53 protein-coding genes (2 of these 53 running past the window's edge) are annotated in these 55,855 nt (G+C 69.0%); 31 read left to right on the plus strand and 22 right to left on the minus strand.

What is annotated here, in order from left to right:
* A protein-coding gene (locus tag AC1RJ9_RS03285) for a Leu/Phe/Val dehydrogenase (protein ID WP_492834756.1) crosses the window boundary here: on the plus strand, positions 1-192 show its final stretch. 870 nt of this gene lie to the left of the window's left edge; the window shows 192 of its 1,062 coding nt (coding positions 871-1,062); its start codon lies beyond the left edge, outside the window; its stop codon occupies positions 190-192.
* A 44-nt stretch (positions 193-236) separates the two neighbouring features.
* Positions 237-527: a UvrB/UvrC motif-containing protein gene (locus AC1RJ9_RS03290; protein ID WP_492834754.1), complete on the plus strand. Its 291-nt coding sequence runs from the start codon at positions 237-239 to the stop codon at positions 525-527.
* On the opposite strand, the gene AC1RJ9_RS03295 is transcribed toward AC1RJ9_RS03290, so the two are convergent.
* From AC1RJ9_RS03295 to AC1RJ9_RS03320, 6 genes are all read right to left on the minus strand, one after another.
* Positions 524-1,939 (minus strand): MFS transporter, encoded by a 1,416-nt coding sequence (locus AC1RJ9_RS03295; RefSeq protein ID WP_492834752.1) that lies wholly within the window; start codon positions 1,937-1,939, stop codon positions 524-526. The genes AC1RJ9_RS03290 and AC1RJ9_RS03295 overlap by 4 nt on opposite strands.
* 76 nt (positions 1,940-2,015) lie before the next feature.
* Entirely contained in the window at positions 2,016-2,882 is an 867-nt protein-coding gene (locus tag AC1RJ9_RS03300; RefSeq protein ID WP_492834750.1) for a hypothetical protein, read from the minus strand.
* Between the two features lie 118 nt (positions 2,883-3,000).
* Positions 3,001-3,147, minus strand: coding sequence for a hypothetical protein (locus AC1RJ9_RS03305; protein WP_492834748.1), 147 nt, complete (start codon positions 3,145-3,147; stop codon positions 3,001-3,003).
* 31 nt (positions 3,148-3,178) lie between these two features.
* Positions 3,179-4,054, minus strand: a complete 876-nt coding sequence (locus tag AC1RJ9_RS03310; RefSeq protein ID WP_492834746.1) for a transglutaminase family protein — start codon at positions 4,052-4,054, stop codon at positions 3,179-3,181.
* 45 nt (positions 4,055-4,099) lie between these two features.
* On the minus strand, positions 4,100-4,768 hold the full coding sequence (locus AC1RJ9_RS03315; protein ID WP_492834744.1) for a TetR/AcrR family transcriptional regulator: 669 nt from the start codon (positions 4,766-4,768) through the stop codon (positions 4,100-4,102).
* 143 nt (positions 4,769-4,911) lie between these two features.
* Positions 4,912-5,883, minus strand: coding sequence for a glycosyltransferase (locus tag AC1RJ9_RS03320; protein WP_492834742.1), 972 nt, complete (start codon positions 5,881-5,883; stop codon positions 4,912-4,914).
* Between the two features lie 159 nt (positions 5,884-6,042).
* Here AC1RJ9_RS03320 and AC1RJ9_RS03325 point away from each other — a divergent pair, with 159 nt between their 5' ends.
* Together AC1RJ9_RS03325 and AC1RJ9_RS03330 are read left to right on the plus strand one after the other, a co-directional pair.
* Entirely contained in the window at positions 6,043-6,390 is a 348-nt protein-coding gene (locus AC1RJ9_RS03325) for a helix-turn-helix domain-containing protein (RefSeq protein WP_492834740.1), read from the plus strand.
* A gap of 14 nt (positions 6,391-6,404) precedes the next feature.
* Positions 6,405-7,790: a calcium-binding protein gene (locus AC1RJ9_RS03330; RefSeq protein ID WP_492834738.1), complete on the plus strand. Its 1,386-nt coding sequence runs from the start codon at positions 6,405-6,407 to the stop codon at positions 7,788-7,790.
* Position 7,791: 1 nt separating this feature from the next.
* On the opposite strand, the gene AC1RJ9_RS03335 is transcribed toward AC1RJ9_RS03330, so the two are convergent.
* From AC1RJ9_RS03335 to AC1RJ9_RS03345, 3 genes are all read right to left on the minus strand, one after another.
* Positions 7,792-8,970 (minus strand): vWA domain-containing protein, encoded by a 1,179-nt coding sequence (locus AC1RJ9_RS03335; protein ID WP_492834736.1) that lies wholly within the window; start codon positions 8,968-8,970, stop codon positions 7,792-7,794.
* An 83-nt stretch (positions 8,971-9,053) separates the two neighbouring features.
* Positions 9,054-9,590 carry a GNAT family N-acetyltransferase gene (locus AC1RJ9_RS03340; RefSeq protein WP_492834734.1) on the minus strand — a complete coding sequence of 179 codons (537 nt, stop codon included), beginning with the start codon at positions 9,588-9,590 and terminating at the stop codon, positions 9,054-9,056.
* A 32-nt stretch (positions 9,591-9,622) separates the two neighbouring features.
* Positions 9,623-10,630 (minus strand): zinc-binding alcohol dehydrogenase family protein, encoded by a 1,008-nt coding sequence (locus AC1RJ9_RS03345; RefSeq protein ID WP_492834732.1) that lies wholly within the window; start codon positions 10,628-10,630, stop codon positions 9,623-9,625.
* Positions 10,631-10,751: 121 nt separating this feature from the next.
* Here AC1RJ9_RS03345 and AC1RJ9_RS03350 point away from each other — a divergent pair, with 121 nt between their 5' ends.
* From AC1RJ9_RS03350 to dxs, 6 genes are all read left to right on the plus strand, one after another.
* A complete protein-coding gene (locus tag AC1RJ9_RS03350; RefSeq protein ID WP_492834730.1) occupies positions 10,752-11,093 on the plus strand; it encodes a winged helix-turn-helix transcriptional regulator in 342 nt (113 codons plus the stop codon).
* A gap of 3 nt (positions 11,094-11,096) precedes the next feature.
* A complete protein-coding gene (locus tag AC1RJ9_RS03355; protein ID WP_492834728.1) occupies positions 11,097-12,017 on the plus strand; it encodes a histone deacetylase family protein in 921 nt (306 codons plus the stop codon).
* Positions 12,014-12,673 (plus strand): histidine phosphatase family protein, encoded by a 660-nt coding sequence (locus tag AC1RJ9_RS03360; protein ID WP_492834726.1) that lies wholly within the window; start codon positions 12,014-12,016, stop codon positions 12,671-12,673. The genes AC1RJ9_RS03355 and AC1RJ9_RS03360 overlap by 4 nt, the downstream gene beginning before the upstream one ends.
* A 98-nt stretch (positions 12,674-12,771) precedes the next feature.
* A complete protein-coding gene (locus AC1RJ9_RS03365) occupies positions 12,772-13,026 on the plus strand; it encodes an exodeoxyribonuclease VII small subunit (protein ID WP_125156475.1) in 255 nt (84 codons plus the stop codon).
* A 37-nt stretch (positions 13,027-13,063) separates the two neighbouring features.
* Complete coding sequence (locus AC1RJ9_RS03370; protein WP_492834723.1) at positions 13,064-13,948, plus strand: polyprenyl synthetase family protein; 885 nt, start codon at positions 13,064-13,066, stop codon at positions 13,946-13,948.
* A 17-nt stretch (positions 13,949-13,965) separates the two neighbouring features.
* Complete coding sequence (dxs, locus tag AC1RJ9_RS03375) at positions 13,966-15,888, plus strand: 1-deoxy-D-xylulose-5-phosphate synthase (RefSeq protein ID WP_492834721.1); 1,923 nt, start codon at positions 13,966-13,968, stop codon at positions 15,886-15,888.
* Here dxs and AC1RJ9_RS03380 read toward each other — a convergent pair.
* From AC1RJ9_RS03380 to flgF, 5 genes are all read right to left on the minus strand, one after another.
* Complete coding sequence (locus AC1RJ9_RS03380; protein ID WP_492834719.1) at positions 15,885-16,352, minus strand: hypothetical protein; 468 nt, start codon at positions 16,350-16,352, stop codon at positions 15,885-15,887. The genes dxs and AC1RJ9_RS03380 overlap by 4 nt on opposite strands.
* Positions 16,353-16,482: 130 nt before the next feature.
* Positions 16,483-17,217 carry a flagellar basal body L-ring protein FlgH gene (flgH, locus tag AC1RJ9_RS03385; RefSeq protein ID WP_125156479.1) on the minus strand — a complete coding sequence of 245 codons (735 nt, stop codon included), beginning with the start codon at positions 17,215-17,217 and terminating at the stop codon, positions 16,483-16,485.
* 15 nt (positions 17,218-17,232) lie between these two features.
* On the minus strand, positions 17,233-18,012 hold the full coding sequence (flgA, locus tag AC1RJ9_RS03390) for a flagellar basal body P-ring formation chaperone FlgA (protein WP_492834717.1): 780 nt from the start codon (positions 18,010-18,012) through the stop codon (positions 17,233-17,235).
* Between the two features lie 4 nt (positions 18,013-18,016).
* Positions 18,017-18,805 (minus strand): flagellar basal-body rod protein FlgG, encoded by a 789-nt coding sequence (gene flgG / locus AC1RJ9_RS03395; protein ID WP_492834715.1) that lies wholly within the window; start codon positions 18,803-18,805, stop codon positions 18,017-18,019.
* 12 nt (positions 18,806-18,817) lie between these two features.
* Positions 18,818-19,555 carry a flagellar basal-body rod protein FlgF gene (gene flgF, locus AC1RJ9_RS03400; protein WP_492834713.1) on the minus strand — a complete coding sequence of 246 codons (738 nt, stop codon included), beginning with the start codon at positions 19,553-19,555 and terminating at the stop codon, positions 18,818-18,820.
* A gap of 226 nt (positions 19,556-19,781) precedes the next feature.
* Here flgF and fliL point away from each other — a divergent pair, with 226 nt between their 5' ends.
* From fliL to pyk, 12 genes are all read left to right on the plus strand, one after another.
* Positions 19,782-20,399 (plus strand): flagellar basal body-associated protein FliL, encoded by a 618-nt coding sequence (gene fliL / locus AC1RJ9_RS03405; protein ID WP_492834711.1) that lies wholly within the window; start codon positions 19,782-19,784, stop codon positions 20,397-20,399.
* A 26-nt stretch (positions 20,400-20,425) separates the two neighbouring features.
* The gene (gene fliM, locus AC1RJ9_RS03410; RefSeq protein ID WP_492834709.1) at positions 20,426-21,571 is read left to right on the plus strand and encodes a flagellar motor switch protein FliM; all 1,146 of its coding nucleotides are present in this window, start codon (positions 20,426-20,428) and stop codon (positions 21,569-21,571) included.
* Complete coding sequence (locus tag AC1RJ9_RS03415; RefSeq protein WP_492834707.1) at positions 21,568-22,173, plus strand: DUF6468 domain-containing protein; 606 nt, start codon at positions 21,568-21,570, stop codon at positions 22,171-22,173. Before fliM ends, AC1RJ9_RS03415 begins: the two co-directional genes overlap by 4 nt.
* Positions 22,170-23,003 carry a MotE family protein gene (locus tag AC1RJ9_RS03420; RefSeq protein ID WP_492834705.1) on the plus strand — a complete coding sequence of 278 codons (834 nt, stop codon included), beginning with the start codon at positions 22,170-22,172 and terminating at the stop codon, positions 23,001-23,003. Before AC1RJ9_RS03415 ends, AC1RJ9_RS03420 begins: the two co-directional genes overlap by 4 nt.
* Before the next feature lie 9 nt (positions 23,004-23,012).
* Positions 23,013-25,886: a tetratricopeptide repeat protein gene (locus AC1RJ9_RS03425; protein ID WP_492834703.1), complete on the plus strand. Its 2,874-nt coding sequence runs from the start codon at positions 23,013-23,015 to the stop codon at positions 25,884-25,886.
* Positions 25,887-26,119: 233 nt separating this feature from the next.
* The gene (gene zwf, locus AC1RJ9_RS03430; RefSeq protein ID WP_492834701.1) at positions 26,120-27,583 is read left to right on the plus strand and encodes a glucose-6-phosphate dehydrogenase; all 1,464 of its coding nucleotides are present in this window, start codon (positions 26,120-26,122) and stop codon (positions 27,581-27,583) included.
* Positions 27,584-27,585: 2 nt separating this feature from the next.
* Positions 27,586-28,293, plus strand: coding sequence for a 6-phosphogluconolactonase (gene pgl, locus AC1RJ9_RS03435; RefSeq protein WP_492834699.1), 708 nt, complete (start codon positions 27,586-27,588; stop codon positions 28,291-28,293).
* Between the two features lie 5 nt (positions 28,294-28,298).
* Positions 28,299-30,107: a phosphogluconate dehydratase gene (edd, locus tag AC1RJ9_RS03440; protein ID WP_492834697.1), complete on the plus strand. Its 1,809-nt coding sequence runs from the start codon at positions 28,299-28,301 to the stop codon at positions 30,105-30,107.
* A 14-nt stretch (positions 30,108-30,121) separates the two neighbouring features.
* Positions 30,122-31,117: a glucokinase gene (glk, locus tag AC1RJ9_RS03445; protein WP_492834695.1), complete on the plus strand. Its 996-nt coding sequence runs from the start codon at positions 30,122-30,124 to the stop codon at positions 31,115-31,117.
* Positions 31,118-31,201: 84 nt separating this feature from the next.
* Entirely contained in the window at positions 31,202-32,221 is a 1,020-nt protein-coding gene (locus AC1RJ9_RS03450) for a LacI family DNA-binding transcriptional regulator (protein WP_492834693.1), read from the plus strand.
* Positions 32,222-32,523: 302 nt separating this feature from the next.
* Complete coding sequence (locus AC1RJ9_RS03455) at positions 32,524-34,992, plus strand: glycoside hydrolase family 3 protein (RefSeq protein ID WP_492834691.1); 2,469 nt, start codon at positions 32,524-32,526, stop codon at positions 34,990-34,992.
* Between the two features lie 25 nt (positions 34,993-35,017).
* Positions 35,018-36,448 carry a pyruvate kinase gene (gene pyk / locus AC1RJ9_RS03460; protein WP_492834689.1) on the plus strand — a complete coding sequence of 477 codons (1,431 nt, stop codon included), beginning with the start codon at positions 35,018-35,020 and terminating at the stop codon, positions 36,446-36,448.
* A gap of 8 nt (positions 36,449-36,456) precedes the next feature.
* Here the strand turns inward: pyk and AC1RJ9_RS03465 are convergent, their stop codons facing one another.
* The 5 genes from AC1RJ9_RS03465 to AC1RJ9_RS03485 all read right to left on the minus strand — a co-directional run bounded on the left by AC1RJ9_RS03465 (position 36,457) and on the right by AC1RJ9_RS03485 (position 41,573).
* A complete protein-coding gene (locus AC1RJ9_RS03465; RefSeq protein WP_492834687.1) occupies positions 36,457-37,143 on the minus strand; it encodes a Crp/Fnr family transcriptional regulator in 687 nt (228 codons plus the stop codon).
* A gap of 689 nt (positions 37,144-37,832) precedes the next feature.
* Positions 37,833-38,492 (minus strand): SH3 domain-containing protein, encoded by a 660-nt coding sequence (locus tag AC1RJ9_RS03470; protein ID WP_492834685.1) that lies wholly within the window; start codon positions 38,490-38,492, stop codon positions 37,833-37,835.
* A gap of 126 nt (positions 38,493-38,618) precedes the next feature.
* Positions 38,619-39,752: an acyl-CoA dehydrogenase family protein gene (locus AC1RJ9_RS03475; RefSeq protein ID WP_492834683.1), complete on the minus strand. Its 1,134-nt coding sequence runs from the start codon at positions 39,750-39,752 to the stop codon at positions 38,619-38,621.
* Positions 39,752-40,363 carry a 2-hydroxychromene-2-carboxylate isomerase gene (locus tag AC1RJ9_RS03480; RefSeq protein ID WP_492834681.1) on the minus strand — a complete coding sequence of 204 codons (612 nt, stop codon included), beginning with the start codon at positions 40,361-40,363 and terminating at the stop codon, positions 39,752-39,754. The genes AC1RJ9_RS03475 and AC1RJ9_RS03480 overlap by 1 nt, the downstream gene beginning before the upstream one ends.
* A gap of 4 nt (positions 40,364-40,367) precedes the next feature.
* Positions 40,368-41,573: an acyl-CoA dehydrogenase family protein gene (locus AC1RJ9_RS03485; protein ID WP_492834679.1), complete on the minus strand. Its 1,206-nt coding sequence runs from the start codon at positions 41,571-41,573 to the stop codon at positions 40,368-40,370.
* Positions 41,574-41,758: 185 nt separating this feature from the next.
* Here AC1RJ9_RS03485 and AC1RJ9_RS03490 point away from each other — a divergent pair, with 185 nt between their 5' ends.
* Positions 41,759-43,411 carry a phosphatidylglycerol lysyltransferase domain-containing protein gene (locus AC1RJ9_RS03490; protein WP_492834677.1) on the plus strand — a complete coding sequence of 551 codons (1,653 nt, stop codon included), beginning with the start codon at positions 41,759-41,761 and terminating at the stop codon, positions 43,409-43,411.
* Between the two features lie 18 nt (positions 43,412-43,429).
* Here the strand turns inward: AC1RJ9_RS03490 and AC1RJ9_RS03495 are convergent, their stop codons facing one another.
* On the minus strand, positions 43,430-43,645 hold the full coding sequence (locus AC1RJ9_RS03495; protein ID WP_492834675.1) for a hypothetical protein: 216 nt from the start codon (positions 43,643-43,645) through the stop codon (positions 43,430-43,432).
* A 209-nt stretch (positions 43,646-43,854) separates the two neighbouring features.
* On the opposite strand from AC1RJ9_RS03495, the gene AC1RJ9_RS03500 reads away from it, so the two are divergent.
* The 6 genes from AC1RJ9_RS03500 (at position 43,855) to AC1RJ9_RS03525 (ending at position 49,701) form a co-directional block, all read left to right on the plus strand.
* On the plus strand, positions 43,855-46,809 hold the full coding sequence (locus tag AC1RJ9_RS03500; protein WP_492834673.1) for an SEL1-like repeat protein: 2,955 nt from the start codon (positions 43,855-43,857) through the stop codon (positions 46,807-46,809).
* 103 nt (positions 46,810-46,912) lie between these two features.
* Positions 46,913-47,836 (plus strand): sulfite exporter TauE/SafE family protein, encoded by a 924-nt coding sequence (locus tag AC1RJ9_RS03505; protein WP_492834671.1) that lies wholly within the window; start codon positions 46,913-46,915, stop codon positions 47,834-47,836.
* On the plus strand, positions 47,833-48,594 hold the full coding sequence (locus tag AC1RJ9_RS03510) for a TIGR02186 family protein (RefSeq protein WP_492834669.1): 762 nt from the start codon (positions 47,833-47,835) through the stop codon (positions 48,592-48,594). Before AC1RJ9_RS03505 ends, AC1RJ9_RS03510 begins: the two co-directional genes overlap by 4 nt.
* A 2-nt stretch (positions 48,595-48,596) precedes the next feature.
* Positions 48,597-49,058: a DUF3429 domain-containing protein gene (locus tag AC1RJ9_RS03515; protein ID WP_492834667.1), complete on the plus strand. Its 462-nt coding sequence runs from the start codon at positions 48,597-48,599 to the stop codon at positions 49,056-49,058.
* A gap of 62 nt (positions 49,059-49,120) precedes the next feature.
* Positions 49,121-49,396, plus strand: a complete 276-nt coding sequence (locus tag AC1RJ9_RS03520) for a type II toxin-antitoxin system ParD family antitoxin (protein ID WP_492834665.1) — start codon at positions 49,121-49,123, stop codon at positions 49,394-49,396.
* Entirely contained in the window at positions 49,396-49,701 is a 306-nt protein-coding gene (locus AC1RJ9_RS03525; RefSeq protein WP_492834663.1) for a type II toxin-antitoxin system RelE/ParE family toxin, read from the plus strand. Before AC1RJ9_RS03520 ends, AC1RJ9_RS03525 begins: the two co-directional genes overlap by 1 nt.
* On the opposite strand, the gene pdeM is transcribed toward AC1RJ9_RS03525, so the two are convergent.
* On the minus strand, positions 49,698-50,405 hold the full coding sequence (gene pdeM, locus AC1RJ9_RS03530; protein WP_492834661.1) for a ligase-associated DNA damage response endonuclease PdeM: 708 nt from the start codon (positions 50,403-50,405) through the stop codon (positions 49,698-49,700). The genes AC1RJ9_RS03525 and pdeM overlap by 4 nt on opposite strands.
* Entirely contained in the window at positions 50,402-52,960 is a 2,559-nt protein-coding gene (locus AC1RJ9_RS03535) for a ligase-associated DNA damage response DEXH box helicase (protein ID WP_492834659.1), read from the minus strand. The genes pdeM and AC1RJ9_RS03535 overlap by 4 nt, the downstream gene beginning before the upstream one ends.
* Before the next feature lie 146 nt (positions 52,961-53,106).
* Between AC1RJ9_RS03535 and AC1RJ9_RS03540 the strand changes: the two genes are divergently transcribed.
* Complete coding sequence (locus tag AC1RJ9_RS03540; RefSeq protein ID WP_492834657.1) at positions 53,107-54,093, plus strand: SEL1-like repeat protein; 987 nt, start codon at positions 53,107-53,109, stop codon at positions 54,091-54,093.
* A gap of 49 nt (positions 54,094-54,142) precedes the next feature.
* Positions 54,143-55,855, plus strand: the 5' portion of a protein-coding gene (locus tag AC1RJ9_RS03545; protein WP_492834655.1) for an ATP-dependent DNA helicase. It continues 1,116 nt past the right edge of the window; 1,713 of the gene's 2,829 nt are visible here — the first part of the coding sequence; its start codon is at positions 54,143-54,145; its stop codon lies off the right edge, out of view.

Genomic DNA, 55,855 nt, shown 5'->3' on the forward strand with positions numbered 1-55,855 from the left:
ATCAACGTGGCAGCCGAAATCCGGGCCCTGGAAGCCGGCGGCGCCTTCGACGGTGACTGGGTGGCGGCCAAGCTGGACCGCCTGGCCCAGACCCTGGCCGAGGTCATCGACCAGTCGATCGCCGAGAAACGTCCGGCCAATCTGGTCGCCGACGAGATCGCCCGCGCCCGCATTGCGGCGGCGCGGGCCTAAAACCGGCCTCGGGCGTTCTTCCTGGTGGCCCCATGGAGAACGTAATGTCGCACATCGACGACCTGAAAACGCAGATGGAAGAGGCTATCGCCGCTCAGGACTTCGAGACGGCGGCCAAGTTGCGCGACGAGATCGGCGCCATCCAGCACAGCGCGCTGGTGCGCGGCGTCGAGGATGCGCAGCAAGCATCCTATTTCCAGCGCCAGGTTCCCGGCCGCATGGGCCTGGGGACGGACCAGCCGGTCCCGAAGACCCCCGAGGGCTGGGTTCCGCCGAAGAAGCCGGACCCGATGACCGCCAACCACTCCCGGGGAGGCCGCCGGACCAAGTCCTAGGCCGGCCGGTTCCGGCCGCTGATCGCCGCGCCGGCGTCCTTGTCCAGCGACAGGTAGACGGGCAGGGCCAGCAGGGTCACCAGGCCGATCGCTACGAACGGAAAGGTGAAGCGGTCCGGCGTCAGGGCCCCGTCGGCGCCGCGCGCCAAGTGTAGCATCATGCCGCCGAAGCTGACCCCCAGGGCCAGGCCGACCTGCTGGGTCACGGCCGACAGGGTCGAGGCCGCCGCCGTAGAAGTTTCGGGCACGTCGGCATAGGCGATGGTGTTGGCGGCGATGAACTGGTTCGAGCGGCAGAACCCGCCCAGGGTCAGGGCCGCGATCATCAGCGCCATGGGCGTGGCCGGACCGAAGAAGCCGGGGGTGGCGGTGAACAGCGCCGTCAGGCTGACGAACACCGCCAGTGAGGTGCGGAAGCCGAAGCGCTTGAGCCCCGCCGCCGCGAACGGGCGGGCGGCCAGCACGCCGACGCCGGTGGCCAGGGTGACGAAGCTGGCCTTCAGCGGGCTCCAGCCCAGCGCCACCTGCAGCAGCAGGGGCATCAGGAACGGGCTGGCCCCGATGCCCAACCGCACCAGCGTGCCGCCGACCAGGCTGGCGCGGAAGGTCGGGTAGCGCAGCAGGGTGAGGTCCAGGATCGGTCGGCCGGTCCGCCTGGCGACGCGCAGGTAGACAAAGCCGCAGCCGACGGACAGCGCCAGCAGCGTGACCTGCGCCCAGGGCGGCAGCAGGCTGACGCCCGCCGTCTCGGCCACGATCACCAGGCCGCTGACCGCCAGGGCCGACAGGACAAAGCCGGCGGTGTCGAAGCGGCCCAGATCACGCTTGGGCTCGCTCTTGGGCACGAAGCGCATGACGGCGATCACGCCCAGCAGGCCGACCGGCAGGTTGATGTAGAAGATCCACGGCCAGGCGGCGACGCTGAGCACCAGGCCGGCGATCGGCGGGCCGATCAGCGGTCCAACGAGCGCGGGCATGGTGAACCAGCCCATGGCGGTCAGCAGCTTGTCCTTGGGCGTGGCGCTGACCACGATCAGCCGCGCCACGGGCGTCATCATCGCCCCGCCTATCCCCTGAACGATCCGGGAGGCGACCAGGGCTTCCAGGCTGCGCGACTGGCCGCACAGGGCCGAGCCCAGCAGGAAGACGGTCATGGCCGAGAGGAACACCCGCCGCGCGCCAAACCGTTCCGCCGCCCAGCCGCTGGCCGGCGTGAACACCGCCAGCGCCAGAATGTAGGAGGTCAGGGCCAGCTTCAGGTGGATCGGATCGACCGCGAAGGCCCGCGACAGGGTCGGCAGGGCCGTCGACAGGGCCGTGGAGTCGATGAACTCCATCAGGAGCGCGCTGGCCACGGCGATGGAGATCAGGCGCGTCGCGAGCGGCGAGGATGCTGGAGACTGATCGGACACGAGGGCGCTTTACGCCCCTGGACGACGAGGGTCCAGACGCGCGTGCGTTACATCCTTGCGGAACCGAAACAGGCGGTTAGCGGCCGCGCACCGAGACGCTGACGCCGACGACCGTGTCCTTGTCGGAATAGTCGATCGAATTGAGCTTGCGGCGCGTGGCGCTCAGCGAGATGAGGCTGTTGCCCTTGCGATAGCCCAGGCCGATCTGGCGGCTGCCGAACCGGGCCATCTTCTCCTCGCTGTAGCCGGCATTGCGCCAGCCGCCGAAGGTGTCGCGGATCAGGTTCAGACCATAGGCCTTGCCCGAACTGGCGGCGTACAGCATCCAGCGGCCGCGGCGCAGGTCCTCGGCCGAGGCGCTGGCTTTGGACATCAGGTTCGAGGCGTTCAGCGTCAGGCGCTTCACCGCGCCCGACTGCAGGCCCATGGGCGTGAAGGCCAGCGGCTGGTCGTCGACCTGCATCCGCAGAATCTTGCCGGCCGGGCGGCGATGCTCGACCCGCGTGAGGGCCAGCACCGGACGGTGCGGGGCGGCTGAGGTCTCGGCCAGAATTCGCGCGGCCGGACGCGCGGCGGCGGGAGGGGAAGGGGGCGTTGTCCGCGCGTCGGCGACGGCCACGGCGGGCGCTGCGCTGGCCAGGCTGACGTCTTGCGGCCCACCGGCCAGGGCTATCGTCGCCACGGCGGGAACGGCGTGGGTTTCGGCGGCGATCGCCACTGGTGCGGCGACACGCGAACGCTCGCCGCCGTAGCGGGCCGTCGCGATCGGCGCGTCGGGATCGTCCGCCGGGGCGCGGACTTCAGGTCCGCCGGCCTCGGGTCCGCCCGCCAGGGTCAGGGTCTGGTTGAATTCCTCAGGGGCGCGAGTCGACAGGGCGGTCGCGGCGCTTACCACCGCCAGACCAGCCGTCGCCAACAGACATCCGAGCGCGACGCGCCGCATGCTCGTGGTGCTCCCCCATTCCCCTCGCCCCAAAAATTAACGGCGCCGCGGGTGTCTGTACAGGTCGCTCGCGTGACAGGGGTGGCGGAAGGCGCTCGTCTTCACGCTTATTTACAATTCAGTGGCCCGGTCTGGGTTCGAAGGTCCGTCGTTCCTTCACCTTCAGGCACTCCTGGTCGGGCTTCTGGCCATGCTGGGCCTTGGGCTCCGATTTCGGGAAGCTGACGTTCCGCATGGGGTCTTGGTTCTGGAAGCCGCTGGTCATGGCTTTTCCTCCCGTACGCACACTCATTGTATCACGCTGCATGGTCGATTGGATCGATGAGGCGCACCTCCACGGAGACGTGAAGACGCGACGAACCCGGATCGCCGATGATCGCCCCGGACACCGGTAGCGCTTGAGTGGGCGTTCGGGTGGCGGCGACGCGGATCAAGTCCGGCGACTCGGCCAGGCCATTGGTCGGGTCGAATTCCAGCCAGCCCAGGTCGGGCAGGAAGACCTCGCACCAGGCGTGGGTGGCGCCGGCGCCGCGGATCATCGTCCCGGGCGAATGGATGTAGCCGGTGGCGAACAGGGCTGCGTAGCCCAGGCGTCGCAGGCCCTCGACCATCAACCAGGCCAGATCGCGGCAGGCGCCGCTGCGCTTCCGCAGGGTCTCGACCGGGGTCTGCACGCCTTCTTCCATGCGGGTGCGATATTCGAACTGGCTGTGGATCAGCTCGTTGATGCGCAGCAGGAAGGCCAGGGCCGGCTCGTCGCGATGGGCCCGGATGTCGCGCAGCCAGCGCAGCAGCACCGCGTCCGGGTCGTCGGTGACCGGGGCGATGAACGGCTCCAGGGTCGTCCGATCCTCGCGGGAATAAACGATCGGGGTCAGGGTGTCGGGGTTCTCGATCCGCTGCGGGACCAGGGGGGCGGGGTAGCGGTCGATGACCAGCTCGCTGGCCACCCGCATGGCGTCGGCCTGGCTCGCCGGCTCGAAGATGCAGACGCAGTTGCCGTTGGCGTCATAGCTCCAGCGTGTCGCGCCAGGCGGAAACAGGCGCAGCGAAGCCTCGACGATGCGCAGGGCGTGGCTGTCGCGCGGGCGCAGCATCAGCCGTTGCGGCCCGAACCGCACCGGCCGCTCATAGTAGTATCGGGTCTCGTGAAGGATCCGCAGCCGTCCCATGCCGGAGCGACAACGCGCCGGCCGGGAGGAGGTTCCAGCTACTCGCTAAGCGAGAAAGCCGGCCTCGGCGAAGGCCAGCATCCGGCTCAGCAGCGCCACGACGTCGGACTCGCTGGTCTGGCCTTCCGACAGCACGTTCAGGCGGTCGAACTCGGCGAAGCGGTTGTTGTGCAGCATCCCCAGGGTGAAGTGCAGCCGCCAGTAGACCTCTTCCGGCGACAGATCCGGGCGGGCGCGCAGCAGGGCGTCGGAGAAGCGGCGCAGGTGCGAGACGTCGGTTTTCAGCACGGCGCGGATCTCGTCGGTGCCTTCGCTGCGGGCGCGGATCAGGAACTGCAGCGAGATGCGGCGCTCGTGGTCCGGGGCCAGCCAGCGCAGGGGCGGGGTCAGCAGGGCGGCCAGGATCTCGCGCAGCGGCGGGGCGCCGTCGTTGCGGTCGTTGGCCTCGTGCAGCATCTTGGCCCGCTCGCGATTGAGCTCGGCCGTGCGGCGCCGGAAGATCTCGAACAGCAGGGCGTCCTTGGACCCGAAGTGATAGTTCACCGAGGCCAGGTTCACGCCGGCGGCGGCGGTGATGTCGCGCACCGAGACATTCTGGAAACCGTGCAGCGCGAACAGGCGCTCGGCGGCGACGAAGACCAGGTTCTTGGTGGCGGCTTCGGTCTCGGCGGCCTCGACTTCGTTAGAAGCGGCGGCGTCGGTGGTCGGACTCACTACATGTTCCCCTTTACCCGTGGGGAAGTCTTACGGGCGTTCGAATTTGGCGCAAGCGTCAAGATCATCGTCTGAACGCGGATGGACGGTTGTTTGTGGCGTTTTCCGCCAAACGCGTGCTGTTCCGATGGATGGCGGGCGTTTCAGCCGACGGCGGCGAGGCGCTCGACGGGGCGACCCATCCGGCCGCGGCGCAGTTGGCGCAGCAGCGGCCGGCCCAAGGCCACGCCCAGGATCAGCGGCGCCAGCAGCAGCGCCAGGGCCTTGCGAGGCAGGCTGTCGGCGCGCTTGAGGAAATAGCGCACCAGACCGCGGCCCTTGTGCCACTCGACGACCAGCGGGTTCTCCTTGCTGGTCGAGCCCACGTGGACGATGCGGGCGTCGGGCTGGAACAGCACGCTGCCGCCCTGACGACGGGCCCGCCAGCACAGGTCGATATCCTCGACATGCAGGAAATAGCCCTCGTCGAAGCCGCCGAGGGCGTGGAAATCGGTGGCCCGCATGTAGAAGCAGGCGCCCGAGATCGTAGGGGTGTCCACCGGGTGCGAAGGGGGGAGTTCGCTCTCCCGGTGGATCTCGAAGCGGCGCAGCGGGGGCAGAAGGGCGCTAAGCTTCGAGAGGGTGAGCAGGGTCGTGACGGGCGTGATCTCGCCGCGCCGCGCGCCCCGCTGTTCGGTTCCGTCGGTATTGAACACCCGGGCCCCGATCACGCAGGGCGAGGGGCGGTCGCGGGCGGCCTCGGACAGGGCCGCCACCGCGCCGGGGGTCAGGAAGGCGTCGGGATTGAGGAAGACCAGTTCTTCCCCCTTGGCCGCGGCCGCGCCCAGATTGGCGGCGCGGGCGAAGCCGATATTGCCCAGGCCTTGCAGCAGGCGCACGCGCGGCTCGCGGCGAGCCAGGTCGCGCAGCCAGGCCGCGTCGGCAAGGGACGAACCGTTGTCGACAACGACGAACTCCTCGACCCGGGGCTCGGCCAGGGCGTGACGCACGCTCTCCATCAGCGCCGGCCCGGTCATGTAGACGACCATGATCAGCGACAGGCGCGGCCGGATGGCCCAATCCTGCTGGAAGGAGGGCGCGGTGCGGGCGTGGGCGAGGTCGATCGAAACGTACATGCGGCCCGATACATTCAAAATAGTTGCATAAAAACTGTATGTGGGTCGAAGGTGATCCGCAAGGCCTCTTCGCGAGACCTGCGATCGATTGTTGCGTTTTTACGCATTGTGTAACAACTAGGGGAGCGCCCGCGTAAGGGGCGAGGAAGCGGCTTAGCGATGTCCAGAACGGCGATGAATCCCGCCAAGGCGGCCCTGACCAAGACCCTGCGTCGCGAAGCTGGACGCTGGCTGAAGGCCGCGCGAGAGACCGCGGGCCTCACCCAGGCGGAACTAGCCGAGAAGACAGGGTTGCGTTATTACACCTTCGTCTCGCAGGTTGAGAACGGTCTGGGTCGCGTTCCGATCGAGGCTCAAGCCGTCTGGGCGGAGAGCCTGGGTCTTGATCCCGGCCAGTTCGCCCGCACCCTGCTGCGATATTACGAACCCGAGCTGTACCGGCTTCTGTTCGACGGCGCCGCCGAAGAGGCTGAGCCGGTCGTGACCGAGCGGGCGGCCCAGGCCTAACGAGCGACGACGAGATGGGTGAGATCCTAGCCTTCAGCCCGCGGCCTCCGGCCAGCGACTGGTCCGCCAACGAGCGCGGTCTGCTGATGCTGCTGACGCAGCAGCTGGAGACGGCCTATGGCGAGGTCGACGGGATCTTCGGCCAGACCGACTCGGGCGACCCCTGGTACGTGGTCACCGATTCCAACCAGGACGTGCTGGTCCACATCGCCCGCATCGACGGTCAGTTCGTCGTCCACGACGCGGCGATCGACATGTTCCACCAGGTGGGCAGCCTGTGGGGCGCCCTGCGCCAGGTGCTGGCCTCGGGCATACCGGAGCAGAACGGCACGGTCGTCGCCTTCAATCCCGCCAGCCGCGAGGCTCAGTCCTTCCTGTCGCTGGTCATCGCCGTCGGCCTCTATCTCGAACTGCGCGGCGCCGACCTGGGCGAGGCGGGCCGCCTGACTTTCGAGAACCTGCCGCGCGCCGACGATCCGGCCATCGAGACGATGGCCTCCAAGCTGATCGCCGCCCTCAACCTCGAGGCCGACCGGACGCAGGCGCATACGCCCGCCCCCGTGGTCGGTGAAGCCACGCCGCAGTCGGCGGTCAAGCCGGAAGGCGTCGGGACGATCGCGGTCCAGGCGCCGAGCGAGGCCCCGCAGGGCCTGCCGGTGTTCAAGATCGCGCATCTGGCCGCGGCGTCGGCGCCCGCCCCGGGCTCCGGCCATGCGCCCGCCGCGTCGGATGACAAGGCGGTGGTCGAGGACCTGGGCGGCCAGGGCTTCGCCGCCACCAGGACCGTCATGGTCGGCACCTCCGGCAACGACGTCATGTACGGCACGGCCGGCGGCGACACGATCCGCGGCGGCGCCGGCGACGACTATATCGACGGCCGCGGCGCGCCGAAGGGCGAGGTCGATCACCTGGACGGCGGCGAAGGGGCCGATCGCATCGTCATGAACGCCCGCGTGGTCGCCACCGGTGGGACGGGCGCCGACACCTTCCTGATCTCCGCCGCGCCACCGGCCGACAAGTTCGCCGCCCTGCTGGGCGTCGTGCTCGACTACTCGGCCGCCAAGGGTGACCACCTGGCCGTGATGGGCGAGGGGCGCGTGACCGTGGTCAGCACCGCCGCGGTCGGCAACGTGATGACGGCTCAGGCCCAGGCGCTGAACGACGCCGCTGTCACGCAGGCGGCCGATGTCAGCCAGGCGGTGTCAGGCGCCCGGATCGGCTTCGACATCGACGGGGATGGGCGCGAGGACGTCTTCATCCTGCTGGGCGGGGCCACCAGCTCCACCTTCCGGATCGGGACGATGATCGCCAACGATCATACCGCGCCGCCGGAAGTGCCGCTGATCGGCCAGCCGTCGAACGACGCCGGCCACTTCGGCGACGCGGCGCCGGTCCGCTGATCTAACCGCGAACCAGTTCGCGCATGGCCTTGTCCAGGCCTTCCAGGGTCAGCGGGTACATGCGGTCGGACAGGATCTGTTTCATGACTCCGATCGACTGAGTGTAGTCCCAGTGCCGCTCGGGCGTCGGGTTCAGCCAGATGCAGCTCTGATAGATGTCGGTGACCCGCTGCATCCAGATCGCGCCGGGCTCCTCGTTCCAGTGTTCGACGCTGCCGCCCGGATAGGTGATCTCGTACGGGCTCATGGTCGCGTCGCCGACGAAGATCACCTTGTAGTCGGCCGGGAACTTGTGGAGCACGTCGAAGGTCTGGATCTTCTCGGTGTTGCGACGCCTGTTGTCCTTCCACACGGTCTCGTAGAGGCAGTTGTGGAAGTAGTAGAACTCCAGGTTCTTGAACTCGGTCTTGGCGGCGCTGAACAGCTCCTCGCAGAGCTTGATGTGGCCGTCCATCGAGCCGCCGATGTCGAAGAAGATCAGCACCTTGATGGCGTTGCGGCGCTCGGGGCGCAGCTGGATGTCCAGATAGCCCTTCTCGGCCGTGCCCTTGATCGTGCCGTTCAGGTCCAGCTCGTCGGCCGCGCCGGTGCGAGCGAACTTGCGCAGGCGCCGTAGGGCGACCTTGATGTTGCGGGTGCCCAGCTCGACCGAGTCGTCGAGGTTCTTGTACTCGCGCTTGTCCCAGACCTTCACGGCGCGACCGTGGCGGCTCTTGTCCTGGCCGATCCGCACGCCTTCGGGATTGTAGCCGTTGTTGCCGAACGGCGAGGTGCCGCCCGAGCCGATCATCTTGTTGCCGCCCTCGTGACGCTTGTGCTGTTCGCGCAACCGCTCCTGCAGCGTCTCCATCAGCTTCTCGAAGCCGCCCAGGGCTTCGATCTGGGCCTTTTCCTCGTCGGTCAGGAACTTCTCGGTCAGGGCCTTGAGCCACTCTTCCGGGATGTCGGCGGCGAGGCCGTCGTTGACGGTCTCAAGCCCCTTGAAGACGTGGCCGAACACGCGGTCGAACTTGTCGAGGTTCTTCTCGTCCTTCACCAGGCTGGCGCGCGACAGGAAATAGAAGTCCTCGACCGAGCGGTCGATGACGTCCTTGTCCAGGGCTTCCATCAGCAGGAGATATTCGCGCAGGCTGACCGGCACCTTGGCCTGGCGGAGCTCGGAGAAGAAGCGAAGGAACATCGGCGCGGCTTTCGAACAGATGTTCGATTGTGGAGGGTTCTGAAAGCAGACGCAATCCAATCCTCCCCCGCTAGGGGAGGATTTCACCCTCGCCGCAGGATGAACTCCAAGTCCCGCGTTTCGCCGACCGGGAAGTGGTATTCGCCGACCTTCTCGAACCCCAGCCGGCCGTAGAGCCGTTGCGCGCCGAAGTTCTCGGACCAGACGCCGATCCACAGCGGGCGCGGGCCGTCCTTTTCCAGCCAGTCGAGGGCGGTGTTCAGCAGGCGCGAGCCGCGACCGCCGCCCTGGTGGCTCTTCAGCACGTAGACCCGTTTCAGTTCGCCATGGTCGGGGCCGGCGTCGTCATGCGGCAGGTCGCAGGGGCCGGCCAGGGCGTAGCCGATGGCCTCGCCGTCCTCGTCCTCCAGCAGCCAGGTCGCCTTGTCGGGATGGGCCAGGTCGTTGCGGGTCCGCTCCAGACCGTAGGCATGGGCCAGGAAGGTCTCCAGGTCCTCGGGCGGATAGAGATGGGCGAAGGTCTCGGTGAAGGTGCGCGCGCCCAGGCTGGACACGGTGTCGGCGTCTTCGATCGTCGCACGGCGGAGCTTGTCGGTCATGGCGACTTGAGTAGCCGCCATGACCCCCGCCTTCAATATGGGCCCTTCAACGGTCAGAAGCCTTCCAGCGCCACCTTGCCGATGGTGCGGGCGCTCTCGACGATGCGATGGGCTTCCAGCAGGTCGGCGGCGCGGATCTTGCCGACGACCTGGGTCAGGGTGGTGCGCAGGATCCCCTGGTCGACCAGGGCCGAGACCTCCGTCAGCAGCTTATGCTGCTCGATCATGTCCGGCGTGCCCTGCGGCCGGGCGAACATGTACTCCCAGTGGATCGAGGCGGCCTTGGCCTGCAGCGGGCGGATGTTCAGGTCGCCGTCGGCCTCGATGATCCCGATCTTGCCCTGCAGGGCGATGGCCTCGGAGACCTGCGGGAAGTGCTGAGCGCTGTGGGTCAGGCAGGCGATATAGGCCGGGGCGTCCAGGCCCAGGCGCGCCAGCTCGTCGGCGAGCGGCTTGGTGTGGTCGAAGGTCTGGTGCGCGCCCAGGTCCTCGACCCACCGGCGGGTCTCGTCGCGCGAGGCGCTGGCCACGACGTTCAGCCGGGTCAGTTTGCGCGCCAGCTGGATCAGGGCCGACCCGACGCCGCCGGCCCCGCCGATGATCACCAGGGTCTGGCCCTCGCCGCCGTCGCGCGCCACGCCGAACCGGTCGAACAGCAGTTCCCAGGCGGTGATGAAGGTCAGCGGCATGGCGGCGGCCTGGGCGAAGTCCAGGCTCTTGGGCTTCCTGCCGACGATGCGTTCGTCGACCAGCTGCAGCTCGGCGTTCGAGCCCTGGCGGCCGATGGCGCCGGCGTAGAACACCTCGTCGCCCGGCGCGAACAGGGTGACGGCCTCGCCGACCGCCTCGACCACGCCGGCGGCGTCGAAGCCCAGCACCCGAACCTCGCCCGGCGCTGGCTGAGCGCGGCTGCGCACCTTGGTGTCGACGGGGTTCACCGAAACGGCCTTCACCCGCACCAGGACGTCGTGGCCGCTGGCCACGGGATCGGGCGCTTCCAGGTCGAGCAGGGCGTTGGGATCGGTGGCGGGCAGCAACTCACGGAAGCCGACGATCTTCATGATGGTCTCCAGCAAAGAAGGGCGGTCTCAGGCCCCGACCAGGAGATCGCGCCACGCTACGATCTTCGCAAGTACGGTCATTTTCTATATGTAGTACCCTAATGGATACCGTGAGGCGGCTGTGGAAGATCCCAAGGAGTGCGGCGTCGAGGCGGCGCTGAACCTGATCGACGGCAAGTGGAAGGGCGTGATCCTGTACCACCTGCTCAGTGGCCGCCTGCGCTTCAACGCCCTGGGGCGCAAGCTGGGGGCGGTGACCCAGCGCATGCTGACCAAGCAGCTGCGTGAGCTGGAGAGCGATGGCCTGATCATCCGCACCGTCTATGCCGAGGTGCCGCCCAAGGTCGAATACGCGTTGTCGAGCAAGGGCAGGAGCCTGGAGCCGGTGATCTGCGCGCTCAAGGCCTGGGGCGACGCCAATGTGCTGGGCGTTCAGGCCGAGCCGGTCCGCAAGGTGGGCTGACCCATGGCCCTGTCGCTCTACACGCATCTCGACATGCTGGATCACCAGCCCGGCCACGGCCACGTCGAGAGCCCCGAGCGGCTACGGGCCGTGGTCGATGCTCTGAACGACGATCCCAATCTCCAGCTGGAGGCGCTGGACGCGCCGCTGGTAGAGGTCGAGGATCTGCTGCGGGTGCATCCCAAGGGCTTCGTCGACGCCGTGTTCGCGGCGGCGCCCAGGTCAGGTCGCTTGGCGCTGGATCCCGACACGGTGATGTCGAGCGGCAGCCTGGCCGCCGCCCGGCGCGCGGCCGGGGCCGGCGTCGCGGCCGTGCGGGCGGTGGCGGCGGGCGAGACCAACCGCGCCTTCTGCGCCGTCCGGCCGCCCGGTCACCACGCCGAACCGGGCGTGGCCATGGGCTTCTGTGTCTTCTCCAGCGTCGCCGTAGCCGCCCGCGCGGCCCAGGCGGCCGGGCTGAGGCGCGTGGCGATCGTCGACTTCGATGTCCACCACGGCAACGGCACCCAGGCGGTGTTCGAGAACGACCCGACCGTGTTCTTCGCTTCGATCCACCAGTCGCCGCTCTATCCCGGCACGGGCGATCCGTCCGAGACGGGCCTGGGCAACATCGCCAACGCCACCGTGGGGCCGCACGCGCCGCGCGAGACCTGGCGGTCGCGATTCGAGGGGCTGATGGACAAGGTCGACGCCTTCGCGCCGGAGCTGCTGATCGTCTCGGCCGGTTTCGACGCTCACGTCCGCGACCCGTTGTCGGCGCAGAGCCTGGACGAGGACGATTTCGCCTGGGCGACTCGCGCGATCGTCTCGGTGGCCAACGCCCGCGCCAAGGGCCGGGTTGTGTCCTCGCTCGAGGGCGGCTACGACCTCCAGGCGCTGGGGCGTTCCGCCGCCGCGCATGTGCGGGCTCTTCAGGAGGGGTGAGGGGACGGGACGGGCTTGCCGCCCACCGACTTCTCTTCAACATGGCCGACGTCACCATCGCCGACCAAGCGTCCTCGCCCGTGAAATCGGGGACCATCACTCTGGCCCGCCACGGCGAACCCGCGCTGTCGCGTAAGATCCGGCTCAATGCGCCCGAATACGGCGAGTGGTGGGCCCGCTACGAGGTGGGCGGCCTGAAGGCGGACCAGACCCCACCGGACGGATTGATGCGGATCGCCCGCGACGCCGACGCGATCATCGTCTCGACCCGTCGCCGCGCCATCGAGACCGCCAATGCGGTGGTCGCCGGCCGCGCCTTCGTCACCGACGAGACCTTCATCGAGGCCCCGCTGCCGCCGCCGCCCTGGCCGTTGTGGCTGAGAATGTCGCCCAAGCGCCTGGGGTTCTTCGCCCGCTTCTGGTGGTGGTTCTTCAACAACCACGGCGGCCAGGAGACCCGCGCCGAGGCGCAGGTCCGGGCCGGCCAGGCCGCCGACCGGCTGGTCGCGCTGTCCGACCAGGGCCAGGACGTGCTGGTCGTGGCCCACGGCTTCTTCAACTGGATGATCGCCGATGCGCTGAAGGCGCGGGGGCTGATCAAATTGCTCGATGAAGGCCACGCCTACTGGAGCCTCAAGCGCTTCCGTCGCGGCTGACTGGCCAAAGCCTCTTCCCTTAACCATGCCTTGGCTCTACGCCGTTGCCCGCGCGGCCTTGCGCCACTAGGCTGAGCGCTGTTCACCTGAGAGTTGAAATGACCGACGCCGCCAGCAACCCCGCCGATATCGCCGCCTTGAGCTTCGAGGAAGCCCTGGCGCAGCTGGAGCGGATCGTGGCCGAGCTGGAATCGGGCCAAGCCCCGCTGGAGCGCTCGATCGACATCTACGAGCGCGGCGCGGCCCTGAAAGCTCACTGCGAAAAGAAGCTGGAAGCCGCGCGCCTGAAGGTCGAGAAGATCGTCCTGGGCCAGGGTGGGGCCGTGACCGCCGAAGCGGCCGAGTTCAACTGATGGCGGGCGTTCGTTCGGAGACCGAGGGGAGCCGCTCTTGACGGATCTTGCCAAGCGGATCGTCCAGGCCGCCGACATCGTCACCGTGGCGCTCGACGAGCTGCTGCCGCGGGCCGACGGTCCGGAAACCCGTCTGACCGAGGCCATGCGCTACGCGGCCCTGGGCCCGGGCAAGCGCCTGCGTCCGTTCTTCGCGCTCGAGACCGGCAAGATGTTCGACCTGCCCGAACGGCCGGTGCTGCGCGCGGCCTGCGCGCTGGAGTGCATCCACGCCTACAGCCTGGTCCACGACGACTTGCCGGCCATGGACGATGACGCCGTCCGTCGTGGCCGTCCGACCGTGCACAAGCAGTATGACGAGGCCACGGCCATCCTCGCGGGCGACGCGCTGCAGACGGCGGCCTTCGAGATCATGGCTCACCCCGACACCCACGACGACGGCCACGTCCGCTGCGAGCTGGTGCGCAAGCTGGCCATCGCCTCGGGCGCCAAGGGCATGGCGGGCGGCCAGATGATCGACATTCTCGGGGTTCGCGACGACCTGGGCGCCGTGGCCCGCATGCAGCGCCTGAAGACCGGGGCCTTGATCGCCTTCGCCTTCGAGATCCCGCTGATCATCGCCCGCGCCAAGGAAGCCGAGCGCGCCGCCCTGATGGCCTTCGCCCAGGACCTGGGCCTGGCCTACCAGATCGTCGACGACATCCTGGACGCCGAGGGCGATCCCAAGACCATGGGCAAGGCCACGGGCGGCAAGGACGCCGCCAAGGGCAAGGCCAACTACGTCACCCTGCTGGGGCTGGACGCGGCGAAAGAGCGCGTGGCGCTTCTGGCCGACCAGACTCGCTCCCATCTCGAAATCTTTGGCGAACGAGCCGAACATCTGCGCGAAAGCGTCGATTTCGTGCTGGACCGCCGCAACTGACCGCGCTTTCTTCCAACATGTCCTCCAAAACACCACTGCTCGACACCATCGCTTCGCCGGCTGACACGCGAGGCCTCTCCGTCGCGGAGCTGAAACAGCTCGCGGCCGAGGTGCGCGCCGAGACGATCGACGCTGTGTCGGTGACAGGCGGCCACCTGGGCGCGGGCCTCGGCGTGGTCGAGCTCACCGTGGCGCTGCACCACGTCTTCGAGACGCCCAAGGATATCCTGATCTGGGACGTCGGCCATCAGGCCTATCCGCACAAGATCCTCACCGGCCGACGCAACCGGATCAAGACGCTGCGCCAGGGCGGCGGCCTGTCGGGCTTCACCAAGCGGACCGAGAGCGCGTACGACCCGTTCGGCGCGGCCCACGCGGCCACCTCGATCTCTGCCGCCCTGGGCTTCTGCGCCGCGCGCGATGCGAAAGGCGAGGACAACAGCGTCATCGCCGTGATCGGCGACGGCTCGTTGGGCGCGGGCATGGCCTATGAGGCGATGAACGCGGCGACGGACACCACCAAGCGCCTGATCGTCATCCTCAACGACAACGACATGTCGATCGCCCCGCCGGTGGGCGGCATGAGCGCCTATCTCGCCAACCTCGTTTCGGGCGGCGCCTATCGCTCGGTGCGCAAGCTGGGCAAGACGGTGGTCGAGAAGCTGCCGACCCCGATGCGCGAAGCCGCCCGCAAGGCGGAAGAATATGCCCGGGGCATGGTCACCGGCGGCACCTTCTTCGAGGAGCTGGGCTTCTACTATATCGGCCCGATCGACGGCCACGACATGGACGCCCTGGTCAGCGTGCTCAAGAACGCCAAGGCCTTCGGCGACAAGCCGGTGCTGGTCCACTGCGTCACCCAGAAGGGCAAGGGCTACGCCCCGGCCGAGGGCGCCGACGACAAATTGCACGCGGTGGCCAGGTTCGACGTGGTCACCGGCCAGCAGCACAAGGCGGCCGCCGGTCCGCCCAGCTACACCAAGGTCTTCGCTCAGGAACTGATCAAGCAGGCGGAAAAGGACGACAAGATCGTCGCCATCACCGCCGCCATGCCCTCGGGCACCGGTCTTGACCTGTTCGGCAAGGCCTTCCCCGATCGCACCTTCGACGTCGGCATCGCCGAGCAGCACGCGGTGACCTTCGCCGCCGGCCTTGCCGCCGACGGCATGAAGCCCTTCACGGCGATCTATTCGACCTTCCTGCAGCGCGGCTACGACCAGGTGGTGCACGATGTCGCCATCCAGGGCCTGCCCGTGCGCTTCGCCATGGACCGCGCCGGCCTGGTCGGCGCCGACGGTCCCACCCACGCCGGCAGTTTCGACATCGGCTTCATGGGCGCTCTGCCGGGCATGGTGCTGATGGCCGCCGCCGACGAGGTGGAGCTGGCCCGCATGGTCGCCACCGCCGCCGAGATCGATGATCGTCCTTCGGCTTTCCGCTATCCTCGCGGCGAGGGCCTGGGCCTGGACATGCCCGCCATCGCCGAGCCCCTGGAGATCGGCAAGGGCCGCATCGTCCGCGAGGGGACCAGCGTCGCCATCGTCTCGTTCGGCACGCGCCTGTCGGAAAGCCTGAAGGCCGCCGATCTCCTGGCGGCGCGTGGCCTCTCGGCCACCGTCTGCGACGCCCGCTTCGCCAAGCCGCTCGACCTGGACCTGCTGTTGCGCCTGGCGCGCGAGCACGAGGCTATCGTCACGGTCGAGGAAGGCGCGATGGGCGGCTTCGGCGCCTTCGTGCTGCAGGCCCTGGCCCAGCACGGCGCGCTGGACCGCGGCCTGAAGATCCGCACCCTGTGCCTGCCCGACGTCTTCCAGGACCAGGACAAGCCCGACCTCATGTACGCCCAGGCCGGCCTCGACGCCGAGGGCATCCTGCGCGGGGCCTTGTCGGCCATGGGCATGGACAATGTCAGCGCGGCGGGGGCTGGCCGCCGAGCCTAAACCCCGCAGGCCTTGAAGAAAGCCCTTACCTGGCCCCGGTCGGCAGGGGCCGCCGCCAAGCTGTGGCGCTCGCCCTGGGTCAGCAGGGCCAGGTCGCCAGATTTCCGGAAACCGTCCAGCGCCGGAGCGCTGGCCTTGCCGCGCCCTTCCAGGAAGCCGCCCTGGCTCAGCGCGTCGTCGACCCTGGCGGCGGCGAAGCGGCTCTCCGTGCGGCCCGAGGCCAGGACGATCTCGCCGCCGGACAGGCCCACGGCCGAGACCTCGACCTGATCCTGACCCGGGCGGCAGCTGATCATCAGCACGACATCATCGGTGTTGGGGCGGCCATAGGCGAGGCGAGGGGTTTCCGAACCTTCCGCCAGATAGGCCCAGCGATAGCCGTCCAGCGCGACCTTCTCGTGCGCGCAGCCGGCCAGCAGGACGGCCAGGCTCAGGGCGGCGAAAGCGACGATGCGGGACGCCATGGCGGTCCTCCTCGCCCGGATCAACGCAGGTGGGACCTGAATGGCTCCTGAAACGCATCGGGCGCGGCCACCTTGCGATGGTCGCGCCCGACGATCTTGCAGCCCTATGCCAGGGCTTGGATATCCGCGCTTAGAACGGCGAGAACTTCTCGACCAGCGACTGGCCGGCCGGGGTCTTCTGGACGCGGCTGATGTCGCCGCGGCCGCCGTAGCTGATGCGGGCCTCGGCGATCTGGGTGTGCTTGATGGTGTTGGCCGAGGAGATGTCCTCCGGACGCACGATGCCGGCCACGGTCAGCTGGCGCAGCTCGGCGTTGGTGCGGACTTCCTGGGTGCCCTGAATGACCATGTTGCCGTTCGGCAGGACCTGGCTGACCACGGCGGCGATCGTCAGGCTGATCTTTTCCGAGCGCTGGACGCTGCCCGCGCCGGCGTTGGTGGTGGCCGAGTTGGTGTTCACGGCGTTGGCCGGATCGAAGCCGCCCGGCAGGACCTTGCCCAGGCTGGACTCCAGACCGAGGAAGTTCGGCACGCCGGCCTTCATGTTCGAGGTGCGCGAGCTGGCGGTCTGGTTCTTGGTGCTGGCGCTGTCGTCGATGTCGATCATGACGGTGACGATGTCGCCGACGCGGCTGGCGCGCTGGTCGTTGAAGAACGCGCGGGCGCCGACGCGCCACAGCGAGTTGGCCGAGGCCGCCTGCGGGGCGGGTTCACGGGCCGAGACGTATTGCTGCTGCATTGGGGCCAGTTCGGCCGGATAGCCGACCGGCGCCAGCTGCGGACCCTTCACGGCTTCGGTGACGGTGGAGCAGGCGGCCAGCGGCGCGAGCAGGACGGCGGCGGCGATGATGACGGGGCGACGCATGGGGTGGGCTACCTCTTAGCGAGCGGCGAAACGGACGGGTTGCGAACGGGCTTGCAAGGCTTGGGCCTGCGGACCGACCGCTGCGGAGCCAGGGCCGGTGGCGACGGCCTGGATGATCTTCTTCGAGAGCGTGTTCTGAACGGCGAAGAGGTCGCCCGTCGCGGCGGCGGCCATGGCCTTGCCTTGAAGCGAAAGGGAAATTCCGCCGTCGTCGTAGGTGATGGTGACCAGATCGCCGGTCTTGATGACCTGGGCGGCGGCCACGTCGCGGCTCTGGACCGCGGCGCCTTCACGCAGGGGGCGCTTGGCGGCCAGGCCGATCACGGCGTCGGCGTCGCGGGGGGCGTCCATCGGGGAGCCGGCCATCTTTACCCAGACGAGGTCCTGAGGCTGGACGATCTCGCCGGCCATGATGCTGCGGGCGTAGGCAAGAACTTCCACATTGCCGCGCGCGGCGCCGGCCAGGGTCTTGCCGCCGGCCGAGACGCCGCCGTTGTCCTGGCCTTCGCGGACGATGATGCGGCGGATGCCGTTGCTGTTGGTCCAGTCGAAACCGGCGCGGCGGGCCGAAACCTGCACCTGGCCGGCGTCAAGCACGGCCGTCGGACCCATGCGGGCGGCGACGACGATGTTGGCGGCCGGGCCGCTGACGCCGTCGAACAGGTCGCCCAGGGTGATGCGGCCGTCGGCGTCGGTGGTGTCCATCCGCAGGCTGACCGGCGCGCCGGCATGGGCGGGGGCGGAGAGGGCGCTGATCACCAGCGTGGCGGCGGCGGCGAGGAGGAAGGCTTTCATGCGCTTACGACCGCAGCTGCGAGGTGGCTTGGAGCATCTGGTCGGCCGTGGTGATCACCTTCGAGTTCATCTCGTAGGCGCGCTGGGCCGTGATCAGCGAGGTGATTTCCGTCACCGCGTCGACGTTCGAGGCTTCGGTGTAGTGCTGCATCAGGACGCCGAAGCCCGGCTCGCCGGGGGCGGCGAGGGTGGCGGCGCCCGAGGCGGCGGTTTCCAGCAGCAGGTTGTCGCCGATCTGCTCCAGGCCGCCTTCGTTCATGAAGGTGGCCAGTTGCAGCTGGCCGATGGTCTGCGGCTGCGGCTGGCCGTCCAGCTTGACCTGCACCAGGCCGGTCTTGCTGATCGTGATGTCGGTGGTGTTCTGCGGGACCGTGATGCCCGGCTGGACAGTGTAGCCGTCCTCGGTGACGATCTGGCCCTGGTCGTTGGTCGAGAAGTTGCCGGCCCGGGTATAGGCCGTCTCGCCCGAGGGCAGCAGAACCTGCAGGTAGCCCTTGCCCTGGATGGCGACGTCCAGCGGGTTGTCGGTCAGGGTCGGGGTGCCCTGCTCGGTGATACGGTAGACCGAGCCGGCCTTGACGCCGCCGCCGACCTGGACGCCGGTCGGGACGATGTTGCCGTTGCTGGACGACTGCGACCCGGCGCGCTCCACCTGCTGGTAGAGCAGATCCTGGAACTCGGCCCGCTGGCGCTTGAAGCCAACGGTGTTCATGTTCGCGATGTTGTTGGAGATGACTTCGACGTTCAGCTGTTGCGCTGACATGCCCGAAGCGGCGGTGCGGAGAGCTTGCATCGGCTAGGCCCCTTAATTCAGCTTGCCCAGACGCTCGACGGCGCTGCGCGAAAGTTCTGCGGTGTTGTCCATCATCTTGGCGACGCCCTCGTAGGCGCGCTGGATCTCGATCAGCTTGGTGATCTCGACAACCGGTTGGACGTTCGAGGATTCCAGCATGCCCTGGTGGACGCGGGCGTCCGGCGCGGCTTGCAGGGTGGTGTTGGCGGTGTTGCGGTAGAGGTTGTCGCCGTCCTTGGCCATCGAGGCCAGGTCGTCGGGGCGGACCACGCCCAGGCGGCCGACGCGGACCGCGCCCTGGCTGACCGTGCCGTCCTTGCCGATCGAGACAGGGCCCAGGGTCGGGTCGATCAGCAGCGGGCCGCCGCCGTCGTCCAGCACCTGAGCGCCTTCCTGGGTGACCAGCTGGCCTTCCGGATTGGTGGTGAAGCGGCCGTCGCGGGTATAGCGATCGCCGGCGGCGGTCTGGACGTGGAAGAAGCCCGTCCCCTCGATGGCGACGTCGAAATCGCCGCCCGTCTTGGTCATGGCGCCCTGCGTGAAGTCGCGGGCGACGCGGTCGTCCAGCACGAACTTCACCGGCGAGGCGCCGTCCAGGGTCTTGGCCGGCTTGGCCTGTTCCGTGCGGACCATCAGGTCCTCGGTCTTGAAGCCGGTCGTGTTGGCGTTGGCGATGTTGTTGGCCACGATGTCGAGCTGGCGGCGCAGCGTCATCTGACGCGAGAGGCCGACGTAGAGCGCGTTGTCCATGGCGAGTTAACTCGGGCGGCTGGCGCGACAAATGCGCCGAAACCCTTGAAGCAACCTTCGTGCCAGCGCCAAAAATCTTTATAATTCAAAGAATAGGAAGGTTAACGGCTGGGTGTTGGTCGGAGTCTGCCGGGCAGATTCAGCCTGCGACCAAATGGCCTCAAGAACAGATCGTTAACCATGTGCCCCGCATGTGTACGGGTATAGATTCCAAGGAACCGCGCGCGTGGCCAAGAAACCCGAAAAGGAAGCTCCGGCTCCCGAAGGCGAAGACGGCGCCGAGGGCGAAGCTCCGGCGAAAAAGAAGCCGCCGATCCTGATCATCGCGATCGCCGCGGGCGTCCTGGTCCTGGGCGGTGGCGGGGCCGCGGCCTTTTTCCTGATGAAGCCGAAACCGGCCGCCGAGGCGGGCGAGCACGGGGCTGAAAAGAAGAAGGAAAAGAAGGAGGAAAAGGGCGGTCACGGCGAGAAGAAGGAAGGCGAGGGCGGCGCGGCCGCGGCCGGCGGTCCCGCGCCGGTGATCAAGGAGGGCCCCGACGGCGTGGTCTTCTACACCCTGCCCGACATCGTCGTGAACATGCAGACCGCCGACGGCAAGTCGACCTTCCTGAAGCTGAAGCTGACCTTCGAGCTGCCGGACGAAGACACGGCCGAGGAGCTGACGCCGAATCTGCCCAGGCTCCAGGACATGTTCCAGGCCTTCCTGCGCGAGCTGCGCCCGGAGGATCTGAACGGCAGCCAGGGCACCTACCAGCTGCGCTACGAGCTGCTGCGCCGAGTGAACCTGGTCGCCGCGCCGGCCAAGGTGAACGCGGTCCTCATCGAGGAGATGCTGATCAACTAGCCTTCGGGCCGGTTGGGCGAACCATCATGGCGGACGAAATCGACGATCAGGCCGCGATGGCCCAATGGGCCTCGCAAAATCCCCCCGGCGCCTTCGGTGAAGGCGACGCCGCCGCCGGCGGCACGAACGAATTTGGCGACTTTTCCGGCGGCATGGGCGGCTGGGACGACGGCGCCGGCGAAGGCGGCTCCGAGCGCATCCTGAACCAGGATGAGATCGACAGCCTGCTGGGCTTCGATCTCTCCGGCGACGGCGGCGAGGACCGCACGGGCATCCGCGCCATCATCAACTCGGCGCTGGTCTCGTACGAGCGCCTGCCGATGCTGGAAATCGTCTTCGACCGCCTGGTGCGGTTGATGACGACCAGCTTGCGGAACTTCACGTCCGACAACGTCGAGGTCAGCCTCGACAACATCAGCTCGATCCGCTTTGGCGACTATCTGAACTCGATCCCGCTGCCGGCCATCCTGGCGGTGTTCCGGGCCGAGGAGCTGGACAACTACGGCCTGCTGACGGTCGACTCCAACCTGATCTATTCGATCGTCGACGTGCTGCTGGGCGGCCGTCGCGGCACGGCCGCGATGCGCATCGAGGGCCGTCCCTACACCACGATCGAACGCGTGCTGGTGCAGCGGATGATCGAGGTGGTGCTGCACGACCTGAAGAGCGCCTTCGAGCCGCTGCATCCGGTCAATTTCTCGCTGGACCGCCTGGAGACCAACCCGCGCTTCGCCGCCATCGCCCGGCCGGCCAACGCCGCGATCCTGGTCAAGCTGCGCATCGACATGGAGGACCGCGGCGGCCGCATCGAGCTGCTGCTGCCCTACGCCACGCTGGAACCCATCCGGAAGATGCTGCTGCAGCAGTTCATGGGTGAGAAGTTCGGCCGCGACAACATCTGGGAAGGCCACTTGGCCACCGAGCTGTGGACCACGCAGATGGAGGTCCGCGCCGTGCTCGACGAACAGCAGGTGCCGCTGTCGCGCGTGCTGAACATGCAGATCGGCGACACGCTGATGCTGAACGCCACGCCCGACAGCCTGGTCGAGCTGCGCGCCGGGGCCATCCCGCTGACGCGCGGCCGCATGGGCCGCCGCAACCACTCGATCGCCGTGCGGGCCGAGGCGCCGCTGACGCCCGCCGCCAAGAAGGCCGTGCAGAAGCTGAAATGAGCCTCGTCGCCTTCGCCATGAACGGGTTCCTGGCCGTGCTGCTGATCGCGGCGCTGGTCTTCGGCTGGCGTCTCGAGCGTCGCCTGAAGGCGCTGCGCGACAGCCACGAGGGCTTCGCCAAGGCGGTAGCCGATCTGGACAACGCCGCGGCGCGCGCCGAACAGGGCCTGGCCGACCTGCGCGCGGCCACCGACGAAGCCGCCGAGACCCTGGCGATGCGGATCGAGCGCGCCCAGGCCCTGGCCGCCCAGCTGGGCGAGATCGTTGATCGTCCGCCGTCCGCGCCGACCTTGGCTGCGAAAGCGCGGCCGCAAGCCCCAGCCGAGCGTCCCGCGCCGCGCCTGAGCCGCGAGGTGCCGCCGGCCCCCACGCCGCAGGAGGAGCGCCGCCTGTCGGCCGCCGACTTCGAGCGCCTGCTGGACCGCGAGGACCGCGTCGAGCGCGCCGCCCGCGGCGAACCCGTTTCGCGCCCGACTTCGCGTCCCGGCGTCGCGCCAAGACAGACCAACGAAACGCCGCGTTCACGGGCGCGGATCGATGATGACCTCTTCGACGGACCGGGCGAAAGCCCGTCCGCCAACCCCAGGGCTCCCCGCCGATGAAGAACGTTCCGCGCATCCTCCCCCTGGTCGGCGTCGCCGTCGGCGGGGTGCTGGCGATCAACGCCATGGCCGGCGCCAAGTCGCTGCCCGACCTGCTGAGCGGGGCCAAGGCCTTCGCCGAGGACGTCGCCAAGCCCGGCAAGAAGGACGCCAAGACGGAAGGCGGGGAAGAGGCCTCGTCGGCCGAGGGCGCCGGCCAGCCGGCCGCCGCCAACGCGCCGCCGCCGCGCGTCTGCGCCCCGTCGGCCGACGCGCTGGCCAAGGAGGCCGGCCTTTCGCCCGCCGAGCTGCGTGTGCTGCAGAGCCTGGGCGCCCGTCGCGGCCAGCTGGATCAGCGCGAGCAGGACATCGACGTCCAGCTGCAGCTGCTGGCCGCCGCCGAGGCCAAGCTCGACGCCAAGATGAAGGCCCTGACCGGCCTGAAGGGCGACATCTCGGGCCTGTTGGGCCAGGTCGACGCCCAGAAGCAGGCCGAGGTCGATCGCCTGGTCACGGTCTATCAGGGCATGAAGCCCAAGGACGCCGCCGCCCGCATGACCCTGCTGTCGGACGAGGTGCGCCTGCCGATCGCCGCCAAGATGAAGGAACGGGCCCTGTCGCAGATCCTGGCCAACATGACCCCGGGCGAGGCCAAGATCCTGACCGAACGCCTGGCCTCGCGCATGGCCAATCCGGTGGTCGAGAAGGGCAAGGCCGCGATCGCCGATAACGCCGCCACGCCAGCCGCCCCCGGCGCCGCGCCGAACAAGCAACAGGCGGACGCCGGCCTCGCCGGTGCGGCGGATCCCGCCGCCCCGAAGGCCAAGTCGGCGCCCAAGAAGGCCGGTTAAGGGAGGCCCATGACCCTTCGCCAGCTCCTGCGCTCCAGCGTCGCCGCCGCGGTCATCGCGGGGACGCTGGCGCCGTCCGTGTACGCCGCGCCGCCGCCGCCCGCGGCGCGCGCGTCGCTGGACGTGCGCGTGGCGCAGGCGGCGGACTTCTCGCGCATCGAGTTCCACTGGAGCGGCGGCGCGAAGCTGGTTTCGCATCGCGAGGGCCAGACCCTGGTGCTGCGGTTCAGCCGCGACGCCAATCCCGATCTCTCGACCCTGAAGATCGCGCCGCCGCGCTGGCTGAAGGCCTCGGAGGCCCGCCACATCAACGGCGCGCTGGAAATTGTCATTACACTGACGGATGACGCCGACGCCCGGCTCGGCAACGCCGACGGTGTCGACTTCGTCAATCTGTTCGCCCGTCCCGGCGCGCCGCCGGCCAGCCAGACGCCGGCGCCGGCCGCCCCGATCGGCCGTCCCAATCCGATGCCCGCGGGCGGCGTGGTCAAGGTCGGCTTCGACCGTGAGGACCAGCAGGTCACGCTGTCGTTCGACTGGGCCGCTCCGGCCGGCGCCGCCGTCTTCCGGCGCGGCGAGGCGGTGTGGATCGTGTTCGACACGCCCGCGCGGCTGGATATCTCCAAACTGCCGTCGTCCAGCATCCGCTATTCCAAGATCCAGGCCCTGAGGGGCGCGGACTACGCGGCGCTGCGCATCGTCACCCCGTCCGGCACGCCCTACGGGGCCGAAGGGCAGGGTGGGTTGTGGAAGATCAGCCTGGGTCCGGGGACGCAGGAAGCGCCGGACGTCATCAAGGTGGCGCGCGACGAGAGCGTGCGCCCGGCCACCCTGTCGGCCGCCGTCTCGGGCGTCACCAAGCCGGTCTGGGTCGACGATCCCGCCGTCGGCGACAAGCTTATGGTGGCCCCGGCCCTGGCGCCGTCCAAGGGGCTGCCGTCGCGCCGAGACTATGTCGAGATGGCGCTGCTGCAGTCGGCGCAGGGCTTGGCCGCCGAGGCCTATGCCAGCGACCTGGTGGTCCAGGCCAGCGGCGACCTGCTGCGCATCGGCCGCCCCAAAGGCCTGATCCTCTCGCCGATCTCGGCCAACACTCCGCCGGAAGCCGCCGCCGCCGGCGCGCCGCAGCCGATGTCGATGCCCGCCCTGATCGACCTCGACAACTGGCCCAAGACCGGTTCGGGCGGCTTCCTGGCCCGCTACAACGCCCTGCAGGGCGCCGTCGCCGCCGCGCCGGATGGCGAGGGCAAGGACAGCGACCGCGCCGCCCGCATGTCGCTGGCCCGCTTCCTGGTCGGCTCGCAGATGTCGTTCGAGGCGATCGGCGTGCTCAACGCCGCGGGCCGCAAGCACCAGACCCTGCTGGGCGACGCCGAGTTCCGCGGCCTGCGCGGCGTGGCCAAGGTGTTCGCCGGCCGCCTGACCGAGGCCGACGCCGATTTCTCCTCGCCCGTGCTGTCCGACGATCCGTCCAGCGCCCTGTGGCGTGGCTACATCTCCGCCAAGCAAGGCCAGTGGGCCGACGCCCGCGCCAAGTTCGCCGGCGGCGGCCGGGCCCTCGATCTGTTCCCGCCGACCTGGCGCGCGCGCTTCCTGCACGCCCAGGCCCAGGCCGCGCTCGGCGTCGGCGACGTGACCGGCGCGATGCAGCTGATCAACCAGGCCCTGGCCGTGCCCAAGGTCCCGGTCGAGGACCAGCTGGACATCCGCCTGACCCAGGCTCGCGCCTTCGAGGCCAAGGGCGAGAAAGTCCGCGCCCGTCGCATGTTCGAGGCCATCGCCAAGGCCCCGTACGACCGCATCGCCACCCCGGCCATGCTGCACGCGACCGAACTGGGCTACGCCAAGGGCCAGATCACCGCCCAGAAGACCGCCGAGACGCTGAACCAGTTGCGCTATCGCTGGCGCGGCGACGGCGTCGAACTGGAGGTGATCCGCTCGCTGGGCCGTCTCTATATCGACCAGGGCCGCTATCGCGAGGCGCTGGAAGTGCTGCGCTCGGCCGGCCGCCAACTGCCCGACCGCCCCGAAGCCGTGGCGCTGCAGAACGACCTGTCGAACACCTTCCGGCAGTTGTTCCTGCAGGGCCTGGCCGACGGCATGCAGCCGGTCCAGGCCGTGGGGCTGTTCTACGACTTCCAGGACCTGACTCCGATCGGCGCCGACGGCGACCAGATGGTCCGCAATCTGGTGCGCCGCCTGGTCGACGTCGATCTGCTGGACGACGCCGGCAAGCTGCTGAAGTACCAGGTCGACAACCGCCTGAACGGCGTGCCCAAGGCCCAGGTCGCCACCGACCTGGCCTGGATCTACCTGATGAACAAGAAGCCGGAGGACGCGCTGGACGCGATCAACGCGACCCGCACCACCATCCTGCCGCCGGCCCTGAATGTCGAACGGCGCCTGGCCACCGCCCGCGCCCTGATGGGCCTGGGCCGCTTCGACGACGCGCTGGAGCTGATCGACAAGGACAACAGCCGCGACGGCCAGGAGATCCGCGCCGAGATCGCCTGGAAGCAGCACACCTGGCCGACGGCCGGGGCGCTGTACGAACGCTCGCTGGGCGACCGCTTCAAGACCCCCGGCGCGCTGAGCGCGGGCGACGAAGCCCGCCTGCTGCGCTCGGCCGTGGCCTACAGCCTGGCCGACGACGACGCCTCGCTGGCCCGCCTGCGCGCGCGCTGGTCGGGCTTTGTCGACAGCGCCGGCAACCCTGACGGCCTGCGCGTCGCGTTGCAGGGCATGAACGTCGAATCGCTGTCGCCCTCGGACTTCAGCCGGGTCACCGCCGACAACGAGGCCTTCAACGGCTGGATCGGGCGGATGAAGGACAGGTTCCGCACCGGCCAGCCCGCCGGCTCGCCCGCCCGCGCGGGCAAATAGGGCAGGGGCTTCCACGGAAAGCCGTTTCTGGCCGGATGACGAGGCACGACCGCCCTCTCGCCGGCCCGCGTCATCGAAAATTCACCCGCCAAAAGCCGATTGGTCTTATGGCGGGCGCCAGGCGTTTAGCCTAGTTAGGGCCGGCGCGAAGGCCCGGAGGGGCTGGCGGCTGGCGAGCGCTTGCCTTTCCGTCGCAAGCATGTCATGACAACGTTGTCATAGGGTGGACGACATTGGCTAAGAAGAACCAAGACGCCGATAACGGGCGCGAAGTGCTGGTGCTGCTGGGCGGAGCGGGGGATCTGGCCCTGCGAATGCTGTTGCCTTCGCTGTATTTCCTGGAAGTCGACCGACTGCTACCGCATGACCTGCGCATCGTCGGCGTGGCCCGCGCGGACCATACGCCCGAGAGCTACAAGGCCCTGGTCCGCGAACAGCTGGGCAAGCGCGCCACGGTGGAGGAGGCGGCCTGGAACCGCCTGGCCGCGCGTCTCGACTATGTCGCCGTCGACATTACCAAGGAAGAGGACACCAAGCGTCTGGCCGATCGGATCGGCCCGCATGGGACCATGGTCATCTTCTTCTCGCTGTCGCCCAGCCTGTACGGCGCGGCCTGTGTGGCGCTGCAAGCCGCCGGCCTGACGGGCCCGACCACGCGCCTCGTTCTGGAAAAGCCGATCGGCCGCGACCTGGAAAGCTCCAGGAAGACCAACGCCGCGGTCGGCGCGATCGTCGACGAAAGCCAGATCTTCCGGATCGACCACTATCTGGGCAAGGAGACGGTCCAGAACCTGACCGCCCTGCGCTTCGCCAACGTGCTGTTCGAGCCCCTGTGGGACCGCAACACCATCGACCACGTGCAGATCACCATCGCCGAGACCGAGAAGGTCGGCGACCGCTGGCCCTATTACGACGAGTACGGCGCGCTGCGGGACATGGTGCAGAACCACATGCTGCAGCTCCTGTGTCTGGTGGCCATGGAAGCGCCGTCGGGCTTCGACGCCGACGCCGTCCGTGACGAGAAGGTCAAGGTTCTCCGCAGCCTGCGTCCCTTCACGCGCGACAGCGTCGCCCATGACACCGTGCGCGGCCAGTACGTGGCCGGCGTCGTCGAGGGCTCCGCCCGGGTCGGCTATGTCGACGAAGTCGGCAAGCCCACCAAGACCGAGACCTTCGTGGCCATGAAGGTGGCGATCGACAACTGGCGCTGGGACGGCGTGCCGTTCTTCCTGCGCACCGGCAAGAACCTGCCCGACCGTCGCACCCAGATCGTCGTGCAGTTCAAGCCACTGCCGCACAACATCTTCGGCGCGGCGACCAGCGGCGACCTGTGCTCGAACCGTCTGGTCATCGACCTGCAGCCGGACGAGAACATCATCCTGACCGTGATGAACAAGCGCCCGGGCCTGTCGGAAGAGGGCATGCGCCTGCAGTCGCTGCCGCTGTCGCTGTCGTTCAGCCAGAGCGGCGGCCGCCGCCGCATCGCCTATGAGAAGCTGTTCCTGGACGTCTTCCGCGGCGACAGCACGCTGTTCGTGCGCCGCGACGAGGTCGAGGCCGCCTGGAAGTTCATCGACGACGTCTCGGCCGCCTGGGCCGACGCCAATATCGAGCCGGCGCACTACGCGGCGGGCACCTGGGGGCCGCAGTCGGCGCAGGGTCTGATCTCGCCCGGCGGTCGGTCCTGGAAGGCGTGATCATGGCCCAATCCTCGCTTCCCAAGCCCGAGATCGAAGCCTTCCCAACCCGCGAGGCGCTCTATGACGCGGCCGCCTCGACCATCGTCGAGGCCCTGACCACGGCCGTGGCCGAGCATGGCCTGGCCGGCTTCGCGGCGACGGGCGGCTCCACGCCGGCTCCGGTCTATGATCGCCTGGCGACCCTGACCGCGCCGTGGGACAAGGTCATGGTCACCCTGACGGACGAGCGCTGGGTCCCGCCGACCGATCCCAGCAGCAACGAAGGCCTGGTGCGTCGTCACCTGCTGAGGGGGCGCGCGGCCGGCGCCGGCTTCTCGCCGCTGTATTTCGAAGGCGTCAGCCATGAGGAGGCGGCGCTGAAGGCCCAGGCCGGCGTCGCGTCCGCCACGCCGTTCGGCGCGGTGCTGCTGGGCATGGGTCCTGACGGCCACTTCGCCTCGTTGTTCCCGGGCTCGCCGGTGCTGGCGCGCGGTCTCGACCCTGAGTCCGACCGCCTGGTGCTGGCCGTGCCGCCGGGCGATCCGGCCCCGGACATTCCCCGGATCAGCCTGACCTTCCAAGCGTTGACCCAGTCGGCGCTGATCGTGCTGCTGATCACCGGCCAGGCCAAGCGCGCCCTGCTGGACGGCGAGGTCGACCCGACCCTGCCGATCGCCGCCATTCTGAACCAGGACCGCGCCAAGGTCCGCATCCTCTGGGCGGAGTAATCGCCATGAGCCTGAACCCGGTCATCGCTGAAGTCACCGCCCGCATCGTCGAGCGCAGCAAGGACAGCCGCGCGGCCTACCTTGCCAACATGCAGCACGCGATCGACAGCCAGCCGGGGCGGGCCAAGCTGTCCTGCGCCAACTGGGCGCACGCCTTCGCCGCCTCGCCGGGCGTCGACAAGGTCCGCGCCCTGGACCCGAACGCGCCGAACATCGGCATCGTCTCGGCCTATAACGACATGTTGTCGGCCCACCAGCCGCTGGAAGCCTATCCGGCGCTGATCAAGGCCGCGGCGCGTGAGGTCGGGGCCACCGCGCAGTTCGCCGGCGGCGTGCCGGCCATGTGCGATGGCGTCACCCAGGGCCGCCCGGGCATGGAGCTGTCGCTGTTCTCGCGCGAGATCATCGCCATGGCCACGGCCGTGGCCCTGACCCACGACGCCTTCGACGCAGGCCTCTACCTCGGCGTCTGCGACAAGATCGTGCCGGGCCTGGTGATCGGCGCCCTGACCTTCAGCCACCTGCCGGCCCTGTTCGTGCCCGCGGGTCCGATGACTTCCGGTCTGCCGAACTCGGAAAAGGCCCGCATCCGCGCCCTCTACGCCGAGGGCAAGGTCGGCCGCGCCGAACTGCTGGAAGCCGAGCAGGCCAGCTATCACGGCCCGGGCACCTGCACCTTCTACGGCACGGCCAACACCAACCAGATGCTGATGGAGCTGATGGGCTTCCATCTGCCCGGCTCCGCCTTCGTGCATCCGAACACGCCGTTGCGCGAGGCCCTGGTCAAGGAAGCCGCGCGCCGCGCGGCCGCCGTGACCAACAAGGGCAATGAGTTCATCCCGGTCGGCCGGATGATCGACGAGAAGTCGATCGTCAACGGCGTGGTGGGCCTGATGGCCACCGGCGGCTCGACCAACCTGGCCCTGCACATCGTCGCCATGGCCCACGCGGCCGGCGTCCAGCTGACGCTGGAGGACCTGGACGACATCTCCAAGGCCACGCCTTTGCTGGCCCGCGTCTATCCGAATGGCGCGGCCGACGTGAACCATTTCCAGGCCGCCGGCGGCATGGCCTTCATCATCCGTGAGCTGCTGAAGGCCGGTCTCGTCCACGAGGACGTCCAGACCATCGCCGGCCCCGGCCTGTCGCTCTACGCCCAGGAGCCGCACCTCGAGGACGGCGTCCTGAAGTGGCGCGAGGGCGCGACCGAGAGCCTGGACACCGCCATCGTCCGCCCGGTCTCCGATCCGTTCAGCCCCGAGGGCGGCCTGCGCCTGCTGGCCGGCAACCTCGGCCGGGGCGTCATGAAGATCTCGGCCGTGAAGCCCGAACACCACGTGATCACCGCCCCGGCCGCCGTGTTCCAGGAACAGGAAGACTTCATCGCGGCCTTCAAGCGCGGCGAGTTGGATCGCGACGTTGTGGTGGTCGTCCGCTTCCAGGGCCCGTCGGCCAACGGCATGCCGGAACTGCACAACCTGTCGCCGTCGATCTCGGTGCTGCTGGACCGCGGCTACAAGGTCGCCCTGGTCACCGATGGCCGCATGTCCGGCGCCTCGGGCAAGACCCCGGCCGCCATCCACGTGACGCCGGAAGCCGCCAAGGGCGGGCCATTGGCCTATGTCCAGGACGGCGATGTGATCAGCGTCAACGCCGAGACCGGCGAACTGAAGATCCTGGTGGACGAGGCGGTTCTGCGCGCCCGTACGCCAGCGAACGTCCCGGCGTCCAAGCCGGGCTTTGGTAGGGAACTGTTTGGATGGATGCGCAACGGGGTCGGCGCCGCCGACGCCGGCGCGTCCGTCTTCGCTTGAGGAAGCGCATCGTCATGGACGGCAATCACAGCGCGGGGCTCGGCCTCGTCGGCGACATCGGCGGCACCAACGCCCGCTTCGCCCTGGTCGAATTCGACGGTCAGGACCCGCGCCTGATCGAGCCGACCACCTACAAGGGCGAGGACTACGGCACGGCCGAGGACGCCATCGAGCACTACCTGCAAAAGGTCGGCGTCCGCCATCCCGACCAGGCGGTGGTGGCCGTGGCCGGGCCGATCGAGCACGGCTCGGTCCATATGACCAATCTTGACTGGCGGATCTCGGAGGACAGCCTGCGTCGCGCCGGCGGTTTCCGGAACGCCAAGCTGATCAACGACTTCACCGCCCAGGCCCTGGCCGCGCCGCGCCTGAGTCCCAAGGACCTGCGCCAGGTCGGTCATCTGCCGACTTCGGGCGAGGGGGATCTGGCCATCCTCGGTCCGGGCACCGGCTTCGGCGTCGCCGGCCTCGTGCGCCGTCACGGCCAGGAGATCCCGCTGGCCACCGAGGGCGGCCACGTGGCCTTCGCCCCGGTCGACGCGATCGAGATCGAGGTGCTGCGCGCCCTGACCAAGCAACTGGACGGCGGCCGCGTGTCGGTCGAGCGCATCCTGTCGGGTCCTGGCATGGAAGACCTGCACGTGGCCTTGGCAGAAGCCGAGGGGCGCAAGGTCGAGACCCTGGCCGCCAAGCAGATCACCGAGCGCGCGATCGAGGGCTGCGCCGACAGCCTGGCCACGGTGAACCGCTTCTGCGCGGTGCTGGGTTCGACGGCCGGCGACATCGCCCTGACCCTGGGCGCGCGCGGCGGCGTGTTCATCGCCGGCGGCATCGCCCCCCGGATCATCGACATCCTGGAGACGAGCCCGTTCCGCGAGCGCTTCGACGCCAAGGGCCGCCTGTCGCACTACACCCAGTCCATCCCGACCCACGTCATCCTGCATCCGCACACCGCCCTGATCGGCGCGGCGGTGGCGATGACGCCGGAGGGCAGGGCGGCGGTTTCGTAGTCATCTTCTTGGGCTCGCCATGACAACCCTGTCATGGCTTAGTATCCGCCACGCCGGAGAGAATCGGCGCGACGAGGGACGGAATTGAACGCCAAAGTCACGATCCACGATGTGGCCCGCGAGAGCGGAGTCTCGATCAAGACCGTATCGCGGGTCCTCAACCGTGAGCCCAACGTCAAGGCCGACACCCGGGACCGGGTGCAGGCCGCCGTGGCGGCGCTGAACTATCGGCCCAACATCTCGGCTCGCAGCCTGGCGGGCTCGAAGGCCTATCTGATCGGCGTCTTCTTCGATAACCCCAGCCCCGGCTACGTCACCGACGTCCAGCTGGGGGCCATCGCGCGGTGCCGGCAGGAGGGTTTCCACCTGATTGTCGAGCCGATCGACTCGACGGGCGACATCCAGGAGCAGGTCGAGCCGATGCTGGCCACCCTGCGGATGGACGGGGTGATCCTGACGCCGCCGCTCAGCGACCATCCGCTGGTGCTGGCGGCGCTTGAAAAGGCGGGCGTCGCCTATGTCCGCATCGCGCCGGGCGGCGATCTCGACCGCGCCCCATGGGTCAGCATGGACGATCGCCTGGCCGCCTATGAGATGACCAAGCACCTGATCGGGCTGGGCCATCGCGACATCGGCTTCATCATCGGCCACCCCGACCACGGCGCCTCGCACCTGCGCCACCAGGGCTTCCTGGACGCCATGCGCGACAGCGGCCTGATCGTCCGCGACGACCGGGTGGAGCAGGGCTTCTTCTCGTTCCGCTCGGGCTTCGACGCGGCCGAGAAGCTGTTGGGCGGCGCCGACCGTCCGACCGCGATCTTCGCCTCCAACGACGACATGGCCCTGGGCGTGATGGCCGTGGCCAACCGCATGCGCCTGGACCTGCCGGCCCAGTTGTCGGTCGCAGGCTTCGACGACACGCCGGGCGCCAAGATCACCTGGCCGCAGCTCACCACCGTGCGCCAGCCGATCTTCGCCATGGCCGGCGCCGCCGCCGACATGCTGATGCACGGCGTGGAACAGGAGGAGGGCGCGCCGCCGCCCTCACGGGTGCTGGACTTCGAGCTGGTGGTCCGAGAGTCCACCGGACAGGCGCCCCGCTAAGACGATGGAGTCGTTCGCTACGTGTTACCGCAATCATATTGAACTTGACAGCGCTGTCCCATCGGCGCGACATCAGTTCGATCAAGACGGTCGTCCACGAAGGCGGCGTCGGAGGAAACGCCAATGACTTCGCCCGACAGCGCCCGTCGCGTCGTTCTGTTCGACGCACGATCACTCCCCTCCAAGCGGGCCTGAACCGCTTTATCTTTCGCTCGGCGCGGTTTCCCGCAAGCGCCGCGTCGAGCGCTTTTCTCCCTCACCTCATTCGATCCGCCCGGGGCGGGCGCATTCTGGGAAGAACCATGTCCGTATCCAGCCTTGTCCGCGTGTCCGCCCTGGCCTTGATCCTGGCCGGCGGCCTGACGGGAACGGCCTTCGCGCAAACTTCGGCGGCGACCGCCCATCCGAGCGTCTGGCCCAAGGCCCACAGCCCGTCGACGATCACCGACGCCAAGACCGAGGCCTTCATCACCAAGCTGATGAGCCAGATGACCGTCGAGGAGAAGGTCGCCCAGACCATCCAGGCCGACGGCGCCTCGATCACGCCTGAGGAGCTGGCCAAGTATCGCCTGGGCTCGGTGCTGGTCGGCGGCAACAGCGCGCCGGACGGCAATGACCGCGCCACGCCCCAGCGCTGGGTCGAGTGGATCCGCGCCTTCCGCGCCGCGGCGCTGGAAAGCCGCGGCGGTCACCAGGAAATCCCGATCATGTTCGGCGTCGACGCCGTGCATGGTCACAACAACGTCGTCGGCGCGACGATCTTCCCGCACAATGTCGGCCTGGGCGCGGCGCGTGATCCGGACCTGATCCGCCGCATCGGCGAGGCGACGGCGCAGGAGATGGTCGCGACCGGCGCGGACTGGACTTTTGGTCCCACCGTGGCCGTGCCGCGCGACGAGCGCTGGGGCCGCGCCTATGAGGGCTATGCCGAGGACCCGGAAGTGGTGAAGGCCTATTCCGGTCCGATGACCCTGGGCCTGCAGGGGCCCTTGATCGCCGGCAAGCCGTTGGGCGCCAACCATGTGGCCGGCTCGGCCAAGCACTTCCTGGCCGATGGCGGCACCGTGGGCGGCAAGGACCAGGGCGACGCCCAGATCTCCGAGGCCGATCTCGTCCGTCTGCACGCCGCCGGCTACCCGCCGGCCATCGACGCGGGGATCCTGTCGGTGATGGTCTCTTTCTCCAGCTGGAATGGGGTCAAGCACACGGGCAACAAGAGCCTGCTGACCGACGTGCTGAAGGGGCGGCTGGGCTTCGAGGGCTTCGTGGTCGGCGACTGGAACGCCCACGGCCAGGTCGAGGGCTGCACCAACACCAACTGCGCCCAGGCCTATCTGGCCGGCATGGACATGATCATGGCCCCCGACAGCTGGAAGGGCCTCTACGACAACACCCTGGCTCAGGTGAAGGCTGGCCAGATCCCGATGGCGCGGATCGACGACGCCGTGCGCCGCATCCTGCGGGTCAAGGTCAAGGCGGGCCTGTTCGAGGACAAGCGCCCGCTCGAGGGCAAGTACGAACTGCTGGGCTCGCCCGCGCACCGCGCCGTGGCCCGCGAGGCGGTCCGCAAGTCGCTCGTTTTGCTGAAGAACGACGGCGTGCTGCCGCTGAAGAGCTCGGCCCACGTGCTGGTCGCCGGCGACGGGGCCGACGACATCGGCAAGGCCGCCGGCGGCTGGACCCTGACCTGGCAGGGCACGGGCAACAAGAACAGCGACTTCCCCAACGGCCAGTCGATCTATGCCGGCGTCACCGAGGCGGTGAAGGCGGGCGGCGGTAGCGCCGAACTGTCGGCCTCGGGCGACTTCAAGACCAAGCCTGACGTCGCCATCGTGGTGTTCGGCGAGAACCCCTATGCCGAGTTCCAGGGCGACATCGCCAATGTCGAGTACCAGCCGGGCGACAAGACCGACCTGGCCCTGCTCAAGAAGCTGAAGGCGGCCGGGATCCCCGTGGTCTCGGTGTTCCTCAGCGGCCGGCCGCTGTGGACCAATCCCGAGATCAACGCCTCGGACGCTTTCGTGGCGGCCTGGCTGCCGGGCTCGGAAGGCGGCGGTGTCGCCGACGTGTTGATTGGCGACAAGGTGGGCAAGCCGCGCCATGACTTCCGGGGCAAGCTCTCGTTCTCGTGGCCCAAGCGGGCCGACCAGGAGCCGCTGAATGTCGGCGACAAGAACTATGATCCGCAGTTCGCCTACGGCTACGGCCTGAGCTACGCCAAGCCCGGCAAGGTCGCGGTGCTGTCCGAAGACGCCGGCGTCGCTTCGACGGCGGCGGTCAATGTGGACCGCTATTTCGCCGCCGGCCGCGCGCCGCCGCCGTGGGCCCTGAACGCCAGCGGGGCCGTTTCGCTGAAGACCATCGACGCCGGCGCGCAGGAGAACGCCCGTCAGGCGACATGGAGCGGGGAGGGGGCCGGGAGCCTGACGATCGCCGGCCCGCCGGTCGATCTCTCGCGCCAGACCACCGGCGACATGGCGGTGACGATCCGGTACAGGGTGGATGCGTCCCCAGAGAAACCGGTCTCCCTGGGTTTGGCCTGTGGCGAATCCTGCGGTGCGACGGTAGACGTTACGTCAACGTTGTTAGGTGTGAAACGCGGCGAATGGCATACGGCCAAGATCAAACTTTCCTGCTTCAGGGCCAAGGGCGCGGACATGACGCATGTTTCGTCCCCCTTCGCGCTGTCCACCGCCGGGCGCATGACGTTGTCATTCACCGAAATCAGGCTGGCCTCCAACGAGGGCGACGCCTTCTGTCCGCCGGGCTGACCCAAGACCAGGAAGGAGCGACGGCATGATCCGCGCCCGTCGCTCGCGCATCGTCGCCACCATCGGTCCGGCCTCGAGCACGCCGGAAATGATCGTCACCCTGGCCAGGGCCGGGGCTGACGTCTTCCGCCTGAACTTCAGCCACGGCGCCCACGAGACCCACGCGGCCGTCTATGCGGCGATCCGCGAGGCCGAGAAGACCGTGGGCCGCCCGCTGGGCATCCTGGCCGACCTGCAAGGCCCCAAGCTACGCGTCGGCAAGTTCGCCGAAGGTCCGGTCATGCTGAAGGCCGGCCAGGCCTTCCGCTTCGATAGCGACCCCACCCCGGGCGACGAAACGCGGGTGCATCTGCCGCATCCGGAGATCCTGACCGCCATGCGGCCCGGCGCGACCCTGCTGCTGGACGACGGCAAGCTGCGCATGACCGTGACCGACGCCGGTCCGGGCTATGCCAACACCACCGTGGTCAATGGCGGCAAGCTGTCCGAACGCAAGGGCGTGGCGGTGCCGGACGTCGTCATCCCGATGTCGCCCCTGACGCCCAAGGACCGCGAGGACCTGGCCTTCGCGCTTCGCCTCGGCGTCGACTGGATCGCCCTGTCGTTCGTGCAGGCCCCGGAGGACATGGCCGAGCTGCGCCGGATCGTCGAAGGCCGCGCCGCCGTGCTGGCCAAGATCGAGAAGCCCCAGGCCCTGAAGGTGCTGGGTCCGATCCTCGACCTCTGCGACGGGGTGATGGTGGCCCGTGGCGACCTCGGCGTCGAAATGGCCCCGGAAGAGGTGCCGGTGGCCCAGAAGGAAATCCTGCGGGCGGCGCGCGAGCGCGGCATCCCGGTGATCGTCGCCACCCAGATGCTGGAGTCGATGATCAGCTCGCCGACCCCGACCCGCGCCGAAGCCTCGGACGTGGCCAATGCCGTCTACGAGGGCGCGGACGCTGTGATGCTGTCGGCGGAATCGGCGGCCGGCGACTATCCCGAAGAGTCGGTCTCGATGATGAACCGCATCATCGAGCGCGTCGAACGCGACCCGCGCTGGCCCGAGCTGATGCAGGCCGAACAGCGCCACGACGATGACGACGCCGACGTGCTGGTGGTCGCCGCCGCCGGCGCGGCCAAGTCCGGCTCGACCAAGTGCCTGGTAGCTTTCACCACCACGGGCGCGACCGCGCGTCGCCTGGCCCGCGAACGCCCGCTGCAGCCGGTCCTGGCGCTTTCGCCCGACATTAACGCCGTGCGCCGCATGACCCTGTGCTGGGGGATCGAGCCGCGCGTCAGCGCCCAGCCCGACAGCCTGGAGGTCGTGACCACCGACGCCTCGAGCAAGGCGCTGGAGCTGGGGCTCGTCGCGCCGGGCGAACGCCTGCTGGTCGTGGCCGGGACGCCGTTCGGCGCGCCGGGCGCCGCCAACCTGCTGCGGCTGGCCCACGCGCCCGCGCCGTCTCGCCGGCGCTAGCCCCGGCTCTAGCCGGCGAAAGACGCCGGCAGCAGCCGCTCGTAGCCGCGACGCACGGCGCCGTAGCACTCACAGGCCATGGCTTCGAGGCCGTCGCGGTCCAGGATGTCGACCACGCCGCGGCGATAGCGGATCAGGCCCTTGCTCTGCAGCGAACCGGCGACGGCCGTGACGGTCGTGCGCTGGACGCCCAGCATGTCGGCCAGGAACTCCTGGGTCAGGTTGACCGTGTTGCTGTCGATGCGGTCGTGGCAGCCCAGCAGCCAGCGGCAGAAACGAGCCTCGACGGCGTGCAGGGCGTTGCAGGCCACCGACTGGATGGCGTGACCGAACAGCGCCTCGTTGTGGCGATCCACCAGATCGCGCAGCGCGGCGCTTCGCTTCCAGGCGTCATGCAGCGGCGCGGCGGCGATGCGCAGGGCCGAGCCCGGGGCCTGAACGATGGCGCGGCTCAGCGACTGACGCGGCGCGACGGCGACCATCAGGCCCAGGGCGCCCTCGCGACCGATGGTGGCCGACTCGATCGCCGCGCCGCTCTCCATCAGGGTCATCAGCGAGATGACGCAGTCATTCGGGAAATAGACCTGATCGATCAAGTCGCCCGGCTCGTAGAGCAGGCGTCCCTTATCGAGATCGACCGTGGACAGATGAGGCGCGAGAAGGGCCCTGTCTTCGGACGGCAGTGCGGAAAGCAAGCGGTTCTTCAAGATCGCCAACGGCCCAGTCATGCGGAATCGAACGCCGTCTCACGGCAAGGGTTTCAAGCTATAGGTGGGAGCGTTTCGGGGCGCCGTCGCTTAGCCGACACAATCCAGTCAGGATGGCCTTAAAAATAGAAGACCCAGACAAATGGTCTGCTTTTCGCCATCATTTGGCATTTCGAGTGTCTGTCGGGTATACGACATAACTACTAGATCAAGATGTCGTGCGACTTGAGGTGATCTGAAGTCGGAAAAGAAAAGCCGCCCTCGAGAGGCGGCTTGAAAGGTCGTCGGGGTTGGAAAAGGGTCAGGACAGGTCGACGCAGCTCTGCTGGGAGCATGTCCGGACGATCGCCGGCGAGGTTGGCCTTGGCGATCTCCCAGGCGAAGCGCATCGCTCCCTTTCGTGGTCACGGTCTTCGGAGAGACGGCGCTCGGCTTCGCCATGCTCTTGAATGGCGTCGTGCATGGGCGCTCTTCCTGCGATCGGGGAATCGCAAGGAAGAGCCGTTGGCGCAGGCGGCGGTTCCTGCGCCCCAGGCCGCCGAACGTGACCCGGGGACGGGAGGCGCTCGGACGATCTGGTCCCACGCGTGCGAGCCCTCGTCCGCTACCCTGAAGGCGAAGGTTCGAACGCGGCAGGCTGTTGGAACCGCACCGCCGGGCGGTCCCGCCGTTCAGAACTACTTCGGTTTGGCGAAGGCCGAGGACATCCAGCCCCGGGCGCCGTTCTCGTCGTCGACTTCCATCCAGACGCCGTTGCGCTGGCCGGTCGGATAGACCGCGCCGCCGGCCTTGACCTTGCCAACGATCGCGCCGGTCGGCGAGGCGGCGCCGCGCAAGGAGACTTCCTGGGTCGTGGCCAGAAGGTTCGGCGCGGCGGACGCGGTCGGCGCGGCGGTGGTCATGGCGGCCGAGATTTGCGTGACGGCGGCCGCGCCGCACTTGCCCTGATAGAGGCCGCCCATGACCGCCCGGCGCTGCTGCGCCACCTGGATGGTTTGGGCCTCGCGCTGGGCCTTGGCGGCGGCGGCGGCCTTGGCCTGGGCGGCGGCGGCGTTGGCGAACATGCCCAGGCCCGGGACGCGACCCAGGGCCCCGCTGTACAGCGCGGCGTTGACGCCCAGGCTGGCGGCTGTCTCGGCTCCCCGCGCGCCGGCCTCGGCGCTGGCGATGGCGTTGTTGGAGACCCCCATCATCTGGTCCATGCGAACCATCTCGGCGCTGATCTGGTCGCAGGTCATGGTCGCGTCGGCCGGATAGCTGAGCTGCAGCTGGGCCTGGGCGGAAGAGGCGAGGGCCAGGCTCAGCGCGAGGGTGGCGGCGGCGATGGTCTTGGTCATGATGGCTCCCCTGGACGGAAGCCGTCTTTGGCCCGCTCCCCGCGAGACCCGCTCCGTCAGTACGAGAACGACGGTATCCGGACCTCGCGGAGGCGGCCTATCCCCAGGGCTGGGGGTAGCGTCGGGTCAGAAACCCATCAGCCGCGCGTAGCGGTCGCGGTGGAAGCTGGCGCCGCCGAACAGGGCCTCGGTGACGCGGGCGCGCTTCATATAGAGGCCCGCGTCGTGGGCGTCGGTCATGCCGATGCCGCCATGCATCTGGACCATCTCGTTGGAGGCGAGGTGGACGAGGTCGCTGGCCTTGGCCTTGGCGAGGGAGGCCAGCGCCCGGGTATCGCCACCGGCGTCAAACGCTTCCAGGGTCGCTTCGACGCACGAGCGGGTGGTCTCGATGTCGGTGAACCACTTGGCGGCGCGATGCTGCAGGGCCTGGAACGTGCCGATGACCTGACCGAACTGAGTGCGGGTCTTGATGTAGTCCAGGGTGATGTCGAAAGCCGCCGAGGCGCTGCCCAGCATCTCGGCCGCCAGGCCGGCATAGGCGCGGTCCAGGACCGGCTCCAGCACCGCCCAGCCCTTGTCGACCTCGCCCAGCACCGCGTCGGCGCCGAGCTCCACGGCGTCGAAGGCGATCTGGGCCGCCCCGCGCGAGTCGATCAACGACAGGTGCGTGCGGGCGACGCCGGGCGCGTCGCCTGGGACCAGGAACAGGGTCAGGCCCTCTGTAGAGCCGACTTCGCCGCCGGTGCGAGCGACGACGATCAGCAGGTCGGCCGCTTCGCCGTCCAGCACCAGCGTCTTGGTCCCGTTCAGCACGTAGCCCGAGGCGCCCTTGGTCGCGGTCAGGGCCGTGCGGGCCGGGGCATGGTGCGAGCCCTCGTCGATCGCCAGGGTGGCGACGGCCTCGCCGGTGGCGATCTTCGGCAGCCAGGCCGACTTCTGCGCGTCCGAACCCCCCAGCTGAAGCGCCGAGGCGGCGATCATGGCGGTGGAGAGCAGGGGAGAGGCGGTCAGGGTGCGGCCGGTCTCTTCCAGAATCAGGCCCAGGCCCAGATAGCCGAAGGCCGAGCCGTCATAGTCCTCCGGCACGATCACCCCGGCCCAGCCCATCTGGCCCATCTCGGCCCAGGCGCCAGGATCGAAGCTCTGCCTGGACTTGCCGTCGCGCAGCTTGCGCAGGGCGCCGACGGGGGCGCTTTCGCTGGCCCAGCCCTTGGCGGCGTCGCGCAGCATGGTCTGTTCTTCGGTCAGGACGGCCATCAGGCGTGCTCCCTGGATTGATGATGGACGGCCCAGTCGAGGGCCTGTTCCAGACGGTCGTTGCCCCAGAAGAGCTCGCCGTCGGCGGTGAGAAAGCTGGGCGCGCCGAACAGCCCGCGTTCCTTGGCCATGCGGACATGGTCCTTCAGTAGGGCCTTGATCGGATCGGACTGAGCGGCGGCCAGGACGTGTTCGGGACCCGAGCCGACCTCGGCGATCAGCGGGGCGAGAACCTCGGGACTGGAGATATCCAGGTCGTCGACGAAGTTGGCTTGGTAGACGGCGCGGCTGAACTGGGGCGTCCAGCCGTCCTCCAGTCCGACCAGGGCCACGCGGGCGGCCAGCAGGCTGTTGCGCGGGAACTGGCTGGGGTGATGCAGGGGCAGGCCCTGCTGCTCGCAGACCCGCTCCAGGTCGCGCCACATGTACTCGCCTTTCACGGGGAAGGCGTTGAAAGGACTGTCTTTCAGCCCCTGCTGCTCATGGAACAGCGGGCCGACGATGAACGGCCGCCAGGCCACGGCCACCCCCTTGTCGGCGGCCAGCCGCTCGATGCGCATGGCCGCCGGATAGGAGTAGGTCGAGGCGAACTCGTACCAAAACTCGATCATCGGACTATTGGTGGTCCAGCAGGCCAAGAACCCGCTTGGCGACGACGTTGAGGTTCACCTCGCTGGTGCCGCCCTCGATCGAGTTGCCCTTGGCGCGGAGCATGGCGCGGGGGGCGGCCAGTTCTTCCGACGTGAAGCCTTCGCCTTCCCAGCCGAGACCCTGCAAGCCGAGCGCCTCGACCAGCAGCTCGGTGCGCTCCTGGTTCATCTTGGCGGCGGCGTACTTGATGATCGAGACGGCGGCGCTGGGGCCCGAGCCCTGCTTGGACTCCGCCTCGGCCCGGCGCACGGTCAGCATGAAGGCGTGGGCGTCCATCGAGTGGGCGGCCAGGCGGGCGCGGAAGTCGCCGTCGGCGATGCGGCCTTCGCTGTCGACGCCGATCTCCTTCTTGGCCGCGTCGACGGGCGAGAGCCCGCCGCCGCCGCCGAAGCCCGAGGCGCTGATGTTCTGGCGCTCGTACTGGAGCAGGCGCTTGGCGATGTCCCAGCCGCCGTTCAGCTTGCCGACCAACTGGTCCTTGGGGACCTTCACATTGTCGAAGAAGGTCTCGCAGAAGGGCGAGGAGCCGCTGATCAGCTTGATCGGTCGGGCCTCGACGCCCGGCGAGGTCATGTCGAACAGCACGAACGAAATGCCCTCGTGCTTCTTGCTGGTGTCGGTGCGCACCAGGCAGAAGATCCAGTCGGCCTGGTCGGCGTAGCTGGTCCAGACCTTCTGGCCGTTGATCAGGTAGTGGTCGCCCTTGTCTTCGCACTTGGTCTGCAGGGACGCGAGGTCGGAGCCGGCGCCGGGTTCGCTGTAGCCCTGGCACCAGCGGGTCTCGCCACGCACGATCTGCGGCAGGAAGCGCTGCTTCTGTTCCTCGGTGGCGTATTCCAGCAGCACCGGGCCCAGCATCCAGATTCCGAAGCTCATCAGGGCCGGGCGGGCCTTCAGGCGACGCAGCTCCTGCTCCAGCACCTTGTTCTGCGCCTTGGAGAGACCGCCGCCGCCATATTCCTTGGGCCACATCGGCGCGGTCCAGCCGCGCTCGGCCATGCAGTCCAGCCACAGCTTGGCGTCCGGGTTCTTCCAGACCATCTTGCGGCCGCCCCACGGGGCTTCGTCCTCGCCCATCGGCGCGTTCAGGGACGGCGGATAGTTAGCCTCGAGCCAGGCGCGGGTCTCGGCGCGGAAGGCGTCGAGCTCGGTTCCCCCGAAGTCGGCCATCGTCTCATCTCCCTAGTCGGACGGTTATTGGCCGCCACACTACGCCGCCCGGCGACGGCGGCAAGTCGATTCAAACGGTCGTTCGCATCTTCCATCGAGCCGCGACGGTGACCCTGTCATGGTTTGCGCGGTATAGGAGGTGTCATTGCTGGATCCCGCGAGGGATTCGTCCTTCCGGGATCTGGATGTCCTCGACAGTTTTCAGGCCCGCGGCCCTGGCGATCGCTCCGACCCTGGCGGCGATCCTGACCGCGTCGGCCGGAGTCATGCTGCTGGCCTCGGGGGCGACTCCCTCGGAACCGACCCGCTTCCTGCTGCTGCTGGCCTTCGCGCCGGACCTGCTGATCGAGATCAGCCACTTCTTCTCCTCCATCCTGGGCCTGGTCCTGCTGCTGCTGGCGTTCGGCCTGCGCGCGCGGCTGGGCGCGGCCTGGTGGGCGGCGCTGGCCGTGCTGGCCGCCTCGGCGGTGTTGGCGATCTTCAAGGGCCTGAACTGGGAAGAGACCGCCATGCTGTCGGTGTGCTTCCTGGCCATCCTGCCGTTCCACGACGCCTTTCCGCGCAAGGCGGCCCTGACCAAGATGGAGATCACGCCCGGCTGGCTGCTGTCGGCCGCCGCCGCCATCATCGGGGCCAGCCTGCTGGGCTGGTGGTCATTCCACCACACCGAATTCGCCGACAAGTCCTGGATCCGGGTGCTGCAGGACCATGACGAGGCCGCCCGCGCCATCCGCTCGTCGATCGCCGCGGCCATCGCGCTGCTGGCCGTCGGCGTCTGGCGACTGGTCGCCACGGCCGCCACGCCGGCCGTGGTCGACGACACCGATCCGGAATTCGACCGCGTCCGCGCCATCCTGGCCAAGGCCCAGGACGCCGAGCCCAGCGCCAACCTGGCCTTGCTGGGCGACAAGCGCTTCCTGTTCTCGGCCTCGGGCGAGAGCTTCCTGATGTTCGGCGTGCGAGGGCGGTCGTGGATCGCCTTGGGCGCGCCGGTTGGCAAGGAAGAGGAGCGCATGGAGCTCTTCTGGCGCTTCCGCGAACTGGCCGACGCCCATGCCGCGCGGGCCGGCTTCTACGGCCTGGGTCCCGATGACCTGCCGGACTCCGTGGACCTGGGCCTGGCCATCCAGAAGACGGGCGAAAGCGCCGCGGTGCCGCTGGAGGCCTTCAGCCTGGCCGGTCGCCGCCGCGAGGTTCTGCGCCGCAACTGGCGCAAGGCCGGGGAGGGCGGGGCGGCCTTCGAAATCCTGCCGGTCGGCGCCGCCGTGGCGATCATGGACGAGCTGAAGGCGATCTCCGACGCCTGGCTCAGCCACCACGCCGGCGGCGAGAAGAGCTTCTCTATGGGCGGCTTCGATCCGCGCTACGTGGCCGAGTTCCCGGTCGCGGTGGTGCGCGGCGAGGAGGGCAAGATCGTCGCCTTCGCCACCCTGTGGCTGACGGCGTGCAAGACCGCGTTCTCGATGGACCTGATGCGCTACTCCGACGAGGCGCCCAAGAACGTCATGGACTACCTGTTCGTCGAGCTGCTGCAGTGGGGCAAGGACGAGGGCTACCAGGCGTTCGAGTTCGGCATGGCCCCGCTGGCGGGGCTCGAGGATCGGCCGCTGGCGCCGATCATGTCGCGCGTGGGCCGGCTGCTCTACGAGCGCGGCGAGGAGATCTACAATTTCCAGGGCGTGCGGCGGTACAAGGACAAGTACGACCCCGTCTGGCAGCCGCGCTACATTGCCGCGCCCCACAAATGGGCGATCCCTTTCCTGCTCGCCGACATCGGCCTGCTGTCCTCGGGCGGGATGTCCGGCCTGACCAAACGGCCCAAGAAGGCCGCGAACTAGCCTTGCGACGCCCGCGACCTAGTAGCGCGGCGGGTTACCGGTCTGGACGCCCAACAGGTTGAACAGGTGCACCAACATCAGCATCAGGCCGACCACGCAGACCATCATCAGCGGACGCCAGGGCACCATGCGCGGGCCCTTTAGGACATTGATCGGACGCGCCCCCAGCCACCCGAAGACGAGGGCAAGAGTCAGGAACACAACCGCGGCGGAAATGGTCAGGGGTAGATCCATGGCCGCTTCTAGGCCTGCGACAATCCGCCTGGCAAATGGTTAACCCGCGTTAACCCTCTTGCGTTTTAACCACGCTACAGAACCTTGGGACTCTGTCCCGATTCCTCCACAGTGAATCGTGCAGCCACTACATCTGGCGTTTTGGTCGCGTTTACACCCCAGGAATCGGTGACTAGCGTTTTCCTCAGATGCGAGGAGATCGATTCGCAATGACTGCGGCGTCGCCATGGAGCGTTAAGGGGATCGACCCCAAGGCACGGGAGGTCGCCAAGGACCTCGCGCGTCGCTCCGGCATGACTCTGGGCGAATGGCTCAATCGTATGATCATCGAGGGCGATGGTCAGGCGGCGGAGCAGTTCGCCGACAAGCCCGCGGATCGGGACGAGGCGCGCAGCCGCGCCTATCTGGAAGTCGTCAAGGAGGATGCGCCCCCGCGTATCGAGATCGCCGAACACCCGGCGGACGAGGTCGGCCGCGTGGCCCTGGCCCTGGACCGCCTGACACAGCGCATCGAGGCCGCCGAAGGCCGCAACGCCGCCGCCATCTCCGGCATCGACCATTCCGTCCGCGACGCCCTCACGCGCCTGGGACGGTCCGAGCGTGAACAGATCGCCGTGGCCGCCCGTTTCGAGGGCGCCGTCGACGAGTTGAAGACCGAGCAGGCGCGCGCCGCCGAGCGGACGCGCCGCATGGAGGCCGAAGCGGCCGGGCCGCGCTCGGCCGAGGCGCTTCGCGCGCTCGAAGGCGCCTTGGGCAAGGTCGCCAGCCACCTCTATGACGGCGAGGCCCGCACCCGCGAGGCGATCGCCGCTTTGGAAGCCCGCGTCAACGCGACGTCGGCGCCGCAGGATCCCACCGCCCTGGTCGACGCCGTCGTGGCGCGCCTCAGCGAACGCCTGGAAGCCGCCGAGACCCGCACCAGCGAGGCGCTGCGCGACATGAGCTCGTCGTTCTCGGCGCTGGACCAGCGCCTGGGCGCGGTCGAGGGCGCCAATCCGGCCGCCGGCGTGCAGGAGCGCCTCGACAGTCTGGCCGTCAGCCTGACCCAGAAGATGGAAGCCGCGCGCCTGGAGATGGCCGCCAAGCTGAAGGAATCCGCCGACGGTCGCTTCGACCGCATGGAGCGCAAGCTGGGCGAGATGGCCGCCCACGTTCAGGCCGCCGAGCAGCGCTCGGCCCAGGCCATCGAGCGCATGGGCCGCGAAGTGGTCGGCGTCGCCGACGCCTTCAATCGTCGCGTCCAGGCCGCCGAGCAGCGCAACGCCACGGCCATCGAGCAGGTCGGCGGCGAAGTGGCGCGCATCGCCGCCACCGTCGAGCACAAGCTGAACCGCGCCGACAGCGTCCAGGCCCAGGCCCTGGAAAAGCTGGGCGCGGAAATCGCCCGCATCACCGAGAAGCTGGCCGAGCGCATCGGCAGCGCCGAGCGCCGCAACGCCCTGGCCATCGACGATGTCGGCGAGCAGGTCGCCCGCGTCACCGAGCGCCTGAACCAACGCCACGAACGCTCCAGCCAGGAGCTGGTCGACCGCATCCGCCAGAGCGAGGAGCGCACGCTCCGCATGCTGGAAGAGGCGCGCGAAAAGATCGACACCCGCCTGCACGACGCCCAGCGCAAGCTGGAAGCCGCGCCGCCGCAGGTGGCCGCGGCCCCCGCGCCGGCCCGTGTCGCTCCGGCCCCGGCGGTCTCGCCGTTCGATGATCCCTATTTCGGCCGGTCGGCCTCGTTCAGCCAGTCGGCTTCGTTCGACGACGACCAGGACGTGTTCGCCCCCCCGGCCGCTCCGTCGCGCGAGCCCAGCTTCGAGATCGCCGAGTTCCCGGCCGCCGAGCCGGAAGAGCGCGCCTTCGCGCACGACGACTACGCCATGGCCGACGGATTCGAGCCGGAGGCGCCGCGCTACGAGGAGGTCGAGCCCGAGGTCTCCGACTTCGCTCCGGTCCAGCCTACCCGGCCTATGTCGACCCGCGACATCATCGAGCAGGCCCGCGCCGCCGCGCGCGCCGCCGCGGCCGCCGACGCCAAGACCGTGGGCAAGGCCAAGCCGGAAAAGAAGGCCAAGGCCCCCAAGCCGGCGAAGGGTGAAAAGACCGGAACGCCGCTGTTCAGCGGCTTCGGCTTCGCCAGGAAGTCCAAGAGCCGCCTGGGCGCGACCGTCGCCACCGCCGTGATGGTGTTTGGCGGCGCCGGCGCCCTGGGCGCCATGGTCGGCGGCTTCATGCTGCTCAGCGCCGACGGCAGCGGGGCGACCCCGACCCGCGTCGCCGACGCCATCGCCGGCCGCAAGTCGGACGTCGAGGTCACCCGTCCGGAAGCCGACACCACGCCGGGCCAGCCGCGCGCCGCCGTGGCCCTGACCACGGGCGTCACGCCCGTTCAGGCCGACGCCGCGGCCGCGCCGGTCGCCACCGACAACGCCAAGGCCCTGTTCGAGGACGGCGTCCGCAAGATCGAGATCGGCGACCGCTCGGGCCTCGACATCCTGCGTAAGGCCGCCAACGGTGGCTATCCCGCCGCGCAGTTCTACCTCTCGAAGATGTATGAGGCCGGCAAGGGCGGCGTGAAGCAGGACATGCCGGAAGCCCGCCGCTGGAGCGAACGCGCGGCCGCCGGCGGTGACCCGCGCGCCATGCACAACCTGGCGCTCTACTACTTCAAGGGCGAGGGCGGCCCGCGCAACTCGACCACGGCGGCGACCTGGTTCCGCAAGGCCGCCGACACCGGCCTGGTCGACAGCCAGTTCAACCTGGCCCAGCTCTACGAAAGCGGCCTAGGCGTCAGCCAGAACCCGGCGGAAGCCTACAAGTGGTACGTGATCGCCGGCCGTTCGGGCGACGCCACCGCCCGCAGCCGGGCCAACGCCCTGCGCGCCCAGCTGACGGCCGAGGCCCAGCAGACCGCCGATCGCTCGGCCCTGGCCTTCCGTCCGCAAACCCAGACCCAGACGGCCAGCCTGACCGCGTCGGCCCCGGCCGCCAACGCCAACCTGGGCATGGCCCAGAAGGTGCTGTCGCAGCTCGGCTACTACCAGGGTCCGCGCGATGGCGTCGCTTCGCCGGCCCTGCGCATGGCCATCGCCGCCTACCAGCGCGACCAGGGGCTGCCGGCCTCGGGCGGCATGGACGGCGAGACCCTGAACCGCCTGTCGGTCTACGCGCGCTAGGTTGATCTTCCCGCGCAACGCGGGAGAGCATCTATCGCGTTGACCCTCCGGCCTTCACCCGGCAATCAGGGATATCCCGGACGCCGAAAGGGCCGCGCGCGCCTTGCACTTCTACCTGCCCATCGCCGAGGTGTCGGTGAACGCGCTGCTGCTGGTGGTGCTGGGCGGGCTCGTGGGCTTCATCTCCGGCATGTTCGGCATCGGCGGCGGCTTCCTGATGACGCCGGTTCTGGTGTTCATGGGCATCCCGCCGGTCGTGGCCGTGGCCAGCGAGGCCAACCACGTCGCCGCCTCGTCGGTCTCCAGCGTCATCGCCTACAGCAAGAAGCGCTCGGTCGATTTCCGCATGGGCGGGGTGCTGGCCTGCGGCGGGGCGATCGGCTCGTTCATCGGGGTCGAGGTGTTTCGCTGGTTGCGCCTGATCGGCCAGGCGGATTTCGCGGTGTCGCTGTCCTACCTGCTGTTCCTGGGCGTCATCGGCGGACTGATGCTGACGGAGTCGGTGGGGACGATCCTGCGCCGCCGGAGCGGCCAGCCGCCCAAGCCGCGCCGCGACCGGCGACCGGCGCTGCTGTACGCCCTGCCGTTCAAGGTCCGCTTCCCGCGCTCGCGGCTCTATATCAGCGTCATCCCGCCGGTCCTGCTGGGCGTGTTCGTCGGCGTCCTGTCGGCGGTGATGGGCGTCGGCGGCGGCTTCATCCTGGTGCCGGCCATGATCTACCTGCTGCGCATGCCCGCGCCGGTGGTCATTGGCACCAGCCTGTTCCAGATCGTCATCACCACCTCGCTGACCAGCGTGTTGCAGGCCGGCCGCAACCAGACGGTCGATATCGTGCTGGCGACCCTGCTGCTGATCGGCGGGGTGATCGGGGCGCAGCTGGGCGCGCGGGCCTCGGGCCGCTTCCGCGCCGAGGAGTTGCGGGCGCTTCTGGCCCTGCTGGTGCTGGTCGTTGGCCTGCGCATGGGCGCGGACCTGTTCATCAGGCCCGAGGAAGCCTTCGTCCTGATGACGGGAGCGAGCCGATGATTCCGTTGGTCGCCGCCCCGCCCGCGCCGGCGGTCTCGGCCGCCCTGACCGACACCGAGATCCGGGTCAGCTCCGGCTTCCGGGGCGCGCGGATCGTGCTCTATGGCGCGGTGTTCGATCCGACGGACCGGCCCAGCGACATCGTCGTCATCGTCCGCGGCCCCGACCAGCCGCTGCGTATCGCCCGCAAGACCCAGGTCGCCGGCCTGTGGCTGAACAGCCGTCCCGTGGTGTTCCGCGGCGCCCCGGGCTTCTATCGCGTGGCCTCCACCCGCAAGCTGCAGGACATCGCCGGCTTCGCCCCCTTGCGCCACCTGGGCGCGGGGCTGGAGCACCTGGCCATCGCCGCGCCCCTGGAGCAGCGGGTCGAGACCACCTATGGCGTCCGCGACGTCGTGGTCAGCCGCTTGGGCGCGGACTACCTCGACTGGCGGCGCGCCGTGCTGCGCCTGAAGGAGAAGGCCGGCCTTTATGCCGCAGACCCGCAAGGCGTCCGCTTCGTCGACAAGGGCCTGTTCCGCGCCGAGCTGGACCTGCCGGCCGAGGCGCCGATCGGGCGGTACACGGCCCGCATCGTGCTGTTCCAGGACGGCAAGCCGGTGTCGATCCGCGACCGCGCCCTGGTGGTCGAGAAGGCCGGCGCCGAGCGGGCGCTCTATGTCTTCGCCAAAGATCGTCCGTGGACCTATGGGCTCGTGTCGGTAATAGTCGCGCTCGGGGCAGGGTGGGCGGCTTCGGTCGCCTTCCGAAGGAGTTGAGCATGAACGAGTCCGCGGGCGAGCGGACGCCGGTTCCGCCGGCGGTATGGGTCTTTGGTCTATCGACCCTGATTCCTTTCTTCATCTCGTCGGTGTTGTTCTGCTACGGCCCCGACAGCATCCAGAAGTCGTCTCTGACGGCGCTGCTGGCCTATTCGGCCGCCATGGTCTCGTACTTCGGGGGCGTGCGCACGGGGCTGGAGATCGAGAACCCCAGCCCACGCTGGTCGGTCCTGGGCATCTCGCTGCTGTTCCCGCTGTCGGGTTTCGGCCTGTTGCTGGGCGAGCTGAAGTTCGAGCCGGCCTGGCAGCTGTCGGGCTTCCTGCTGGTCTTCCTGCTGCAATGGGTCTGGGACGTCACCGACCACGAGGGCCCCAGCTGGCGCCCGCGCATGCGCACCCTGCTGACCGCCGGCGCGGCCATTTCCCTGGCCTTCGCCCTGGAGCAAGCGCTGCATATGTGAAGCGGATCGGCTTGCTGGGTAAGCATTGATAGGATTTAATCCTACCAGGATCCGAGGCCGTCATGCGATCGACCAAGCAGCTTAGCGTCACCCTTCCCAATGAAATGGCCGCCCAGGTCAGGGCGAAGGTCGAGTCCGGCGCCTATGCCAGCGAGAGCGAGGTGATCCGGGAGGGCCTGCGCGCGCTTCAAGCTCAAGAACGGGCGCTGGAAGCCTGGCTGCATGGCGAGGCCGCCAAGGCCTACGACGCCTTTGAAGCGGATCCTTCCCGGGGGCGATCGAGTGAGGATGTTCGTGCGGCGTTAGCCGCCGCGCACACGCGCGCTTTCAAGACCTGATGTGCGGCTATTCGGTCGTCTATACGCCGGAAGCGGAGGCTCAGCTTCTCGCGCTCTACCACTATCTGTCCGTCGAGGCGTCGCCGAGGACGGCGGCGCGCTTCACGGATGAGATCGTCGATCGCTGTGAAGCGCTTAGCAGCTTTCCAGAACGTGGCGCGCCGCGGTTCGACGTGCGGCCAGGTCTTCGCACCCTGCCTTTCCGGCGCGTGACGATCACCTACGCCTTGAAGGGCCGACAGGTGGTCATTGTCGGCATCTTCTATGGCGGCCAGGACTACGAAAGCATCCTGGGGCAGGACTAATCCGGCCGCAGCGACTTTCGTCCCACCGCGTGGACCCGCTTGGGCCCCAGCGCGCCGGCCAGCAGCGGACCGGCGAACAGGTTCGAGAACGCCTCGTCCAGGATGTTCAGACCCCCCGTGAAGGCTCCGAACGCTGGCAGCACCAGGCGCTGACCGTCGGTGACGAAGCAGCGGCGGCGGGTGGTGGCGCGGCCGCTGGTGATCTTGGCCGCCGGGTGCAGGTGGCCGGCGACCTCGCCCAGCTGGACGCCCGGAACCGGCTCGTGGCGCAAGGTCAGGCCCGAGACCGAGGCCTCGTCGATGATGTCGCCGGGCAGCACCCTGGGTCCCTCAGCATCGTGATTGCCGACCGCCCAGACGAGATCGCGGCCCAGGGCCAGGCCTTCCAATCGCCTGTAGTCGTCCGCCGCCAGCCGCGCCTCGCCGCCGCCGTCGTGGAAGCTGTCGCCCAGGAAGATCAGGCGCGCGGGCGAGAGCAGGGCGATCTCGCGGTCCAGGCGATCCAGCGTTTCGCGCGTGTCGTAGGGCGGCAGCATCTGGCCGAAGCGCGCGGCGTAGCTGCTGCCCTTCTCGAAATGCAGGTCGGCGACGACGAGCGTGTTCTCGCGCTCCAGCCACAGGGCGCCGGACCAGCGCAGCATGACCTCGACATTGGCCAGGCCGACCCGCAGGCCGCCGCAGAGGGAGGGTTCGAAACGCGTCACGACATGGCCTCGGCGATCAGGTCTTCCTCGGCCTCGGCCAGGATCATTTCGCCGGCCGCGTCGCCCGGCGCGCGTTCGCGGCCGATCTCCAGCATGATCGGCACGGCGAACGGCGAGACGCGATCCAGCCGCACGTGGCGGATGCGGCCCTGCACGCGGGTCAGCATGTCGCCCAGCCGGGCGATATCGAGCATGCCGGTGGCGGCGTCGTGTCGGGCGCAGCGGAGCATCAGATGATCGGGTTGGTGTTTGCGCAGCACGTCGTAGATCAGGTCGGTGGAGAAGGTCACCTGCCGTCCTGACTTCTCGGCGCCAGGGTGGCGGCGCTCGATCAGCCCGGCGATCAGGGCGCAGTGCTTGAAGGCCCGCTTCATCATGAAGCTTTCGTCCAGCCAGGCCTCCAGGTCGTCGCCCAGCATGTCCTGGGCGAACAGGTCGTCGAGATCCAGACCGTCCATCGGCCGCAGCGACCAGATGTTGAGGGCGTAGTCGTTACAGACGAAGCCCAGCGGCCCAACGCCCAGGCGGTCCAGCCGCCGGGTCAGCAGCATGGCCAGGGTGGTGTGGGCCAGGCGCCCGTCGAACGGATAGCAGACCAAGTGGAAGCGCTTGCCGCGCTGGAAGGTCTCCAGCAGCATCTCACCATCGCCGGGGATGGCCGAGCGGACCTTCTGCCAGCTCAGCCACTCCTGGACGTCCGGCGGCAGGGCGGCCCATTCGCGCTCGTCGTGCATCATCTGGCGCACGCGGCTGGCCAGATAGGTGGAAAGCGGGAACTTGGAGCCGCCCCAACTGGGCATTTTCGGGTCGTCGTTCGGCGCGGGCGAGACGAAGGCGTCGGCGCCCACGAGGCTGTTGTAGCGCCAGACCTGGCCGGCGAAGACGAAGGTGTCGCCCGGGGTCAGCTGCTCGAAATAGCCCTCTTCCGCCTCGCCGATCTTGCGGCCGCCCATCGGCCTCTTGCCGCCGCCGATGCGGATGTTGATCATGCCCGGCGAGACGATGGCCCCGACGTTCATCCGATGCTGTTGGCGGGCCTGGGCGTTGCGGGCGGTCCACAGGCCATCCTCGTTGCGCACGATGCGGCGGAACTTGTCGTAGGTGCGCAGGGCGTAGCCGCCGGTCGAAACGAAGTCGACGACGGTCTCGAAGTCCTCCCAGGAGAGCTCGGCATAGGGACCGGCCGAGCGGACCTCGTCATAGAGCGCGGTCAGCGCGAAGGGTTCGGAGCAGGCGCAGCCCATGACGTGCTGGGCCAGGACGTCGAGCGCGCCGATGCGCGGGGGATCGCCGTCCAGGTGGTTTTCCAGGATGGCGTCGGCGGCGGCGCGGCACTCCAGCATCTCGAAGCGGCTGGCGGGCACGAACAGGGCGCGGCTGGGTTCGTCCAGGCGGTGGTTGGCGCGGCCGATCCGCTGCACCATCCGCGAGGCGCCCTTGGGCGCGGCCAGCTGGATGACGAGATCGACGTCGCCCCAGTCGATGCCCATGTCCAGGGTCGAGGTGCAGACCACGGCCCGCAGCGCGCCGCGCGTCATGGCCGCCTCGACCTTGCGGCGTTGCTCGGCCGACAGGCTGCCGTGGTGCAGGGCGATCGGCAGGTCGTCCTCGTTCAGCTCCCACAGACGCTGGAAGGCGAATTCGGCCTGGAAGCGGGTGTTGACGAAGATCAGCGCTGTCTTCGACGACTTGATGATCTCGTAGACCTCGGCCATGGCGTGCTCGGCCGTATGGCCGGCCCACGGCACGCGACCGCCGGAGACGAGGACTTCCACGACCGGCTGCGCGCCGCCCGAGCCGAGGACGAGGTCGATGTTCGAGCCCCTTCCCCCTTGCGGGGAAGGGGTTGGGGATGGGGGTGCTTTCTGGGCGTCGGCGGCGCTGACACCCCCACCCCCTGCCCCCTCCCCGCAAGGGGGAGGGGAGGTCACGTCGTTACACCCCAGCCACTTCCGAACCAGGTCCGGATCGTCGACCGTCGCCGACAGCCCCACCCGTCGCATCGACGGCGCGAACTGTTGCAGGCGCGCCAGGCCCAGCGCCAGTAGATCGCCCCGCTTGCTGGGCCAGATCGCGTGGGCCTCGTCGATGATCACGCAGCGCAGGTCGCTGAAGTACTCCCGCGCGCCTTCCCAGGCGCAGAACAGAGCCAGTTGCTCGGGCGTGGTTAGCAGAATGTCCGGCGGTCTCACCCTTTGACGCGCCTTGCGGGCCTCGCCGGTGTCGCCGGTGCGGCTCTCGGCCACGATCTTCAGGCCCATCTCGCGGATGGGGGTCAGGAGGTTGCGCTCGACATCGACGGCCAGGGCCTTCAGCGGCGAGATGTAGAGGGTATGCACCCCGGCCGGCGTGTTGCGCGGCGGGCGTTCGGACAGCTCGATCAGGCTGGGCAGGAAGCCGGCCAGGGTCTTGCCGCCGCCCGTCGGGGCGATCAGCAGGGCGCCGCGCCCCTCGCGCGCCTTCTCCAGCATGGCCAACTGGTGCTCGCGCGGGCTCCAGCCACGGGCGGCGAACCAGTCTTGGAACTTGGGAGGAAGGGCGTCAGCCGCGAGCATTGACCGCGATATAGCATGTTCCCCTTCTGTTTCATCCGTCTTTTGAACCCGTATCGGGCGAGTCTGGTTGCGCGCGGCCGAGCGGGCGGGTGTCTGCCTTGACGCTCCCGCGGTCGATGCGACGATCCCGGGACGGTGGGGACGTGATGCGTAGCAGAGTGCCGCCCTTGATGTTGGTGTTGGCGTTGTCGCCGTCGTTGTTGATGGGCGGCGGCGCGGCGTTCGCGCGAGCGGACGGTTCCGCCGAAGCCAGGGCGACCTTCGCGGCGGCCCTGAAGGACGCCCAGGGCGGCGACGCCACGCGCTATGTCGACCTGGCCAAGCTGTACCTGGACGGGGAGGGCGTCGATCGCGACGTGCCCCAGGCCCTGGCCTGGCTGCGCAAGGGCGTCGCTTGCGGGGATCCCGACGCCATGGTCGAGCTGGGCAATGTCTATTTCGACGGCGCGGACGGGGTGAAGGTCGACCGCCGGGCCGCCATGAAGCTCTACGCCCAGGCCGCGCGGCTGGGGGACCCCAACGGCATGTACAATCTCGGCGTCGCTTACGAAGGCGGCGAGGGGCTGCCCGAGAACCCGCGCCTGGCGCTGGCCTGGTACCTGAAGGCCGCCGGCGCCGGTTCCGCGCGCGGCTATTACAGCGCCGCCGAGGCCTATCTGGACGGCGCCGGAACGCGGGTCGACACGGCCAAGGGCGTGGCCCTGCTGCGCAAGGCGATCGAGATGGGCTCGCCCGACGCCATGAACGAGATGGGCCGGCTGCACTCGGAGGGGACGGGCGTGCGCCTGGACCAGGCCGAGGCCCTGAAGTTCTACCGCGCCGCCGCCGCCAACGATCTGGCGGCCGGCATGTCGAACCTGGGCGTCGCGCACCACAACGGCGAGGGCGTACCGATCAACTACACGGAGGCCATGCGCTGGTTCCAGATGGCCGCCGAGCGGGGCTATCTGGAGGCGTGGTACGACCTTGGCGTCATGTGCGAGCGCGGCCAGGGCGTCAAGGCCGACGACGACCTCGCTTTGCGGATGTACCGCAAGGCGGCCGAGAGCAAGGACGCGGACCTGCGCCAGAAGGCCCAGAAGGCGATCAACCGTCTGGAAGGCTTGGACGACGATGAGGTTCCGGTCGTCTGAAGCCTCTGTTCTTATTCTGTTTCGTGGCGGTTTCTGCTAACGGAGTCGGGTGACCGCTTTCCCGCCGACTCTGGATCTCGCCCCCGCGCTCGTCGTGCTGCCCGGGCCGCGCGCGGGCGTGGCCGACGGGGCGGGCGAAGGGCGGATGCTACGTCCGCCGGACGCCCGCGACCTGTTCGAGCACGGCCCGGTTCTGGTGGCTCACGCGGCCATGACCGCCCGTCGCCTGAACCTGTCGCCGCCCTCGCGCCATGCGCGGCTGTTCGACGTGCTGGAGCTCTATGCCTTTGTCCGGCCGGCGACCTTCTGCGCCCCGTCGGCCGTGGGCCTGGCCATGGCGCTGGGTCTGCGCGAGCCGCACGGCGCGGCCGAACAGGCCCAGAGCCTGCGCGAGAGCGCCGACGCCCTGTTGCGCGAGCTGGCCCTGACTCCGGTCCCGTCGCGCGAGGAGGCCCTGGCCGTGGCCGAGACCCTGGCCAAGGCCGGCTGGTCGTGGGGAGCTCGGACGATCGGCGCGCTCCGCTCGGTTCAGGCCGGCAACCAGTTCCGCGGCTCGGGCCTGGACGTCTGGGCGCGGCTGGTCGAATGGGAGGATCAGGCCCCGCCCGGCGAGCCCGGCTCGCGGCCGATCGATCCTGAACGGGCCGGGGAGCGCCTGGCCGAACTGCTGAAGCGCTCCGGTCTGGACGAGGTGCGCGAGGCCCAGGTGACCTTCGCCAAGGAGGCGGCCTTCGCCTTCCAGCCGCGCGAGCGCGAGGGCGAACCGCGCATGATGCTGGCCGAGGCCGGCACCGGCGTCGGCAAGACCCTGGGCTATCTGGCGCCGGCCTCGCTGTGGGCCGAGGCCAACGGGCCGTCCGTCTGGATCAGCACCTATACCCGCGCCCTGCAGCGCCAGATCGAGCGCGAGAGCCGGTCGATCTATCCCGATCCCAAGGAGCGGGCGCGCAAGGCGGTGGTTCGCAAGGGGCGTGAGAACTATCTCTGCCTGCTGAACTTCCAGGAGCAGATCAACGGCGCCCAGCTGGGCAATGGCGACCTGATCGGCCTGGCGCTGACGACCCGCTGGGCTCGGGCGACCCGGGACGGCGACATGACCGGCGGCGACTTCCCCGCCTGGCTGCCGACGCTTTCGGCTGTGCCGCCCTCGGCCCAGGCGAGCCCGTCGAACCTGGTCGACCGGCGCGGCGAGTGCATCCATGCCGGCTGCCAGCACTATCGCATCTGCTTCATCGAGAAGGCCGTGCGGGCGTCCAAGCGCGCCGACATCGTCATCGCCAACCACGCCCTGGTCCTGACCCAGGCCGCGTTCGACGGGGCGCGGACGGCGCGGGGCCTGAAGGGCGACAACGAGACCACCAGCCTCAAGCGCATCGTCTTCGACGAAGGCCACCACCTGTTCGAGGCAGCCGACAGCGCCTTCTCGGCCGCCCTGTCCGGGGCCGAGGCCGCCGAGCTGCGCCGCTGGATCCGCGGTCCCGAGGGCCGTGGCCGACGCGGGCGGGGTCTGGAGGCGCGCCTGCTGGACATCCTCGGCGACCGCGAAGGCGCGCGCGGCGCGATGACCCAGGCGCTGCACGCCGCCGCCGCGTTGCCGGGCGAAGGGTGGTCAGGCCGGGTCGCGCCGCCGGACGGCCAGATCAATCCGATCGGACCGATCGAGAACTTTCTGGTCGCGGTGATCGAGCAGCTGCGGGCCCGCACCAGCGAGCGGGGCGGCGGCGCCGACCTGGGCCTGCAATGCGACGCCCGGCCGGCCACC

Source organism: Caulobacter sp. GW822-FHT07D08 (assembly GCF_058798735.1).

Bases quoted from the DNA above. Each gene is read 5' to 3' on its own strand.
- AC1RJ9_RS03290 (WP_492834754.1), top strand. From the start codon at position 237: ATGTCGCACATCGACGACCTGAAAACGCAGATGGAAGAGGCTATCGCC.
- AC1RJ9_RS03300 (WP_492834750.1), bottom strand. From the start codon at position 2,882: ATGCGGCGCGTCGCGCTCGGATGTCTGTTGGCGACGGCTGGTCTGGCG.
- AC1RJ9_RS03305 (WP_492834748.1), bottom strand. From the start codon at position 3,147: ATGACCAGCGGCTTCCAGAACCAAGACCCCATGCGGAACGTCAGCTTC.
- AC1RJ9_RS03310 (WP_492834746.1), bottom strand. From the start codon at position 4,054: ATGGGACGGCTGCGGATCCTTCACGAGACCCGATACTACTATGAGCGG.
- AC1RJ9_RS03320 (WP_492834742.1), bottom strand. From the start codon at position 5,883: ATGTACGTTTCGATCGACCTCGCCCACGCCCGCACCGCGCCCTCCTTC.
- AC1RJ9_RS03325 (WP_492834740.1), top strand. From the start codon at position 6,043: ATGTCCAGAACGGCGATGAATCCCGCCAAGGCGGCCCTGACCAAGACC.
- AC1RJ9_RS03330 (WP_492834738.1), top strand. From the start codon at position 6,405: ATGGGTGAGATCCTAGCCTTCAGCCCGCGGCCTCCGGCCAGCGACTGG.
- AC1RJ9_RS03335 (WP_492834736.1), bottom strand. From the start codon at position 8,970: ATGTTCCTTCGCTTCTTCTCCGAGCTCCGCCAGGCCAAGGTGCCGGTC.
- AC1RJ9_RS03340 (WP_492834734.1), bottom strand. From the start codon at position 9,590: ATGGCGGCTACTCAAGTCGCCATGACCGACAAGCTCCGCCGTGCGACG.
- AC1RJ9_RS03345 (WP_492834732.1), bottom strand. From the start codon at position 10,630: ATGAAGATCGTCGGCTTCCGTGAGTTGCTGCCCGCCACCGATCCCAAC.
- AC1RJ9_RS03355 (WP_492834728.1), top strand. From the start codon at position 11,097: ATGGCCCTGTCGCTCTACACGCATCTCGACATGCTGGATCACCAGCCC.
- AC1RJ9_RS03365 (WP_125156475.1), top strand. From the start codon at position 12,772: ATGACCGACGCCGCCAGCAACCCCGCCGATATCGCCGCCTTGAGCTTC.
- dxs (WP_492834721.1), top strand. From the start codon at position 13,966: ATGTCCTCCAAAACACCACTGCTCGACACCATCGCTTCGCCGGCTGAC.
- AC1RJ9_RS03380 (WP_492834719.1), bottom strand. From the start codon at position 16,352: ATGGCGTCCCGCATCGTCGCTTTCGCCGCCCTGAGCCTGGCCGTCCTG.
- flgH (WP_125156479.1), bottom strand. From the start codon at position 17,217: ATGCGTCGCCCCGTCATCATCGCCGCCGCCGTCCTGCTCGCGCCGCTG.
- flgA (WP_492834717.1), bottom strand. From the start codon at position 18,012: ATGAAAGCCTTCCTCCTCGCCGCCGCCGCCACGCTGGTGATCAGCGCC.
- flgG (WP_492834715.1), bottom strand. From the start codon at position 18,805: ATGCAAGCTCTCCGCACCGCCGCTTCGGGCATGTCAGCGCAACAGCTG.
- flgF (WP_492834713.1), bottom strand. From the start codon at position 19,555: ATGGACAACGCGCTCTACGTCGGCCTCTCGCGTCAGATGACGCTGCGC.
- fliM (WP_492834709.1), top strand. From the start codon at position 20,426: ATGGCGGACGAAATCGACGATCAGGCCGCGATGGCCCAATGGGCCTCG.
- AC1RJ9_RS03415 (WP_492834707.1), top strand. From the start codon at position 21,568: ATGAGCCTCGTCGCCTTCGCCATGAACGGGTTCCTGGCCGTGCTGCTG.
- AC1RJ9_RS03420 (WP_492834705.1), top strand. From the start codon at position 22,170: ATGAAGAACGTTCCGCGCATCCTCCCCCTGGTCGGCGTCGCCGTCGGC.
- AC1RJ9_RS03425 (WP_492834703.1), top strand. From the start codon at position 23,013: ATGACCCTTCGCCAGCTCCTGCGCTCCAGCGTCGCCGCCGCGGTCATC.
- pgl (WP_492834699.1), top strand. From the start codon at position 27,586: ATGGCCCAATCCTCGCTTCCCAAGCCCGAGATCGAAGCCTTCCCAACC.
- edd (WP_492834697.1), top strand. From the start codon at position 28,299: ATGAGCCTGAACCCGGTCATCGCTGAAGTCACCGCCCGCATCGTCGAG.
- glk (WP_492834695.1), top strand. From the start codon at position 30,122: ATGGACGGCAATCACAGCGCGGGGCTCGGCCTCGTCGGCGACATCGGC.
- AC1RJ9_RS03455 (WP_492834691.1), top strand. From the start codon at position 32,524: ATGTCCGTATCCAGCCTTGTCCGCGTGTCCGCCCTGGCCTTGATCCTG.
- pyk (WP_492834689.1), top strand. From the start codon at position 35,018: ATGATCCGCGCCCGTCGCTCGCGCATCGTCGCCACCATCGGTCCGGCC.
- AC1RJ9_RS03470 (WP_492834685.1), bottom strand. From the start codon at position 38,492: ATGACCAAGACCATCGCCGCCGCCACCCTCGCGCTGAGCCTGGCCCTC.
- AC1RJ9_RS03475 (WP_492834683.1), bottom strand. From the start codon at position 39,752: ATGGCCGTCCTGACCGAAGAACAGACCATGCTGCGCGACGCCGCCAAG.
- AC1RJ9_RS03480 (WP_492834681.1), bottom strand. From the start codon at position 40,363: ATGATCGAGTTTTGGTACGAGTTCGCCTCGACCTACTCCTATCCGGCG.
- AC1RJ9_RS03485 (WP_492834679.1), bottom strand. From the start codon at position 41,573: ATGGCCGACTTCGGGGGAACCGAGCTCGACGCCTTCCGCGCCGAGACC.
- AC1RJ9_RS03490 (WP_492834677.1), top strand. From the start codon at position 41,759: ATGTCCTCGACAGTTTTCAGGCCCGCGGCCCTGGCGATCGCTCCGACC.
- AC1RJ9_RS03495 (WP_492834675.1), bottom strand. From the start codon at position 43,645: ATGGATCTACCCCTGACCATTTCCGCCGCGGTTGTGTTCCTGACTCTT.
- AC1RJ9_RS03500 (WP_492834673.1), top strand. From the start codon at position 43,855: ATGACTGCGGCGTCGCCATGGAGCGTTAAGGGGATCGACCCCAAGGCA.
- AC1RJ9_RS03510 (WP_492834669.1), top strand. From the start codon at position 47,833: ATGATTCCGTTGGTCGCCGCCCCGCCCGCGCCGGCGGTCTCGGCCGCC.
- AC1RJ9_RS03515 (WP_492834667.1), top strand. From the start codon at position 48,597: ATGAACGAGTCCGCGGGCGAGCGGACGCCGGTTCCGCCGGCGGTATGG.
- AC1RJ9_RS03520 (WP_492834665.1), top strand. From the start codon at position 49,121: ATGCGATCGACCAAGCAGCTTAGCGTCACCCTTCCCAATGAAATGGCC.
- AC1RJ9_RS03525 (WP_492834663.1), top strand. From the start codon at position 49,396: ATGTGCGGCTATTCGGTCGTCTATACGCCGGAAGCGGAGGCTCAGCTT.
- AC1RJ9_RS03535 (WP_492834659.1), bottom strand. From the start codon at position 52,960: ATGCTCGCGGCTGACGCCCTTCCTCCCAAGTTCCAAGACTGGTTCGCC.
- AC1RJ9_RS03540 (WP_492834657.1), top strand. From the start codon at position 53,107: ATGCGTAGCAGAGTGCCGCCCTTGATGTTGGTGTTGGCGTTGTCGCCG.